The organism is Bacillus sp. UNC438CL73TsuS30 (assembly GCF_000482325.1).
Lineage (GTDB): Bacteria > Bacillota > Bacilli > Bacillales > Cytobacillaceae > Neobacillus.
In genome coordinates this window covers 1,473,342-1,531,012 of sequence record NZ_KI535295.1, presented here as the reverse complement: position 1 = coordinate 1,531,012, position 57,671 = coordinate 1,473,342, and the positions used below count along the sequence as shown (strand labels likewise).

54 protein-coding genes and 5 pseudogenes (2 of these 59 cut by a window edge) are annotated in these 57,671 nt (G+C 35.6%); 16 read left to right on the top strand and 43 right to left on the bottom strand.

Translation table 11 applies throughout. From position 1 onward, the window contains the following. The 8 genes from hsdR to M028_RS30730 form a co-directional block, all read right to left on the bottom strand. A protein-coding gene (hsdR, locus tag M028_RS0121600) for a type I restriction-modification system endonuclease (protein ID WP_026575696.1) crosses the window boundary here: on the bottom strand, positions 1 to 1,608 show its 5' portion. The gene continues 1,602 nt to the left of window position 1, outside the view; only the first 1,608 of its 3,210 coding nucleotides appear in the window; its start codon is at positions 1,606 to 1,608; the stop codon falls past the left edge of the window. Between the two features lie 332 nt (positions 1,609 to 1,940). Further along, positions 1,941 to 2,690, bottom strand: a complete 750-nt coding sequence (locus M028_RS0121595; RefSeq protein WP_035424252.1) for a hypothetical protein — start codon at positions 2,688 to 2,690, stop codon at positions 1,941 to 1,943. Positions 2,691 to 3,205: 515 nt separating this feature from the next. After that, complete coding sequence (locus tag M028_RS0121590) at positions 3,206 to 5,338, bottom strand: TerD family protein (protein WP_035424251.1); 2,133 nt, start codon at positions 5,336 to 5,338, stop codon at positions 3,206 to 3,208. Between the two features lie 356 nt (positions 5,339 to 5,694). Then, complete coding sequence (locus M028_RS0121580; RefSeq protein WP_026575693.1) at positions 5,695 to 7,494, bottom strand: DUF2201 family putative metallopeptidase; 1,800 nt, start codon at positions 7,492 to 7,494, stop codon at positions 5,695 to 5,697. Then, complete coding sequence (locus tag M028_RS0121575) at positions 7,491 to 8,558, bottom strand: AAA family ATPase (protein WP_026575692.1); 1,068 nt, start codon at positions 8,556 to 8,558, stop codon at positions 7,491 to 7,493. The genes M028_RS0121580 and M028_RS0121575 overlap by 4 nt, the downstream gene beginning before the upstream one ends. 180 nt (positions 8,559 to 8,738) lie before the next feature. Beyond that, positions 8,739 to 9,164, bottom strand: a complete 426-nt coding sequence (locus M028_RS0121570; RefSeq protein ID WP_026575691.1) for a hypothetical protein — start codon at positions 9,162 to 9,164, stop codon at positions 8,739 to 8,741. A gap of 57 nt (positions 9,165 to 9,221) precedes the next feature. Then, positions 9,222 to 10,466: a replicative DNA helicase gene (locus M028_RS0121565; protein WP_026575690.1), complete on the bottom strand. Its 1,245-nt coding sequence runs from the start codon at positions 10,464 to 10,466 to the stop codon at positions 9,222 to 9,224. Further along, complete coding sequence (locus M028_RS30730; protein WP_231510854.1) at positions 10,466 to 11,461, bottom strand: DnaD domain-containing protein; 996 nt, start codon at positions 11,459 to 11,461, stop codon at positions 10,466 to 10,468. Before M028_RS30730 ends, M028_RS0121565 begins: the two co-directional genes overlap by 1 nt. Before the next feature lie 227 nt (positions 11,462 to 11,688). Between M028_RS30730 and M028_RS0121555 the strand changes: the two genes are divergently transcribed. Beyond that, the gene (locus tag M028_RS0121555) at positions 11,689 to 11,916 is read left to right on the top strand and encodes a hypothetical protein (protein ID WP_026575689.1); all 228 of its coding nucleotides are present in this window, start codon (positions 11,689 to 11,691) and stop codon (positions 11,914 to 11,916) included. Between the two features lie 233 nt (positions 11,917 to 12,149). Here M028_RS0121555 and M028_RS34115 read toward each other — a convergent pair whose 3' ends face one another. After that, positions 12,150 to 12,278 carry a YjcZ family sporulation protein gene (locus M028_RS34115; RefSeq protein WP_442852797.1) on the bottom strand — a complete coding sequence of 43 codons (129 nt, stop codon included), beginning with the start codon at positions 12,276 to 12,278 and terminating at the stop codon, positions 12,150 to 12,152. Between the two features lie 751 nt (positions 12,279 to 13,029). Here M028_RS34115 and M028_RS33015 point away from each other — a divergent pair. Next, positions 13,030 to 13,287 carry a hypothetical protein gene (locus M028_RS33015; RefSeq protein WP_026575687.1) on the top strand — a complete coding sequence of 86 codons (258 nt, stop codon included), beginning with the start codon at positions 13,030 to 13,032 and terminating at the stop codon, positions 13,285 to 13,287. Between the two features lie 82 nt (positions 13,288 to 13,369). After that, a complete protein-coding gene (locus M028_RS30725; protein ID WP_051591149.1) occupies positions 13,370 to 13,864 on the top strand; it encodes a hypothetical protein in 495 nt (164 codons plus the stop codon). A gap of 520 nt (positions 13,865 to 14,384) precedes the next feature. Here the strand turns inward: M028_RS30725 and M028_RS0121530 are convergent. From M028_RS0121530 to M028_RS31600, 4 genes are read right to left on the bottom strand one after another with little or no spacing between them, the layout of a single operon-like run. Further along, positions 14,385 to 17,636 (bottom strand): AAA family ATPase, encoded by a 3,252-nt coding sequence (locus tag M028_RS0121530; protein WP_081810820.1) that lies wholly within the window; start codon positions 17,634 to 17,636, stop codon positions 14,385 to 14,387. Further along, positions 17,614 to 18,318, bottom strand: a complete 705-nt coding sequence (locus M028_RS0121525) for a hypothetical protein (RefSeq protein ID WP_026575685.1) — start codon at positions 18,316 to 18,318, stop codon at positions 17,614 to 17,616. The genes M028_RS0121530 and M028_RS0121525 overlap by 23 nt, the downstream gene beginning before the upstream one ends. Continuing rightward, a complete protein-coding gene (locus tag M028_RS0121520; RefSeq protein WP_026575684.1) occupies positions 18,269 to 19,687 on the bottom strand; it encodes a hypothetical protein in 1,419 nt (472 codons plus the stop codon). The genes M028_RS0121525 and M028_RS0121520 overlap by 50 nt, the downstream gene beginning before the upstream one ends. Further along, positions 19,663 to 20,979, bottom strand: a complete 1,317-nt coding sequence (locus M028_RS31600; RefSeq protein ID WP_051591148.1) for a hypothetical protein — start codon at positions 20,977 to 20,979, stop codon at positions 19,663 to 19,665. The genes M028_RS0121520 and M028_RS31600 overlap by 25 nt, the downstream gene beginning before the upstream one ends. Before the next feature lie 368 nt (positions 20,980 to 21,347). Here M028_RS31600 and M028_RS33905 point away from each other — a divergent pair, with 368 nt between their 5' ends. From M028_RS33905 to M028_RS32315, 3 genes are all read left to right on the top strand, one after another. Further along, entirely contained in the window at positions 21,348 to 21,473 is a 126-nt protein-coding gene (locus M028_RS33905; protein ID WP_269320949.1) for a hypothetical protein, read from the top strand. Positions 21,474 to 21,559: 86 nt separating this feature from the next. After that, a complete protein-coding gene (locus M028_RS32320) occupies positions 21,560 to 21,685 on the top strand; it encodes a YjcZ family sporulation protein (protein ID WP_081810819.1) in 126 nt (41 codons plus the stop codon). 61 nt (positions 21,686 to 21,746) lie between these two features. After that, positions 21,747 to 21,824 carry a YjcZ family sporulation protein gene (locus tag M028_RS32315; RefSeq protein WP_155925733.1) on the top strand — a complete coding sequence of 26 codons (78 nt, stop codon included), beginning with the start codon at positions 21,747 to 21,749 and terminating at the stop codon, positions 21,822 to 21,824. A 446-nt stretch (positions 21,825 to 22,270) separates the two neighbouring features. Here M028_RS32315 and M028_RS0121500 read toward each other — a convergent pair whose 3' ends face one another. Continuing rightward, entirely contained in the window at positions 22,271 to 22,783 is a 513-nt protein-coding gene (locus tag M028_RS0121500) for a hypothetical protein (RefSeq protein ID WP_026575683.1), read from the bottom strand. Positions 22,784 to 23,093: 310 nt separating this feature from the next. Beyond that, complete coding sequence (locus M028_RS0121495) at positions 23,094 to 23,417, bottom strand: hypothetical protein (RefSeq protein WP_026575682.1); 324 nt, start codon at positions 23,415 to 23,417, stop codon at positions 23,094 to 23,096. Positions 23,418 to 23,622: 205 nt separating this feature from the next. On the opposite strand from M028_RS0121495, the gene M028_RS0121490 reads away from it, so the two are divergent. Beyond that, positions 23,623 to 23,871, top strand: coding sequence for a hypothetical protein (locus tag M028_RS0121490; RefSeq protein ID WP_026575681.1), 249 nt, complete (start codon positions 23,623 to 23,625; stop codon positions 23,869 to 23,871). A gap of 852 nt (positions 23,872 to 24,723) precedes the next feature. Here the strand turns inward: M028_RS0121490 and M028_RS0121475 are convergent. Both M028_RS0121475 and M028_RS0121465 read right to left on the bottom strand, forming a co-directional pair. Beyond that, positions 24,724 to 25,728 (bottom strand): DUF3231 family protein, encoded by a 1,005-nt coding sequence (locus tag M028_RS0121475; protein ID WP_026575680.1) that lies wholly within the window; start codon positions 25,726 to 25,728, stop codon positions 24,724 to 24,726. A gap of 916 nt (positions 25,729 to 26,644) precedes the next feature. Then, positions 26,645 to 27,517, bottom strand: a complete 873-nt coding sequence (locus M028_RS0121465; RefSeq protein WP_026575679.1) for a LysR family transcriptional regulator — start codon at positions 27,515 to 27,517, stop codon at positions 26,645 to 26,647. A 141-nt stretch (positions 27,518 to 27,658) separates the two neighbouring features. Here M028_RS0121465 and M028_RS0121460 point away from each other — a divergent pair, with 141 nt between their 5' ends. Continuing rightward, on the top strand, positions 27,659 to 28,798 hold the full coding sequence (locus tag M028_RS0121460) for an AbrB family transcriptional regulator (RefSeq protein ID WP_026575678.1): 1,140 nt from the start codon (positions 27,659 to 27,661) through the stop codon (positions 28,796 to 28,798). 740 nt (positions 28,799 to 29,538) lie between these two features. Here the strand turns inward: M028_RS0121460 and M028_RS0121455 are convergent. Both M028_RS0121455 and M028_RS0121450 read right to left on the bottom strand, forming a co-directional pair. Beyond that, complete coding sequence (locus M028_RS0121455; protein WP_026575677.1) at positions 29,539 to 30,138, bottom strand: pyridoxamine 5'-phosphate oxidase family protein; 600 nt, start codon at positions 30,136 to 30,138, stop codon at positions 29,539 to 29,541. 485 nt (positions 30,139 to 30,623) lie between these two features. After that, positions 30,624 to 31,562 (bottom strand): metal ABC transporter substrate-binding protein, encoded by a 939-nt coding sequence (locus M028_RS0121450; protein WP_026575676.1) that lies wholly within the window; start codon positions 31,560 to 31,562, stop codon positions 30,624 to 30,626. A 246-nt stretch (positions 31,563 to 31,808) separates the two neighbouring features. Between M028_RS0121450 and M028_RS34110 the strand changes: the two genes are divergently transcribed. Both M028_RS34110 and M028_RS0121440 read left to right on the top strand, forming a co-directional pair. Further along, positions 31,809 to 31,997 (top strand): PASTA domain-containing protein, encoded by a 189-nt coding sequence (locus M028_RS34110; protein WP_026575675.1) that lies wholly within the window; start codon positions 31,809 to 31,811, stop codon positions 31,995 to 31,997. A gap of 440 nt (positions 31,998 to 32,437) precedes the next feature. Further along, a complete protein-coding gene (locus M028_RS0121440) occupies positions 32,438 to 32,920 on the top strand; it encodes a CBO0543 family protein (protein WP_026575674.1) in 483 nt (160 codons plus the stop codon). 58 nt (positions 32,921 to 32,978) lie between these two features. Here the strand turns inward: M028_RS0121440 and M028_RS0121435 are convergent, their stop codons facing one another. The 4 genes from M028_RS0121435 to M028_RS0121420 all read right to left on the bottom strand — a co-directional run bounded on the left by M028_RS0121435 (position 32,979) and on the right by M028_RS0121420 (position 35,403). After that, positions 32,979 to 33,938 carry a DUF3231 family protein gene (locus M028_RS0121435; protein WP_026575673.1) on the bottom strand — a complete coding sequence of 320 codons (960 nt, stop codon included), beginning with the start codon at positions 33,936 to 33,938 and terminating at the stop codon, positions 32,979 to 32,981. 138 nt (positions 33,939 to 34,076) lie between these two features. Next, the gene (locus M028_RS0121430; protein ID WP_026575672.1) at positions 34,077 to 34,337 is read right to left on the bottom strand and encodes a hypothetical protein; all 261 of its coding nucleotides are present in this window, start codon (positions 34,335 to 34,337) and stop codon (positions 34,077 to 34,079) included. Positions 34,338 to 34,406: 69 nt separating this feature from the next. Continuing rightward, entirely contained in the window at positions 34,407 to 34,682 is a 276-nt protein-coding gene (locus tag M028_RS0121425) for a hypothetical protein (protein ID WP_026575671.1), read from the bottom strand. A gap of 130 nt (positions 34,683 to 34,812) precedes the next feature. After that, on the bottom strand, positions 34,813 to 35,403 hold the full coding sequence (locus M028_RS0121420; protein WP_026575670.1) for a molybdopterin-dependent oxidoreductase: 591 nt from the start codon (positions 35,401 to 35,403) through the stop codon (positions 34,813 to 34,815). Between the two features lie 506 nt (positions 35,404 to 35,909). Here M028_RS0121420 and M028_RS0121415 point away from each other — a divergent pair. Both M028_RS0121415 and M028_RS0121410 read left to right on the top strand, forming a co-directional pair. Continuing rightward, positions 35,910 to 36,377, top strand: coding sequence for a hypothetical protein (locus tag M028_RS0121415; protein ID WP_026575669.1), 468 nt, complete (start codon positions 35,910 to 35,912; stop codon positions 36,375 to 36,377). Positions 36,378 to 36,562: 185 nt separating this feature from the next. Next, on the top strand, positions 36,563 to 37,324 hold the full coding sequence (locus tag M028_RS0121410; RefSeq protein WP_026575668.1) for a CPBP family intramembrane glutamic endopeptidase: 762 nt from the start codon (positions 36,563 to 36,565) through the stop codon (positions 37,322 to 37,324). 101 nt (positions 37,325 to 37,425) lie between these two features. On the opposite strand, the pseudogene M028_RS34105 reads toward M028_RS0121410, so the two are convergent. Then, positions 37,426 to 37,550: pseudogene (locus tag M028_RS34105) on the bottom strand (zinc ABC transporter substrate-binding protein); the annotation flags it as partial. A gap of 314 nt (positions 37,551 to 37,864) precedes the next feature. Between M028_RS34105 and M028_RS0121405 the strand changes: the two are divergent. Both M028_RS0121405 and M028_RS30710 read left to right on the top strand, forming a co-directional pair. Beyond that, positions 37,865 to 38,953: a GerAB/ArcD/ProY family transporter gene (locus tag M028_RS0121405; RefSeq protein WP_331280328.1), complete on the top strand. Its 1,089-nt coding sequence runs from the start codon at positions 37,865 to 37,867 to the stop codon at positions 38,951 to 38,953. A gap of 571 nt (positions 38,954 to 39,524) precedes the next feature. Then, positions 39,525 to 39,761: a heterocycloanthracin/sonorensin family bacteriocin gene (locus tag M028_RS30710; protein WP_081810817.1), complete on the top strand. Its 237-nt coding sequence runs from the start codon at positions 39,525 to 39,527 to the stop codon at positions 39,759 to 39,761. Positions 39,762 to 40,084: 323 nt separating this feature from the next. Here M028_RS30710 and M028_RS32305 read toward each other — a convergent pair. The 16 genes and pseudogenes from M028_RS32305 to M028_RS0121325 form a co-directional block, all read right to left on the bottom strand. After that, a pseudogene (locus M028_RS32305) lies at positions 40,085 to 40,339 on the bottom strand (DUF523 domain-containing protein); the annotation flags it as partial. Between the two features lie 4 nt (positions 40,340 to 40,343). Then, complete coding sequence (locus M028_RS0121395) at positions 40,344 to 40,613, bottom strand: hypothetical protein (protein WP_026575666.1); 270 nt, start codon at positions 40,611 to 40,613, stop codon at positions 40,344 to 40,346. Between the two features lie 421 nt (positions 40,614 to 41,034). Further along, positions 41,035 to 41,670, bottom strand: coding sequence for an HlyD family secretion protein (locus M028_RS0121390; RefSeq protein WP_026575665.1), 636 nt, complete (start codon positions 41,668 to 41,670; stop codon positions 41,035 to 41,037). A gap of 41 nt (positions 41,671 to 41,711) precedes the next feature. Next, entirely contained in the window at positions 41,712 to 43,346 is a 1,635-nt protein-coding gene (locus tag M028_RS0121385) for an MFS transporter (RefSeq protein WP_026575664.1), read from the bottom strand. A 207-nt stretch (positions 43,347 to 43,553) separates the two neighbouring features. Next, positions 43,554 to 43,982 carry a MarR family winged helix-turn-helix transcriptional regulator gene (locus M028_RS0121380; protein WP_026575663.1) on the bottom strand — a complete coding sequence of 143 codons (429 nt, stop codon included), beginning with the start codon at positions 43,980 to 43,982 and terminating at the stop codon, positions 43,554 to 43,556. Positions 43,983 to 44,107: 125 nt separating this feature from the next. Then, a complete protein-coding gene (locus tag M028_RS0121375; RefSeq protein ID WP_081810815.1) occupies positions 44,108 to 45,022 on the bottom strand; it encodes a DMT family transporter in 915 nt (304 codons plus the stop codon). Between the two features lie 719 nt (positions 45,023 to 45,741). After that, complete coding sequence (locus tag M028_RS0121370; RefSeq protein WP_026575661.1) at positions 45,742 to 46,431, bottom strand: polysaccharide deacetylase family protein; 690 nt, start codon at positions 46,429 to 46,431, stop codon at positions 45,742 to 45,744. A gap of 23 nt (positions 46,432 to 46,454) precedes the next feature. Next, complete coding sequence (locus M028_RS30705; RefSeq protein WP_051591147.1) at positions 46,455 to 47,639, bottom strand: MGDG synthase family glycosyltransferase; 1,185 nt, start codon at positions 47,637 to 47,639, stop codon at positions 46,455 to 46,457. Positions 47,640 to 48,203: 564 nt separating this feature from the next. Continuing rightward, positions 48,204 to 48,749, bottom strand: coding sequence for a hypothetical protein (locus tag M028_RS0121360; RefSeq protein WP_026575660.1), 546 nt, complete (start codon positions 48,747 to 48,749; stop codon positions 48,204 to 48,206). 54 nt (positions 48,750 to 48,803) lie between these two features. Further along, entirely contained in the window at positions 48,804 to 49,979 is a 1,176-nt protein-coding gene (locus M028_RS30700) for an MGDG synthase family glycosyltransferase (RefSeq protein ID WP_035424246.1), read from the bottom strand. 350 nt (positions 49,980 to 50,329) lie between these two features. Continuing rightward, a complete protein-coding gene (locus tag M028_RS0121350; RefSeq protein ID WP_026575659.1) occupies positions 50,330 to 50,926 on the bottom strand; it encodes a DedA family protein in 597 nt (198 codons plus the stop codon). Between the two features lie 72 nt (positions 50,927 to 50,998). Continuing rightward, positions 50,999 to 51,289, bottom strand: a pseudogene (locus M028_RS0121345) (sensor histidine kinase); the annotation flags it as partial. Between the two features lie 27 nt (positions 51,290 to 51,316). Then, positions 51,317 to 51,547 (bottom strand): annotated as a pseudogene (locus M028_RS0121340) (winged helix-turn-helix domain-containing protein); the annotation flags it as partial. A 41-nt stretch (positions 51,548 to 51,588) separates the two neighbouring features. Next, positions 51,589 to 52,062, bottom strand: a pseudogene (locus tag M028_RS33980) (MerR family transcriptional regulator). Positions 52,063 to 52,121: 59 nt separating this feature from the next. Next, on the bottom strand, positions 52,122 to 53,177 hold the full coding sequence (locus M028_RS0121330) for a HupE/UreJ family protein (protein WP_026575655.1): 1,056 nt from the start codon (positions 53,175 to 53,177) through the stop codon (positions 52,122 to 52,124). Between the two features lie 108 nt (positions 53,178 to 53,285). Further along, entirely contained in the window at positions 53,286 to 53,714 is a 429-nt protein-coding gene (locus M028_RS0121325; RefSeq protein ID WP_231510853.1) for a hypothetical protein, read from the bottom strand. A 409-nt stretch (positions 53,715 to 54,123) separates the two neighbouring features. On the opposite strand from M028_RS0121325, the gene M028_RS30695 reads away from it, so the two are divergent. After that, complete coding sequence (locus M028_RS30695; RefSeq protein ID WP_231510852.1) at positions 54,124 to 54,831, top strand: IS110 family transposase; 708 nt, start codon at positions 54,124 to 54,126, stop codon at positions 54,829 to 54,831. A gap of 173 nt (positions 54,832 to 55,004) precedes the next feature. Here the strand turns inward: M028_RS30695 and M028_RS0121315 are convergent, their stop codons facing one another. After that, positions 55,005 to 55,511 (bottom strand): CBO0543 family protein, encoded by a 507-nt coding sequence (locus tag M028_RS0121315; RefSeq protein WP_026575653.1) that lies wholly within the window; start codon positions 55,509 to 55,511, stop codon positions 55,005 to 55,007. A 157-nt stretch (positions 55,512 to 55,668) separates the two neighbouring features. After that, a complete protein-coding gene (locus M028_RS33005; protein ID WP_155925706.1) occupies positions 55,669 to 55,842 on the bottom strand; it encodes a hypothetical protein in 174 nt (57 codons plus the stop codon). 394 nt (positions 55,843 to 56,236) lie between these two features. Between M028_RS33005 and M028_RS0121305 the strand changes: the two genes are divergently transcribed. Further along, positions 56,237 to 57,472, top strand: a complete 1,236-nt coding sequence (locus tag M028_RS0121305; protein ID WP_026575652.1) for an IS110 family transposase — start codon at positions 56,237 to 56,239, stop codon at positions 57,470 to 57,472. A 172-nt stretch (positions 57,473 to 57,644) separates the two neighbouring features. Here M028_RS0121305 and M028_RS30690 read toward each other — a convergent pair whose 3' ends face one another. Further along, a protein-coding gene (locus tag M028_RS30690) for a pentapeptide repeat-containing protein (protein ID WP_051591145.1) crosses the window boundary here: on the bottom strand, positions 57,645 to 57,671 show its end. It continues 375 nt past the right edge of the window; the window shows 27 of its 402 coding nt (coding positions 376-402); the start codon falls outside the window, past its right edge; the stop codon is at positions 57,645 to 57,647.

The window sequence follows — 57,671 nt, the reverse complement described above, 5'->3', positions numbered from 1 at the left end:
ATCTAGAACACGACGGTATTGGCTGACATAATCATTTTGGTCCCGAAACTCTAATTCTTCCTCTGACATTTCCCTATCACTTGTGTATCCACGATGTGCTTCATCAACAATAATAAAATCATATTGCCCAACACTTGGAATCTTCTCACTATCATTGTAAAACAGTCTCCTAACCATCCCTTGAACCGTGGCAATATGAACTTTTGTTTCGACATCTGGAGTCATATCATCTAATGATTTAACATCATATATATCAGTGAACGAATAGCCTTCAATTTTTGTATCCTTCAGAGAATCCTCTGTCTGTGTTCCTAGCGAGTTACGGTCAACCAGAAATAAAATGCGACGACACTTTTTTGTTTTGATTAAACGATACATAAGAGCTATTGCAGTTCGGGTCTTTCCCGTTCCTGTTGCCATTGCTATGAGCATTTTTCTTTGTCCTTCTATTAATGCATGTTCAGCAGCAAGTACAGCTTTCTGCTGATAAGGGCGTAAGCCAAACTTAGTAATATCCTCTTCCTCTAAACGTTTATTCGCATCCATATCGTCCTGGCTGAGAAGAAGTTGCAAATCGTCAGGTGAGTGCCATCCTTCTAATGGTCGAGCATATTCTAATGGTTTGCGGGAATCCCAAAACCATATGCCTGATTCTTCTTGAAGTTGCTTCAAATATGGTCGACCATTTGTAGCATATAAAAATGGGACTCTATATTCACCAGTGGTTGGGATAATGACTTCTTCTCCCACCTGCACAACATTTTTAGCATATACCTTTGTTTGGCTTTCTAACGCACCAGGAATTGTTTTCTTCTTTGCCTTTGCTTCAATAAAGCCAACTAAATTCAGACCAATAAACAAAGCATAATCCACTCTGCCACCTTCAACCTTCCACTCAGCAATTGCCATGTTTCGATTTTTTTGTGGCAGCGTACCATTTTTATGATGATTCAGCCTAGTTGTATCAACTTCCCAACCCGCAGAACGTAGTTTTTCATCAATAATGATGCGTGTTTCAGCTTCTGTTAATTGATTCCGTCTCATGAAACTTTTTGATTTCTTTTTCCGTCCAGTTTTTAAAATCGGTTGTTCTGATTCCGCTTGTTTACGGATTGCATCCAATTGACTTTCCAGCATCTTAACTTTTTCTTCGTATTCTTGTTGAAGCTTTTCTGTGTCCAATTCCACCTGTTCTTGTGGTTCTATGTATTCTGGTGGATTAAAATTCCAATTATCTCCATACACCTCCATAAACCAAATAGATAGTCGAAAAGTCAATTGCAACAAAGCTTTTGCTTCTTCTGTTTTTCCATACCCCGCTTCGTGCATCGCTATATTTCCTGTACGACGAAGAGTTTCAAATATATCAATTAATTCAGGCTCTAATAATCCTTCTCTCCGTAACGTGTTAATACGGTCCACCTGTGTCGTACCGTATGCTTCCTTAATGTTTTCAGCAGCAAGGATAAACTTTGTAACTGTCTCTGCAAATAAACGAAGTTTCATTACGGTCGTATGAGGGTCATGATATACATTTTTCTCAGCTGTCTCTCCTAGGTTAGCAAGTACATCCCATTTCCCTTGAAAAAATGAAAAGTTGCTATTCATTGCTATCACCGTTTTCAGAAATATTTTATGTGTCCATTATACTATAAACATACATAAATTGGTTAATACTGTGGACGTACTCTAATATCAACCATAAATCTACAACAAATATAATAGACAACAACTTTTTTACAACATGAAAGAGAAAAGGTCTATTCATCCTCTTGCGAGAAAAAACAGACCTAATACAAAAAATATATAAGGAATAAAGCTTCAATAGATGCTTTTGCATTACAACCAACAATAAAAGTCTTTCCTTATAACTGATATCAATCCTTGATGAAAAATAAATAGTATTTCCGAGATGCTCTGCTTTCCAGCAGGGCATTTTATTATATATCAGAAGGTGGAAGTAAACTAGGTGGAAGAGATTGTTCTATTTCTTTTGGAAGCACTGCTTTGACTGCTGCTTGTCCAATTTGTTTAGCAGCTTCTGGATTACGTGAACTCCAATTCATCATTTTAATCATTAGTGCTGTTATCCATTTTCTTTTTGATAAAAAAGTAACTTGTTCTTTTAACAATTCGGCTTCTTCCTGTAATTTATCAATCTCAGATTTTAATTTCGTTTTATTTTCTTCTTGTTTTTCTATATTTTCTTTAAAAAGGTTTTCTAGTTCAGTAATCTTATTTTTTAATTCTTCTCCTTCTTCTCTAGAAAAATAAGATTCTTCATCATTACTAAATTTCTCTCTAATTAAATTGTGAATTTCGTGTATTTTTTCTTTATTATCGTAAACCTGTCTACCTAAGACTGTGCTTTTAAGTTCATCCCTTAGTAGGTTAATCCAATTATCAATGGCTTCTAAAAATTCATCAATAGTACAATCTCTCTCTTGTGTGTAAGAAGTAATTTCTCCTGGGCTATATCTTATATTTATTTTATTGGAGTTTGTATTTATCTCTGAATTAAAATAATACTGCTTATCATAGTTGTACCTGATTTTAAGATGTATTACATTATATGATTTTGGGTCACTATTTTGGTCTATATCAAAGTCTTCAATGGAAAATCCCTTTTCTGACAATTTACTTGTAACATCATTTAAAAATCGTTTACTTAATAAAACATCTTGCGGCATACTGTCACCATCCATATTTTTTATTTAATTATAACAAAAAATGTTAATTACTAGACTTTATTTTATGAATTCATTCATCATTAGTTTATAAAATTCATATTCACTTTTAAATAGCTTTACCCTCATAGATAGAACGGTATAACACAATTGAAAACTAGGTGCTCACAAACTAAAATAAGCCCTTCAACCATTGGTACTATTACATTCATGATTAAATGCCTATTTATTTTGTATTATTAAGGTGTATAGTATACTATCATATTTTCTTTTGAAGCTTATGTATTTGGACATTCGACTTAATACTACAAATTGCGCAAATTCAAGAATTTTAGTGTGTATAATGAATAAAAAATAGTCTGACAATGATCCATTTTTTATTTTTTCAATGATCACTTAAAGTTCATAAATATTTCTTAAAATACATAACCCATTTTTAAACATCTCTAAATTAATAAATAACTGTTATTTCTATTTTAATTTAAACAAAAAAAGACTATGCACTGAGCACAGTCATATTAAACCAGAAAATCAGCTAAAATTTTCTCGATTTCAAAAGGGGTTATTCCTTCATTCACTGAGAATATGGTATCGGCTTCCTTTTGTATTTCAACAAGCGTACCCCGAGCGTTCGCATGTAGCATAAACAAATCGTAAAGCGTTGGCTTTGTAAGAGAAGTCAAACTTTTGCCGGTTGCAGCAATCCCTATCAAATTTCCTTCAATATTAATCGCGTAATTCGGATTTCTCCGCAAAGCAATATCCGACCAGATCGCTTTGCGTTCAGCGAGGTCAAAAATAACAGGAATGCAAATTTGGGTATCTGCAGTAATGTCAAACTTGTCAACCACGGTCTTCGGCTCAAAAATCTCTCCCGAACGTGCTTCTTTTCGGATCATCCAGCCTGCAAAACATTCTGGCAGTTCGCCATAGCTTTGACCAGTAAAGCAGTTAACATTGACAATCACATATCGTCCACCGTTTTTCACTATGCTCGGTATATCCATATCGATAAATTCAGCAGCACCTTTTGGAGCGTCAGTAATATCACCGGAATGAAACATACGGAACCCATTAGAACGAAGATTGGTATACGAAACCTGGTCCATAAACTTCCATTTCTCGTCAAATATCGTAACTGAAAGATCAAGGTCTACTCTAGTTTCCCAAGGATCGTCTCCGTCCATGTTCCTCCACCAGACATACGCACGTATCGTATCACCATCCGGAATCTTTAGCTGGCTTCCACGGGAAATGGTGCGAATTGATCTTGAAGCGCTCCTTTGGGAAAATGGGACAAGATAATCCTGTAGCTCTTTATCCACAAATACTTTCCCGAACGGAGGAAGTTTGCTGAAGCGTGTCACAAGCTCTTCTTCGATAGCACTAACGACTAAGCAACAAATTTCTTCTTCAATGTGTATCAGCTCATTCGTAATGCTGATAGCTTTCCCTACATTTCCTTTTGGGAAGAATACACGAATATCACTGCCGTTGTTTCGGTTTTTGAAGTGAGCGTGAACCTGTAATAGAACTCGCGTTGAAACAGAACCTACCACTTCTGAAAAAGATTTAACCACTTGTTGAGGTTCTTCTGAAATGCGGATAATGTGATCTAGTCTTCTCGCGAAATCGCCAGGTCGCTTCTTCAAAAGAGTAACTGCTGCCATAGCATCTTTTTGCCCTAAAACATGCTCCAATTTCCCTCCAAATGTCTGGAATGCAACATTTCCACGGACTGCCTCAAAGGCTTCGTAGACTTTTGAATATTTTGATTTGAATTCGCCCGGATGCAGTCGTTCACCTAAGCGCTTCCAAGCCTCCTTATGACGTAGCATATCTTCTTCAAGATGGTTAACCGAATCCAATAAAGTCATTAGCAAACGGCGCTCCGGACGATTAAAGCTCTTGAAACGAGTGTTGGATGCTAAACTTATGTCTCCTCCGGAGAGAGCCACAGCTAATCTCAATACTTCTGTTGCTGTATCAAAATACCTGGAAATCACATTCACATCTGCTTTTTTAAATTGGAGCATTTGAGCAACTATATATCCGATATTTTCCTTTAATGGTATTGAGTCAGGTAATAATGAAGCAGGATCATCCATTTGCTCGATTGCCCATGCAATATCCTGTTTATCTATTTCGGAAATCGAGGATTTTGCACTGATTAAGTTCTGAATCATTAAAATAAAGTCTTCGTCTATTGCTAAGTCTAAAATACGAAGATCTGTTCTTTCGATAAGAGGAGAACGAATCACTTTTTCATATATGGGAAGACAATTGTTCGGGAGATTGATCCCAATGGAATCCCTTACAGCAACAGAAAAATAGTGAACAATAGCATTTAGATATAATTCAGCCTCTTCCATATCCATCACTTGTGTTGGAAAATTTGGATACATTGGACGAAAACTTCTATTTTCTCCAGTCATTTCTTGGAGGTCATGGATAAGAGTATTATAGAAATATAAAAACTCCTTTTCGTTCATCGTGCGAACAGCATTTATCAACTTTTCAGAAAACATAAAGCCAAGTTTTTCAATGTTTTTTAAAGCTGTGGCTAACACATCTAAACATAATACCTTTTCAGGTCCTTGATTCACAATCAATTTTCCTTTTCTGCGCACAAAAATACTGTTTTTGTCCATCCCCATCAGCTTCCAATCTTGAATTCATTATATATAAAAAAATAAAAAAATCAGGTAACCGAGATTTCTCACAGCCTGATTTTTTCTAATGATTTTTCTCTTAAATAATTATAAACAGGAAAGCGATACCTCTGCTTTTTATCCAATGAGTTGTAGAAGGAAGAAGTATCATAGCCTGATACATAGAGTATAATAGAAAAAAACTAATAATGAAATGATGTTATAAAAATTTTTTGATTTCTAATAAATTTGTCTTGGTAAAAAATATAACAAGCATCTTTCTTTTTCTTGTCAAAAACATCCCTTGCTTCTTGCCCTTATGCGCATGGAAGCTTATTAAAACTAAATACATGCACTTAATCGATTCGAAACACCTCTCCTTTTGGTACAAACGGCAAATGGTTGCATTTTGGCAAAAGGAATGCATGTTTCCTTTTTATCACTAAACGTTCGCAATACCCATCGGTAATGATCAGTATTGGACCATTTTTCGGGAAGTCTTTTGCATTTAGGATTAAGTCGATTCCCGGCTGCAGAACCGTTCCACCTCTTCCCTTTACTTTCACAGATTCCGCAATTTGTTCCACCGGCATATATCCAGCATCATAAGGTGCTGCGTCGCAAAACACCACTCGAACCGCTGGTACATCACGGGATGCGCAATAGCTGGCAATCGTTCCAAGTGCTTTTGCAAGGAGTTTTTTGTCCATTGAACCTGATGTATCCAGCACAACTCCGAATGTTCTGCCGTGTTCATCTCCGCCGACATCTACATAAGTTGGGCGAGGGATATCCGGCGTGGAGGATTGTCTGCGTGAAAGCCTTGCATAAGTCCTTCTTTTTTCAACAGGCTGAAAATGATGGTCAAACCATTTCGCGAGTTCTACATCCCATTTAATCGGCGGCATGGCAAGAGCCTTTATTTCCTCGATTAATCCTGAAGGGAGCGTCCCTCTCATTTGTTCCTGGTGATAAATAAGCCCTTGTGAGAGGCAGCTTTTATAAAAATCTTCTAAGCTCATGCCATTTCTTTGATCCCAGAAAGCGGCATTCCCCTCGTCAATAATGTCGCTACCGCCAATACCACGGAATGTATGTAGTTTTCGGTATGTGCGCATATCGGTGACAATTTTATCGTAAATGCTCTCAGAGGACATTCCCTTTAATGCTGGATCCAAAAGCCCACCGATTTTCGGAAAATCTCCAATTTGCATCTCCACTAGCCATTGGTTGATGACGTAATCGCAGGCAACGTTCCAGTAATAAGGATCTCGTCCCTGGCGTCTTTCATGATGGCAAAGACCTGCGTGCAATAGCTCATGTGCGATGATGAATTTACATTCCTCATAAGATAAACCTGCTGCTGGATTGATGTAAATTTCTTTATGAATAACATCGATTGCAGCAATCGAGATATCAAGTCGTGTGCACAGGAGGACATCCTCAATGATTTTAAAATCCGCTGCAAGTGAACCTAAAAGCGGATAAGAATCAATGAACCAGCTTCTTGCTTTTTGTGGATCGGTTAGTTTACCGGTTGTTTCACCTAAAAAGTTTGCATGACCGCTTGCGACATCGACTGCGCTTGATACAGCCAGTGTCAAACCTTTCCCAAAGCAGCCTTCCCAATCGATTTTGCCTCCCCAGCGGTATTCATTTTCCTGAAATACCATATCGGTTTTAAAGGTGCCGCCGGTTCCAAAATATTTGAGTTGCTCCGGAATGCCTCGCTCCAACATCTTTTGATAGAGCTGTTCTTCATTTTTTGCCTGAATGTCTATTCCGTTTTGGAGTTCATGTGGCACTTGGCCGAGTTTCATATCGGACAAGAATTTTGCCACAAACGCATCACATGCGATATTCCATAGGGAAGGTTGTTCTTTTTCTTTAAAATGACCGAAACCCAGGTGCAGTAGGCAGTGAGCAAGCACGTAAGCCCACTCTTCAGATGACGCTTTTCGCTTTGGATGAACGTGTATCGTCCCTCCTTTCGTCACCACTGCCCATCCGTCCTCCGGACATAAATTGCCACTTTCATTTCGATAAAAATAGGCGTGCGTGACAAGCGGGGAGAACATGGGATGATGTTTGATCATCTCATATCCCGCTTCATAATTTCTCTGCGCTATATTTAGCGTACCTTTGTTTTTACTCATTTCACTTTTTCCTCTCGTTTGACGAGTCGTGGCAGGTCGCGGATGATTTCGACCATGAACCAGTCTGGAAGGCTTTTTGCATCCTCTTGTTGCGACACAACCATTTGCGCCATCTCGTGGCTGATGCTTGCTAAATCTTTAATAAGCGCTTTTGCTTGATGTGCGAACTGTCGCTGTGCGCCATTTACATCATCTTTTTCCTGCGGCAGTTCTTTTAAGATCTGTGCCCGGAAAGATTGGGCAAGGAAATAAAGCACGTCACGATCTTTCGCTTCACTTGGAAACTTCATTTCGCCATTTAAAATTTTGTTTAAATCGTAGCGGGAATGAAGTTGTTTGTGAAACGCTTTAAACTGAGATGCATGTTGCGGTGAAACCGAACCTGCTGCCAAAATACCCACCATTTCATTTGAAATATCCTCTCCACAAGAGTGAAGCGTATCGCTTAGCATATGCCAGGAGCGCGGTGTGGAGAATGGTTCTTCGTGTTTCGGCGGTTCCACCCATAATTGGTCTGGTCGCACTTGCAAGTATTCAATGACCAGCGGATGAATACCGCTTCCCATTGCCCATCCCATCCATTCTTTATGAGATACGTTGAGCTGCACATGGAACATACGGTTGATGAGCGCGGAACTCATCGTTTTGACAATGGCGCTGTCTTGTGCGCGGTTTCCAGCACCGATCACGATCGACCCTTTTGGAAGCTCGTACTCTCCAACACGACGTTCGTGGATTAAGCTATAAAAAGATTTTTGTACTTCGTGTGAGCAAGCGTTTAATTCGTCAAGAAATAAACAATACGGCTCATCACGTGCGATCATATTCGGCGGGCAAAACCGTGTTTTTCCTTCGAGGATCTGCGGAACACCCATGATGTCTTCTGGTGCGAGCTGACTGCCTAAAAGTGATACGCAGGGCAAGCCGACTTGTTCGGCGAATGTTTCGACAAGTGAAGACTTCCCGATGCCTGGTGCTCCCCAGATAAAAACTGGGCGGATGACCGCTACATTTAATAGCACTTCCATTAATTGATTTTGTGTTACTTTGTTTCCTAAATTCATTCGATTCTCCTTGATTAATTTATCTTTTTATTTAATCAATTATATCATGGGGCTTTTGAACAACCTGCCGTTTTTAAAATATGACTTTTTACATTAACGCTTTAGCACACTGTGGGTCAGGCATGATGTCACCCAATATTTCTTAGCTAAATTTTGGGTTGTTCCCTCACTCATCCCTTCTCACCCCTCCCTCTTAAAATACCCCGCAATAGCAGGAAAACTCTCCATATCCTTCTTCATGTCCCGAAACGAAATCACCTCCTTGCCTCTAGCAAGCTGGAAATCTAGCGAATATTCGTGACAGTTTAATGGAGTTTGATGAAAGGTTTTGGTATAGAAATCGATTGCTTCTTGTCCGCTTTTAGCAAAGATAAAGACAAAATCCTTCTGGCTCATCTTCAATGAGTAGATGCCCATTTTATGGATCCCTAAGTAATTATGTTGAATCAATTCCGCTACCTTCTGATGATCCACTTGATTGAGGTCAATTTTTGAAATGTCATCTTTTAAGGAAATTTTCTGCCCTTCTAACAAATAGTAGATGCAATAGGCCAAAGAGGATTCATCATAATGGAAACAATCCTGATATAATTCTTCCACAATCACTGCTAACACCTCGATATTAGATTATGTTCCTGACTCCGTGACCGAAACGGAAACACCCTATTCCTTTTGCTCCTCAATCTTTCCCGTATGCTCATTGTAATTCACTGGAATGGTTCCAACTGGACCATTTCGATTCTTAGAAACAATGATTTCAAGGGAATGATCCTCAGATTCCTTGTCATAATAGGCTTCGCGATACAAGAACAGAATCACATCGGCATCCTGTTCCACACTGCCTGATTCCCGAATATCAGACATCATCGGCCGTTTATTGGCTCTTGATTCCACCGATCGATTTAACTGCGCCAAACAAATGACGGGGCAATTAAAATCCTTCGCCATCGCTTTAAGGGATTTAGATATTTTCGTCACTTGTAAATGGGAATTACTGCCAAAAAATTGACCAGAATGGATAAGCGTTAGATAATCGATAAACAGAATCGGTTTCTTGTATGGAAATTGATGCATCATTTTTCGTGTTTTTGCTCTCATTTCGGCAATGGTTTGTCCAGCCCCATCAAAAATTTGCATATGGGTTTCCGTAAGGTCCCCAATGACATCCGACCATTTATTCTTTTGATTAGGATTGAGCATTCTTTTCGGATCCCGCATTTTTGCACGGTTAAAGCCTCCGGTTGAAGCGATTAATCGGGAGGTGATCAGTCTTTCGGGCATTTCTAAGGAAAAGACGAGAGGCAAATATCCAGCCCAACCCGACATTTTTGCAAAATGAAGCATTACATCGGTTTTTCCCATCGAGGGTCTTGCCGCTAGAATCGTCACTTCCCCGTCCTGAAAGCCTCCTGTCACTTCATCCAACTTTTTGATACCCGTTGAGACAGTTTTCAACGTTGGTTGATCTTCCCAGGGTGCCTCATAAATGATGGACATCGCTTGTTGTAAGGACGTGTGATCGTCCAGCTTCATTTGGTTAATCTTATCCAATTCGGCGATTACTTTCGCAATTTCCCAATCGTTCGTGGCTGCAACCGTTAAGATGTTTCTCTTTTCCCGTTCCTTCCACTGATCAAGAATGAGTTTCTCTGTACTATCAAATTTCTCTAGATCCGCAAACGATAACAGTTCCGAAAGGTAAGACATTCCACCTACAGAATCGAGGTCAGATAAGGTGGTTAAGGAAATTAAATCAATATTCTTGCCAGCACGCTTAAACTCTACCATCCTTCGCATTAATTCTTTATGCCGTGTACTTTCTAGCTGTTCAGGCTGAATCACTGTATCCTTGAGTAAGTATTCCGCCTTCATCAAACTTCCTAAAAACGCCTTTTCTGCCATACTCATCACTCTTCACCTGCTGTCAGATCAAGTTCAAATCCTCTTGGAATATCTCTTCCAGAAGGAGATGATTCAGTTGATTTCCTATGCTTTGGTGCAGGCTTTTGCTTCTCCTGATCAGTTTCAACTTCTGCTACGGTCAGTAAAGATTCATTTTCCCAGTTCTTCAGAATCCCCACAATATAGTTCAACTTCCGTTTGTTATTCGCACAGGCAATATTCATTGCTTTTAAAATCATCTCTTTTGGCTGCATGAAGCTAGAATCATCTAACCACGACAACAACTGCTCTTTTGCATTCACGTTTGAAAATCCAAACCCATTATCATCCCAAAACTGAATAATTTCTTTCACATCTTTTGATTTTTTATTTCTCTGTAAGAGATTTTCTATTTCTGGATTATTTTCTAGATTGTGATCGAAATCTGTTTGTTGTTGTTTTTCTTTTTCTTTTTCTTTTTCTTTTTGCCCACGTATCGTATGGCGAATCGGGAACGTATCGTCAACTTCTTCACATTCCGTTTTATATGTATCGTTTTCAAATAGATCTGTATCTTCCTTGTTGAGAAACATCTCCTCATGTTCACAAAATGAATCATACAGGCTGCGAATTTCCAGCTTCTGAATGGCACTCGAAACATATCGAATAAGCGAGGGATCCTCTACATCTTTTAGTTCGGAGAAAATACAATCCATAACGGGTTTCCCGCCTTTATCCAAGTTATCTTTCCACCAGTTTTTAATGGCGAGTTCTCTTGTTTCAGGATTGTAGCAAATGAACTTGTGATGATGGATGAAGCGATCCATTAACGAGTGAACACTCTCAATCGAATAGCCTAAATCAAAAGCCATTTGTTTTTTCGTAATTTTATAGATTCCAATTTGAGTGGTTTGGGGATTTGTAAGAAGATAGAGATAAAAATATTTATCTTCTGGGGTCATCTCCTCTAGAACAATCGGATTCTTCCAAAAATCGGTACGCACCATTCTATATTTTGCCATTTTAACCACTGTCCCTTCTCGATAAAAAAATCCTTCATTGAATATATAAAGTTCCATGAAGAAAACGGACATATGGTTTTTATAAAGATGTGAATATTTAGTGACAAAAGAATCACAATTTCTTTTGTGGAGAATATGTAGGTATCTGGCAAGAAAGCAATTTATATATACTGTTAATTGATGGGAAGAAAAATAAAAGATTTTATTAATACATTGGGGGTGTTACATTGAATAAAGCTATTCTAAAAGGAATTTTAAGTGTTTTTATAGGAGTTATTGTATTCGGATTTTTATTTCTTTGGCAAAAAGATATGGACTTTATGGCAAATTTCTTTTTTTCTATAACAGCAGGAATCTTGGGTTATATGGTCATATCTCCTTTTATAATGTCAATTGAGGAAAGGAAAAACTTTGAATCTAAATTTGATAAATGGTTAGACGATCGTGAAAAATAGTAAAATTGAAATAACATAACCAAATAGCATTAAGAATCTCTGTTCTTTTTAAGCTGAGCGTAAGCGTTCTATCATGATGTAATTTGCAAAGCGACAAGAACGAAGAAGCAACTCCTTCATTCTTCTTTAACGGCAATTCTTGTTCATATCAAGAAAAACTTGTATAAGTTTAAGGAAAATAATCCTCATCCGGAGTAAGGATGAGGATTATTTAATCAATACAGTCACAGCTTTTAACCACAGAAACAAACTGCACCAACAATGATTAATAAAATAAACAAAACGACTATGAGTATAAAATTACCGCATCCTTGTGTAGGAAAACAGCTTGCATAAACAGGAGCTGCATAGGAGTAGGACAATGGAGGTTGGGGAAGAACATTTGCGGGTAAGGCATTCGATATTGGTAAAGCATTCGATATTGGTAAGGAATTATCCATTTTTTCCACTTCCTTTCAAATGTATGGAAAGCTAATTTGACATTACACTATATAGTACACGTCGATAGGAAATTGGAGCCCGTCTTTATTATATTTGGGCATACCTAGAGACAATCTGGTAACCTGCCAGATACAATGTAAAATGAGTCTTCACTTTTGTAGAAACGCATCATCCGATCGTGTAAGTCCATCTTTTCATAAATACCTCTAACATCACACTCCAAGAAAATAATGGTAAAATAAGTTGGGGGTGATTTTGTGAAAAGAATACCAAAATATAAAATTAATTTTATTGCTTCATTTATTTGTCTTGTTATAGGTATTTTCCTTATAAAAATACTTCCTAATGCCATTCCTACTCTCATTCTTTTTGGCTATTTCTTTCTTTTTTACTTAGGAACTGGTATTTATCATTTAATTAAACAAAGAAAGAATAACAATTCCCTGTGAATGAAACAGAAGACGGATAACCCGCCTCCGCCTCCTATAAATTGTATTCTCATTTTCTCTTGTATGCTTTCGTTACGCGCTCAAAGCTCTCGGGTGTGCCCTTGCACATCATAATGGCCAATGATTGTTTATAGGTAAAAACACATTTTTATTCGAACAAGTTAATAGGTGAATAACCAATGAATAGGATGATGTGAAAATAAATTGTAAGGGAGTGCATTTTATGTACCCAAATCATATACATCTGTACTATAACGTTCCAAATAGTCAAGATGCTTATCTATCTGCAACTCCTATTCAAACAGATTACTATTCGACTCTTGATCCAAGACAATTTGGCGGCTTTCAGCCACCGACTGCTCCGCCACCAGGTCATCATGCTCCAGGAGCCGGACCACCGCCTGATCAGCATGCCCCAGAAGCGGGACCACCAACATCGCCACCGCCACTCTGTTTCTGGGTATCGCTGGACTGGACGTAGATGGGTTAATTTCGGAATTAGCCTAAGACAAATTCAATCGTTTACTTGCGTTTAATAAGTTACGATAAGTCCAGCTGCAATCATGGCATTACAAAATGAGCTTATGGCGAAAAGAAACCATTTCTTAACAATGCAATCACAGCCGAAAAATCAAATTTTCCTTAAACAGTGTAAGACAAGCGAAATATTCTCTAAACCTATTGAAATATTGACTTATAAAGAGCTGGAGATGGAATATTATCGCGTTTTTCTGCCCTTTTCTAATGAAATTAGCTATTTTAATTTAGTACCCGGTTTTATTTTCACACAGTCAACGTTCTTTAATGAGCAAACAAATCCTTCTTTAATATTTTTGGTCAACCCGACAATTGTCCCCGAAGGATTTCACCCTCAGCATTTAGCAGAAGGTACTTACTTATCAATCCTTGTAGAGGACAACTATGAAAAGGCTCCATACTATTACAACATGTTAAGGCAACATATGTGGAAGCAAAAAATGGACGTGCTTGGTGATATTTATGAATTTTGTTATAGCGTATTAACGCATATCACCAACAACTTAAGTCTTTTGGTGTAACTCAGGTTCAATTTGAAAAACGCAGTTATCATTTGATGATGCAGCACCATCTGAACGTGGGATTGGCGGGATATTGCGGAGTTCAAGATTCCAAAGTACATTTAATGTACAATACGCTAGGGGAATTTTCTGATGAGAGCCAACAAGGGGAAAAGGAGATTTATATCACCACTCTATTGGATGAAGCTTACCGAATAGGGTGCAATTTTTAAATACTTAAAAGCATAAACTTCATAATAATGATTTGTACTCAGCCAGTTGAGAAACCTCAACAGGCTTCATGAAAAAATGGGGTCAGTCCCCCGGTGAGGTAACGCTTTACTCCAGCTGGGGACTGACCTCTCGAATAAGAGAAAAGGCCATTGAGAATGTCTATTCCAAGAAAAAAAGAAGTCTGCACACACTAATTTAAAGGTAAAGTTGTTGGCCCTCAACTAATTACCAGAGCGGAGAATATAAAAAGTGCAATATCACTCTCTTAAATACAAGCAATGATTGGCACCAATTAATTATTTAGTCTTTACTTTTCGGTTTGTTCCATTAAAATCGTCTCTTTCACTACATTTTCTGCCCGTGTGCGCAGCTTCATTATTCCGCTCTGCTGAATATCTGGCTGATGATAAATAACATAAGCTTTATGAAAGCGACTAAAATAATCTTTATCATGAGACTTTGGAGTTAAGATAATCATTTTCCTGCCAAGCTCTTTTACATACAAATCAAAAACCTTTACTTTTCTTCCCTCATCCAAAGCACTATCAAATTCATCTAAGACAATGAAGCTCGGATTGGTTTGAATCGTTTGTAGCAGTGCAAGAGCATAAAGCAACGAAACAAGTGATTTTTCTCCCCCGGATAAACCAACTCCCTGTCTCCCTCCTCGGGCTTTAACACTCACATCTTCCATGGCCATTCTGTGACCGAACCTTCTTGCTTTTAAATAGAGGTAATAACGTGTAGTCCCTTTTTTATCTTCATGCATGTCCCAATCTATTACACCTTCAAAACCAAACTGGTCTATATAATCAATGAAATGCTTGTTAATCAGTAAAACTTTCCCGCCAATTGTGGAATCCAAGTCATTTCGAAGCTTTTCCATCCGCTCTTGATGCTTGGCCAATAGAATTTCTGATTCATTCACTTCATTTGTCAGCAGATCATAAGCTTCTTTCATCTTTTGATAGTTTTCAGGTGCATAAGGATCGATACCTGATTCGTTCACGGCATTGGTAAACGTAGCTTTGCCACTTTCTCTGTATTCCCGTGCCTCAGCCAGGTTCCAATTCGGTAGTTCCACCATCTTCTCTTTTTCTTCTTTTGCTTTTGTTGGAGCTATATTTTCGAGGTCATTTAATTCCTGATTGTATTGGAAATAAGCTTTTTGCTGTGTTTCTTTTTCATTTATTTTATTTTCTAGTTGCTTTTTCAAATCCGTTTTTTCATTCAAGCTATCTTGAATATCATTGGTTAAGTTTTTTAAAGTTTTTTCAATAGCATAGCATTTGTTCTGGCAAAGATCGTATTCTTCCGTGCGAATTTCAAACAAATTTTTAGTGTTTTGAACTCCTTTTTCAATATCATCAATTTTATTTTTGAGTTGGTAAAGTTGATTTATTTTTTCTTTTTCCTGAGCGAATTTTTCCCATTTCTGTTTAAAAGAAAGATAGAGTTCCTGCTGAGCATTAACATTTGATCTTTCCGTTTTTAAATCTTCTAATAACTCAATTTGCTCTTTTTCTGCTTTTTGTTCCTCTTCAATTTGAATTAGTAAGAATTCTAAACGTTTTTGACGCAGAACACGATTTTTTTCATCTGCAAGAAATGCTTCCGCTTCTTTTACATCGCCAATAATATTTCTTAATTTTTGTGCCTCCAGTTCATTTGCCCCAATGGAAGCTGTTATTGTCATAATATTGTTTTCACATTCTTTTATTATTGAAGCTAATTTAGAAAGCCTTGCCTGGACAGCATGAACGGATAAAATATAACGCTGTTCTTCCTGAATGCCCCGCAATCCTTTTTCATCCCTCAAACTACCGTTTTTAATTTTTACTGCACTTTCTTCCTCGAAAAAGGATTGAACCCAATATAGCGCCTTAACAGCAAGAGGAACTATTTGTTCAGGAAGATCATTTCGAATCTTTAGATGATAATCTGACAATTCTGTCATGTAGGCTTTTGGGAGAATAACAGGAAGTGATACATAATATAAATCATTTGGCGGAGTAAAATTCCGGCTATTGACAAACATCGTATATTTAATCGAATCAAATACCTTTTCATCTGATAATTTGGCGGAATCATCCAGTTTAAGCAGTTCTCTTAATGTAAATACTTCAATGCCTGCCCTTACAAAATACTGTTTTGCTTGTTTTTGACGGGGACTATTTAATTCATTTTGTTTTAATTCCAGCTCTTCTTGTTTGTACTCTGTTAAACGATTTTTCCATTCTTTTAACTGATCTTTTTCAGAAGAGATTTTTAAATCCAGCTGTTTTATTTTTTCCTCAACAACATGGCTGCTACTATATAATAAAAGCAATTGCTGTGTTCTGATTTTTTTTGGTTCATCTTGTATAATTTCATACTTGAGCTCAGTAACCTCTTGATTTGCAATTCTAATGGTACTGTCAATCTGCTCAATCCGATGTTTTTGATTTTCAATAAGAGGGTCGAGGCGTTCCATTTCTTTTTGGCACCTGGAAAGCTCACGGTCCACTGTTTCTTCATCGGGAATCCGACTGATTTCATTCCTAATTTCAGCCAATTCGTTTTCCAATTTTTCAAAAGTTTCTTTGTGCTTCTTTTGATCATCCCGCAGTCGATTAAGCTTTTTCTGCAATTCTAAAACTTGTTGTTCCAAGTCCTTTCTTTCTGCTTGACTTACTGCTAATTGGTTTTTTTGTTCTGTTTGATTTGTTTCAAAGGTTTGCAGTTGTTCATGGACCTCTTCAATTCTCTCATTTAAAAAAGCTTCTTCTTCTGTGCAACGATTAATTTCTTCCTGAGTTTTTGTTATTAACAGTAACAGCGCGTAATAGTACTGTATAAAACCATTTTTTAGCCTTTGTTGATTATCATTATACTGGTCTAGTTTTTGTTTTTGGATATTCAACAGCAATTTTCGATTCTGCTGCTGAATTTTTGCCTCTTCTAAACTTCCTTCAGCGTCTTTTACCAGTTCCCGGCTTTCTTCCCAGTTTTTTTGAATTTTATCAATTCCATGCATCTCACTAAATATACGGAATCTTTCTTCGGGAGCCATCTCGGAGAACTGATTGACCTCATTTTGGTACCAAATTAAATAATAATAGTCCGGATCAATATGGTATTTTGTCTGGAGCAACTTTTTATAGGCTGAAAAATTTTGAATCTTATCTCCCGATTTAAAAGTGATTTTTTCTTCCCACTCATCCGGCTGATCACCTGACGAAATCGTATATTCTCGAGCGAGGGTTTGTGAAGTGGTTTGTTCAATTTGCAGTTCAAATTCGATAAATTTTGGTGCATCCACTTTAATCGCACCTTCATTTTTAAATAAAAATGAAATACTGGCCTTCCACATTTGTTCAGCTGGTAAATTCGCAGAACGTAATCCGCTTATATCAACCTTTCCCGAATGAAGAACTGCACCCATACAAAAAGAAAGGGTTGATTTCCCGCTCCCATTCGGCCCTAATAGGCCAATATGCTCCTTTTCACCAGAAAGATCGATCGTTTGGGGAGGAAAATCGCGTATCCCGGCAATATTAAGTCTCCAAGGAATCATCATCCAATCTCCCTTCAAGATTGTAACGTTTGTAAAATTTCAATACATCATCCATATTTAACTGAGTCGATTGGCTAAATTCTGTGAAACGGCGTAAAAAAGAATCCGAAAACATGTGCTTACCGATGGCCGTTATCCGATAAGCTTCTTCGGATGAATCTGATGAAAAAGGCTCCAATGCACCAATTTTCATCAAGATATCAATATTGGATTGCAGTTTTCGATTTGCCTGAAAGGATTCATGCCCAAATGCTTCCAACAGTTGCGAAAATAATGTATAGGGATGCTGCAAAACTTCTTGCTCATAAAAAATATACATTAATATGGCCATTGCTTCTTTAGGGAGAACTCCCCGTGCCCCCCTGGCATTTACTCTCATCAGAACAACTACCTGATCTCTATTTTCATCATAAATGAGTTGGAAATAACGGCTAATGGCCTGATTCACACGGGAAATAAATAAAAAAAACTCCTTGTCGTTTTTTTCAATTCCTAACTGCTTCTCTACTTCTTTTCTGGAGAGCCCAAAATTATCCCGCCGTACTCTTGCAGAAGAAGAGAAAAGAATATTCATAAAGGTTAATTCTTCTTCTTTGCTTAAAAAACTGGGCAATAGCGCAAGCGCAGCCAAAGGATTAACGTTTTGGTTTTCTTGTTCGAACTGCTTTTCTTCCATGTGGGTCATCCTCCATCCATTCCCAATCTTTATCATTTTCTATCATCGTGCAGCTTTTGATTTCCTTGCTAAATTCTGCCCGCTGATTACTAACCATGGCAGCTACTCCTAATAATGATTGAAGCACATCTCCCCATTTCCCTTCCCCAACCTCGATAAGCAGGTTATCCAGTTGAGCTTGTCCGCCTGCCTGTTCCAAATATCGTTCTATATGCTCGGTCGGAATATTCTCCTTTGTCATTTTCCACTGGGTTTCCTCCATTTTGGCGGCAATTTCTTCATCACTTAATTCAGCCGGTTCCTGGTATTCAACAAAAGGCATATCAACGATTTTATTTACAGCCGGTTCATAGTTTTCAATATAATCAATTCCATCCAATATATCTTCTGCTGTTAAGGGCGCAGCAAATTTTACCGGCATCCAAATTCCGTCCATGGCCTCATCCTCATATTGATTCTGTTCCATAAAACTTAATATCTGATGAGGATCCGGATCTTCATCATAGGGATTATTAAAGGTTTTAATAATATAGGTTCGAATAAGCTCCGGGCGAATACTGTGGCTTTGTTCTGTTTGCTGAAGATTGGTGAACTTCACAATTTTATTAATCGTCCCCAGGCTGATTTTAATTCCTTCTGATATCGTATAAATGCCCTGTTGAAACAAATTTGCAAGCGGTAAGCTGTCTTCAAATGTTTCGAAGGCCCGAATCCGCTCATTCATTTTCACCTCTAGATCTTCAATAAGTGAATTAATCAACTGAACCTGGGTGAGTGCATGCCGGTTTGCCAAATATTCGAGCTCCCTATCTTTTAACAGATGCACAGCTTCCTCCACATTCCGAATCATGCTGGCCAGCTTGTTGCCACCGGAAATGCCTTTGTCGTCATATGCTTCGCTTAACTCCGCATCCCGTTTTGCCTGAAATAACGAGCGGGTAATATCATCATGTAAATAATAGGCGAGTGAGTCATTTGCAAGTCGAATAAGGAGGTCTAAAAGACGCTTTCCCAGCGAACGCATTTTAATGCTTGACGGAGTCTTCATAATCCAATTGTACTTACCAAGGACATAGACGAGATGCTTCACATCATCAAATGTCATTTCCTCATCTTCACCATAGATATTTCGATATCGATAATAAATCGCCTTTTCATTTTCCATTTCCTGTTCGGAAAGTCCCAATGCTTCTTCTTGGAGAATATTCAAAACCCGAAGTACTTTCAATAATTTTACTGGTGACTGAAAATAATCTTCATCACTCATTTCCTTCAAAACCCCGGCCATTTTCACAATATCGCGCATGGCTTCGTGAAGTTCACTTGAAGTAGTCGATTCTTTAAAAATCGATATCAATTTTCCATCCATTTCAGCCATTCTTTTACTCCCTCCATCCGTTCCTCCTGTTCGCCACTTTTCTTCTGTAAATAATCATTCATGATTTGATGATAGCTCTGTACATCATTTACCACTCTTTTTTGATCAGGGACGATCCACTTAATGGTTCGATCTTGAATGTTCTCTTCCATCAATACCTGGTAAATGGTATCAGCAATCACTACACCAGCCTCGTCGTAATCCGTCCAGATCAGAACTTGTTCTATAGAGGCACTTTGATAAACCATTCGGATGAATCTTTTTACTGCACTCTTTAATTGCCCTTCAACTCCAATAACCAGACTGTTTGTATTTTTTAAAAAATCCTTTTCATACGAGAAACGGGTAACCACTCCGCGATTTTCTACCAGCCATAGATTTCTGGCTGTTGTTGAAAAAGAATCACTAAATACAGCATGATCTGTTACAGAATGAACAGTCCCAAACCGATATTCGCACATAGAACCGTTTAAGGGTCCGCTGAAAGGAACAAAGACGATGCTTCCTAAGCTTAATAACCCGGATATCGAAATTGGTGGAAAATCCAGCTCTTCCAGGATGGAGATAAATTCTTTCTTTGCCCCATCAAACCTTTTCGATCCGCCAATTTCTGAATAATAGTCGGCACCAATCTCTTTCCAATCAAATTGCAATTTGGTTTTCATTTGCATATAAAAAGCCAATAAGAAATGCAGGAAAAGAGTTCGTTTCCCCTGCCGCCAATGTGTTGTGAATTTTTCTTGAAAATGTCCCTGGGCATTTGAAATCAAATCATTGAATAAATCGCAGATTTTAGAAATGTACAGCAATCTATCAAGTGGAATATTAGCAGCAATTGGTATTGGTTTAAGCTTTTCAAATTTATCTCGAAGTCTACTTAACTCGTTATCCCGTTTTTGCCGCTCATCTTGTTCATTTTTTTCGATAAACTCAAATAGTACTGGTCCCATTACATAAGCAATATCTTTAACACTCTTTTCATCCGATTCATAATTGATTATTTTCATTAGTGCACCTGAATGAAAGTATGGGTCTCCTTTTTCACTTGACCAATTTCTTTTCACCCCTGGACTGGTAAAGGTCTTACTAATATCTAGTAACTCTGAACTCCCCATGCTGCATTTTAAATTAAGCAGGATCTCTCTTGTTTTTTTGCGCCGTTTTGCCGTCCGTTTTACAATAGGAATCTCTAATAAGCCATCTCCCAGATCCTTGAAACCATAAATATCGATTTCTTCATGAGAACGTAAGAAATAGGAATCTATATATAATCGAACATTTTCTGGTAACATCTTTTACACCCCAAGAAACTCTTCATATTGTTCATTATACATTAGGAACATAGGTACATTTATTCAATTCGTTCGGGAATTGATACCAATTGCCCTTTATACTATCAATTTTCGTACTGACCCTTGAAACCGGTATATTCCCATAAATCTCTTTTTCCACTATCCTTCCCCGTTAGAACAAGAAGAAAGCCGCCAAAAATGGGAGCTGGATCTTAAACTCTTGCACCCGATAGTTTAAGTGAATTTCTTCAAAAACAAGGTGAGTTTTTATTTTTACCAAAAATGGACAAGACATAGTCAATTGCCTTCTCAACATGTGGCATCTTTACATAATTTATAGCAATTCCCTTAGAAAAGAGGTTTTTGGCATGTACTTCGATTATGAAAATGCTCGTCGTTTCGAAGGTCAATTGATTAAGTTTAAAAATGAACAGGGTGACTGGGTTATCGGCAAGGTTGTTAAAGTAAAAAAGGACGGTTTTGAAATAGCTTAACTGAATTCAAAGCAACCAAATGATGGCTACGGCTTTGATACATAGTGAAAGGTTTATTTCGGACATTCAAACAGGTGGTGATCAGTATGTGCTTTGGAGGCTTTGGCTACGGAGGTTATGGCTACGGAGGTTTCGGTGGAGGCAGTACATTTGTTTTAATCGTTGTACTATTTATCCTTCTAATTATTGTTGGTGCATCTTGTTTTTATTAATATACCAATACACGTTCAATAGAGAGAATCATTAATGCTGGAGGTGAAATAATTGGACGGAATGGGAAATAGTTTTGCGTTAATCGTAGTATTGTTCATTCTTCTTATCATCGTTGGTGCATCATTTATGATGTACTAGTAGTAATAAGATGGAAAGAGCAGGAAAAAGTCCCTTTATCGGGACTTTTTTAGCGTTTAAAGTGTATTTTTTTTGTTATATCGGCAACTCACTTAATTTTACTTTACATCTTCCTAAATTTAATTTTTCTTCGGGTGTTAAAGGTAGTTTTGGGGAAGACTTTTTCATTTAATACACCCTATTTTCCATATTGACGCTTTAAATTTATTTAGAACGACAGCCTGCTCTTCAACTCTTAGTTGAGATTAATAACATACAGTAAAAAAACTGCGATTTTTATATAAAAACGCAGTTTTTTCTTTGCTCATTTATTGTGATTTCATAATTGGGGGTTAGTTCCCCGATGAGGTTACGCTTTACTCAACCTGGAGACTGTCCCCTTGAACAAAGGGATTACCTTATTTTTATGACATCAATCCATATTACGGAAATATAAAATTTTTTTTTTACCCTTCTACTTTACTATTTTCATATTTCCCTTTCCAAACAGCATAACCCAACCACAATAAACTAATGCCTCCTAACGGCTGTGCTACATATTCACCATATGGGACAAAGTTTAAAATAGGTACGAGGATGAGTAATATGGCGGCCACTCGAGGAAGCACACCTTTTAAAGCTGTTACGATTCCAAATAAGAATAAACCAATAAAAAAAGTTAACATGGATGGCATCATTCCAGGAGGAGCTTGCTTTAAAAGTTCAGGTGCTTGATCCTCCAATAAAGGTTTGATAAATGTACCGGCCCATCCAAACCCCGCCCATAAAACACTCCCTATAAATGTAATGATAAAGACAATAAATCCAAACATTCCCACTTCTTTCATTTGACGAAGATATATTCCAACAAGCCCTAATAGCATAAAAGCCATACCTGCTAAGTTGACATAATCAGCAGCTTTGTCTGAGGAAGTGAGATACAAAATGGCCGTCAAGATAAATAGAATTCCTGTGATCATTGAACATACACCTAAAAATCTCATGAATGATGAAAAGTTCAATTGAATACACCTCTTTCCGGTTTAATCTTGCTGAAGTAAATCACTAGCCTTTTGTCAACGAATTAGATTCTGACATCCCCTTTTTATTGGACTGTGGAGCATTTCGTGGATAAAATGGAGTTTTTAATATTTACGTGTTAGCAATTAAAAAATGTCATCCTTCATTTGTACAATTTTTTTCAGCACGCTAAAAATTGGGGTCAGTCCCCCGGTGAGGTAAAGCTTTACTCCACCTAGGGACTGACCCCTCAAACACGTACTCATAAACCTATTTACCAAACGGATTTAATTTACTTCCTCCCATCTCTTCACCAACCGAAGAAAGTCCACCCGTTAATGCATTTAATAATTCTTTGTCCGCCTCCACTTTCCAATCTCCATCTACCTTAACTAAATTGATTTTCACTTTATTTGTTACTTTTTTAGCTGAAGGATCACTAACCCCCTTAACTAATTTGTTTGCCATTTCTTTTTCTTGAGCTTTTTCATCTGGAGCTTGACCTGAGAAAGCTTGTGATAGAGCTTCCTTCATCGCTTCTTGAATTACTTTACCCAGTACAATTTTCGTATCTACCGTTTTTGCTATTCTCATTTTTAATAACGATGACTACCCGACTTTGAATACAGGTGTTGCATGGTGGTAACTTGTACCAATCTGTTAAAAAGAAATTAATTAAAGATTTTAACTTAATATGTTGGTAGTGTCCCATTTGCTTTATAAAAATTTTTTCGTTCCTAAAACGCTTTCGTGTGGCAAGAAAACCTTTTCTTTAATAAATAACAGTAGGTGAAAGTTAATGGAATTAATGAAGTGGGAATTTACGAAAAGACATGGAATAAAGGCGCAATTTGACAAACTTCCAAATTCCATCGTTATCTTTCGATCCATAAATTATTACTATTTTGTTTATTCAATTGATTGGTCGGAAAATGACCAAGTTGTAACAAGGGGGGATTTAGAGGAAATGGGGTTGTTAATGAACAGAGAATTAGGTAAGGAAGGTGAATATTTAAATCGGAAATCTAATACAAAAAGGACAATCTAATGGGTAATTATGCTTGAGTCCGCCTACCCCATATAGGTCATCAATATTGGGGGCCCCAATAAACCCAACGTGATAACCCAATATACGTTAAAAGGTGGATAATTGGAATATTATTCCCATCTAAAATAGGCATATTCTATTTGAGCAGTACCCCGTATATTAATTGTCTAAAATGCAAATGCATCTGTGAAATAGAGAACGGCATTCCTTTTATGTCCTGTTAAAGGTAATTTGTTGAATCAATAGTCCAATTATTACACCTGGTATCACAAATATCATCGGCAAAAAACATGTCCCAATAATATACTTAAAATAGTTAGGCTTGAGGAATACATTACTCCAACTGTGGCACAATATGCCGAAAAGACAAATGGAAAAAACGAGCAAGAAGACCTTGTTCCTCTAGCATGTTTATATGCATCCCAAATTGCAAACATATAAAGGCAGGGATAGAACATAAGCCATTGATAGTTTGTCACTTCAATGGCTTTATTAATTTCTCCTAAGAAACTGTACATGATGGCATGGTTAAAGTTGCTTTGAACATTTATAAAAAATTCTAGTGTAATAAAAAAGGTTCCTTTAAATATTTGCTTGTTTAAGATTTGCCCAATCCCAGGTAAAGCGATACTCCAAAGTATCACCTCAAGTTCTTTTCTTTTCATAAAAAGTCTATATTGGGCTACCTAATGTTGTTAGAAACCTATAAAAAATATTTCTTAACCAATATTGAATTTGTTTTTTCAATGAAAAACTTCTCAATAGAAAAAATACACCAACAAATACTGTAAATAATAAGCTGGATAAGACTAAAAATAATCGCTCCATTAAGTTTGGCTCCTTTCAATGGATTTATGATTTATAAAATTCGTTTCTATCAATAGGTTGAGGAGGTTGCTCCATCCATCCTCGTTCAATCAAAAGTTTAAGCCCTTCGCCACCGTACTTCATTACCTCTGCTATAAAAAGGGAATAATGGGCTACTAGATCCTTTCTCATGGAGACAGACAAAGAATCACCAAGTGCAGAAACAGAAATTTGGCTTGTGGTACTTATAATAAATAGTATTAATCTTTCAGAAAATGGAGAAATGGTTGAATTCGTTACTTCCATCGTCATTGGGAATCCGATAAAATGATCATTTTCTTTTAATAACCTACCATATGTATCCACTTTCTTTTCAGCGAGTTTTTTTCCTTTTAATAAATGGTCCTTTATTTCCTTATCTTTTGTTACCTGTATGAATCCCATCAAAAGGATTAAACCAATTGCATTTCTTTCGATACCGGCAAAAAGTTCTGTTATTTCTAGGGTATTTAAAGGTCTTTTCTCACCGAACCAAGTGTTTAGTAATGATGGTTGATGTTGAATAAACTCAACACTTTTTGGATATTCCATTGTTGGAGGACGATCATTTAATCCTTTTGAAAGCATAAGGGTTAATGCTTTTTTATGTAATTCCGTCTCACCGTATAGACACTCTGAAAGTAAATTATATATATCCATTCGAGTCACTTTTTGCAAGACATTCGCATAACTAGGAACAATTACTTGTCCCCCACGATAAACAAAACTTAATGCAAATGAGTCTGTGTAGAGCGCAGGAGCTGATAAATCAATATCTTTATCGGAAAACCCTTTTGGTATTGGAAAGTTTTCTTTTTCAAAAATCGCTTCAATTTTACCAATAACGGTTTCAACCAAAACCAGGACTTCTTCAATAATTGATTTTATTTCAGCATCTTGAAGATGTTGAAGGAAATGTTTGTAAAAACATCTTACTGCTGTGTTTTGAATATATGTTTTCCAAAGAGCTGCGATTTCGGCAGTGGTTAGTTTAATATTACTTTTTTCCATTATCAAATCCCTTTCATTTTTCTAATAGGTTGTGTGTAAATATAAAATTTATTCTACAAAGGAAATTTGTAAATAGCTGTTTATATTTCTTTATTTTTTAATGATAGGTACAAATCCTTTTAAAATACGAAAAACATTCAATTTTACTGTTTTGTGCAAAGAAAAATCCTTTATAATGGATAAGTCAGGTTGTAACCCGTCCAAATCTATAAAAAGATAAAGAAAAAGTCATAGCATATTTCTCATGCTACGACCTTTTCTTTACCTTAAGTAATTGATGAATTCGTGATGTCTGAATATTATTATCTCTCCGTTTTGCTACTTAATTCCTAATTTGAATTTGAATTATATATTGTCCATCTATTAGCTTATTTAGCTGTAAGGAAAATATATTACAACCTATTCAGATTTACTATTCAAACTACAAAATCCATCCCCTGTACAAATAACCGAACGACAATTAATACAAAACTTGATCCGCCGCCGTAACCGTACATTATGAATCACCACCCTTATTTAAGTGATAATTCATTATATGAAAAGTCGATTTGTGTCAAAATGGACAAGCGTGGAATTAATAGAAATGGATTGTTAAAATGATTCATTTTGAGTAGATGATAGGTCCTTTTTAATTTCTAATTTTCCTGTTTAAAACTGTCTATTATAGAAACTAATTTCGAAACATATATAAATTATTTGCCAAAAGAAAAGTGCCTGGAACCATCCTTTTTTGGATGGTTCCAGCTTTATAGAAAAAACCGCTCTGACGGGCAAATAAACTCCTTTGATTTTCCCTTTTTATAGAAAAATCCGCTCTGACAGGTAATCAAACTCCCTTCCTTTCACTTTTTACCGTTTAAATACAGTATTGTTATGCAGCTCCCCTAGCAGCTCCATTTTTGACGCAAATTCCACCCTAGCTAATCGATTGCAGGTCAATCCCATCTACAAATTCGACGAAGGCCTTTACTACGTTGAATTCTAAAGATTCTTCATGGTAGAACATCCACGTCTTTCGGATGATTTTTTCTCCCTCCTTGTTTTTAATTTCAATTTTGTTGATATGTTCAAGATCATCAATATTCATACTTGGCATAATGGCGTAGCCCAAGCCATAACCGACCATCTTTTTGCAAGTATCTGCTTTATCCACATTAATACTGACGAGTGGGGGCTGTGAATAATTTTCAGCCCACCAGTTATCGATTACAGCTTTTAATAATGGATCCGTTTCATAGTCAATTCTAGGTAAACTAGGCAGTCGGTTCATGTCTATTTCTTCTATTGAAGCGATACAAATGCTTTCTTCGAAGAGAAGCTTTTTTTGATCCTTCCAGCCATATTCCCCTTTTAAAAAGCCGACATGAACATCATGATTGGACATTAAATGGGCAATATCATTGCTGGATCCCGTGGTTACTTTAAACTCGACATCAGGGTATTGATCTTTAAAAAGTTTTAATAATCCGGGAAGTTTATAATCCGTAAAAAAGGTTGAAGCCCCCAGCCTTAATGTACCCGATATTTTTTTCTCCATATTCAGGACTGTTTCTTTCATCCTTTGGATTCCCAATAACATTTCATGTGCATTTTTTGCAAGATATTCCCCTTGTGGAGTAAATTCGACTCCGCGCCAGTTTCGATTCACGATTTTAACTCCAAAGTAGTTTTCCATTGTTTTTAACCGATTGGTTAAAGCCGGCTGCGAAATATGCAATATTTTAGCTGTATTGGTTATATTTTTTTCTTGATAAAGGGTTTGCAAAACCATCCAGTCTCTTTCATCCATCGAAATCACCTTGTATCCCTTAAGAAATAACTTTTAATTATGGTTTCTAATATAAATTCCATATTTTATTTATTGCTTTGATTATACTATATTTAGAGTACGAAATCTTCATTGGATGTTTTGAAGCAAGGAGGCTAGATTATGGATGGAAAAAACACCTTTTTTCGCAGTGTTTGTTTTATATTGATAAGTAGTTTAGGAGGATTCTTGATCTCATTGACGGACCTATCCATTGGATGGATGATCGGCACATTTTTAGCAGCTGCTTTCCTTTCCTTTTGGAGGCCAGCATTTTTAAGGGGGAATGAGAATCAAAAAGGGATGCCGAAATACTGGTTATTTATGGGGCAGTTTATTTTAGGCATTCATTTGGGACAGAAAATAAACCTGACTTTTTTGCATGTTTTTAAAGAAAATTGGCTTGCAATCATTTTTATGCTTCTTCTTTCGATCATTTTTTCCTTACTTTCCGGCCTCGTACTCTGGAAATATAGTAATACGGATATGATGACTAGCTTTTTCGGAACGGCTCCTGGTGGATTGTCCGCCATGCCTGGGATTGCTGAAGAGGCAGGGGCCAATACGGCAGTCGTCAGCATAATTCAAACCATGCGCGTTTTTTTAGTGATCCTCATGATTCCGTTAATTGCTTCTTTTTCGGCTTCACACAGTGGTAATTCGGCGAATCCTGTTCCCCTTCCAGTTCCGGCAGACCCGGAATTTAACATCGGGATGTTGCTTTGGACTTTTGCATTTATCGCATTTGCATACGTAGGCTACCGATTGATCAAATATTTACGATTTCCTGCTCCATGGCTGATTGGAAGCATGGTGGGTGCTGCGATTGCCCAATCCCTTGGTTCGTTCATAATTGGCAGGGACATCATTTCTTGGTGGCCCCATGAAGTCATCATTTTATCGCAGATTATCATTGCTGCCAGTATTGGATCGCGTTTTCAAAAAAGTATGTTTATCGGTTTAAAACGGACGATCATCGTGTCATTCTTTAGTACAGTTGGTCTCATTTTTTCGATGATGATGTGTGCTGTTTTAGTGGCTAAAATAACAGGGATTTCACTCATAACTTCTATTCTTGCATTTGCACCAGGCGGGATTGCTGAAATGACGACAACTTCTGTCGTCCTCCATGGTGACTCGACCTTTGTTGTAGCCGTTCAGGTTCTTCGAATCTTAATTATTTGTGTGATCTTGCCTCAATTTTTTCGATTGTTAAATTATCTTGAGCAGAAAAATCACTTTGTATCTAAAACATCTGTTTAATTTTTTCACGTTAAATGATTGTAGTTCATATCATAATAGTTTGGAATTTTAATATAAGATCTATTATCACAAAAGGAGCAGCAATGCTCTGTGGATTCGAACGAAAAATAGGTAGAAAGCTTTGTATCTGCTCCACCGTCACCTATGCGTGTCAACGTATGAGGAATTAACGCTCTGGTGTGCCACAAGAGGGTAACTCGATATTCCATCTTCAGTTGTTACCAATCGCACCTATCTTTCCATCGACACACGATTAAAGAAATAGAAACGGTAGCGTAAATTTGCTGCCGTTTTTATTATTTTATTAACGACCTTCACACCGACTACACTATCGAATGCCACCCTCTCAAACTCACCAGCTTTTACTTCTATCCGCAACTCATGCGTTAAATCACTTCTGGTTACGGCTAGGCAGGCTTTAGGAACGGAAGGGTTATATCGAAGAACTTCCTCAATTTACACTAGGGAACATTTCAAGCAACAAATCTCCTCTTTACTTGAATAACCATAATAAAAAAGAACTGCCGAAACAGGCAGTCCAATTGTTGTTTTGCTAAAACACCCAGTGAAAAAGAATGATAATAAAAAAATGGCTTCTCATAAAGAATCTCTTTTATTTAAAAATAAATGATGAATCAAGCGTGCTGGGGGATATTATGGAACAGTTTACTTATCAAATTATCGCCACAGCAATCCCCGTTCTTTAACTCTTGCAACCTTTGTACATTTCTTCATAATCTTTACTGTTTCATACTTTTTTTTGTCTTAAAGAAATCCCCAGTCTTTTGTTCTTCATCATCAGTTTCCCAATATATTTTTTGGTTCATTTGTTGTAGTTTTGGGATATGTTTTGAACAGTGAATATATGCTTCATCAACTTTTACCATAACCCAAGCTTCAGGTTTGTTCCCTTCTTTAATTTTAATATCATTTATTATCTCTTCAGGAATATTACCTGAAGTTAATTGGCTATTTTCTATAATAGCAGCCTTACCATTCACATGTAATCCTATGCTATTCTCAAAAAAATCTATAAACATTAGTCCTATATGAGGATTTTCAATGATGTTACCTAAACTTGCCATAACACCATTCCCTTTATATTCGGGATATATTATTGTTTTATCATCAATAACACGTACAAAGCCTTTTGAGCCAGCCCTAAATGAGGAGTCACAATTTCCATTCGAATCAGCCGTTGCAATAAACATCATACCTTGTTTTGATATAAACTCTGTCATCTTATTATTTAGGAAGTTAAGCATTTGATTTTCATAAAAAGAGGAAGCTCTCTTGGTTGTTCCATATTGTTCTTGAAGTAAATGTTCTCCTCTTGACATCGTCTACATCCTTTCAATTTTTGTGTATTATTTTAGCACAAAGTTTGGACGAAATTTAGATATAGTTAAATTTCAAAGTTTTGTGCTTATTGAAGTAACCTGCCACATTTCCACAATAAAAATTATGCATCGACGGCAGCAGGATCTTCAATATAAACATCCGATAGTTTAAGAAGAAATCTTTACCGTTGGAGATCTAAATCATTTAACGTCCCATTCAATATTTATCTGATTTTCTCTGCCAACTCTAAAATAATTCCCTGTGGACCACCGGTGTATAAAATTTGACTACCTCTATCCATGTCTGACCATCTGGTATCCCCAATCCTACACATGCCGTTTTAACATCAATTAGCCCAACTATTCTATCCAACTGTTCACCATCCAATTTCCATTCCGCTTCACAAATTTACATTCTTAATAAAAAGAGGCTGATTCAAAAGAGTCTTCATTAAAAGATTTTTGAATAGCCTCCCATTTAAAAATTAATCTAAAATAGATAGTTTTAATGCCTTAAGATTATTTTTCATGACACCAATATAATCAAGACCTTTTTCTTGCTCGTCTTTCGTTAATCCTTCCAGAGGATTTAATACTTTAGTTTTAGCCCCTATTTCATTAGCTAAGGTTTGAGCTACTTTAGAAGATGTTAGTCCCTCAAAGTATATAATTTTTACATTGTTCTTTTTGGTTAAATCTGCTAATTCCGCTAATTTCCCAAGGCTTGGTTCTACATCTGGAGATAATCCTGCGATTGGAATTTGAGTTAAACCGTATTGTTTTGCTAAATATCCAAATGCAGCATGTTGTGTCACAAATTCTTTTTTCTTCGCTTTACTAATTGTATCTTTGTATAAATGATCTAAATCAACAAGTTGAGATTTAAAAACTGAAGCATTTTTTTCATACTGCACTTTATTTTTTGGGTCCTTCTGCTCCAATGCCTGCGTAATATTGTCAACCTCTTGTTCTGCTAAAACAGGAGAAAGCCAAACATGTGGGTCTTTGGACGAAGAACTCGCTTTTTGGTTCCCCTCTTCCTTAGAAATTCCATTGATCAGTTGAATTCCTTTAGAAGCCTCGACAATTTTCAAGTTAGATTGGTCAATACTGCTTAAGACTTTATCGACCCAGGTCTCAAAGTAACGGCTATTGTAGATAAAAATATCTGCATTTTGAATTTTTTCCATATCCTTTGTAGATGGCTCCCAATCATGGGGTTCCACTCCATTTGGTATTAGAAGGTCAACATTTGCAGAGTTACCTGCCACTTTTTGGGCAAAATAATACATTGGATAAAACGTGGTGACAATTTGGAGTTTTTTTGTTCCATCACTAGCCTTTTCACCACTTGTCTTAACTGCATTTGAGCAGCCGCTTAACAACAAGACAAAAATCATAAATGAGTAAACAAATTTTTTCATTCTTGCTTTTCTCCCTCCAAAACGCGTTAATTAGGAATCATTACGATTTAAAACACATAGGTATTTTCGTAATATTAAAGTTTTTTAGAATCAAATAAATCGTAAGTATTACGAATCGTATCTTATAACGGTAATTTAAATAAGTCAAATTAAATTTATTTTAATGAAATTCAAATCAAAGGCGATAGTCTTAGGACAATGTGTGTGTCCTCAAGGAAGGAGCAAATTGAAAAGAAATAAACGTATATGGACACTTCTATAATCACGCTACCTGATTTAAGAGGACTTTCTAAAGCAGAGATTATGGAACAACTTCTGATATTAAAAATCGATTCAAGTGGAAATGGTGATACTGTGGTTCAACAATCACCTGAGCCAGGGACAAAAATTAAAGTGCGCTCACCTATTAGGCCTTATTTTGGTCAAGATGAATAGTTAAAGAATTAGCGGTAGTAATAAAATTACTACTGCTAATTTATTTAGATTGAAGTGGCTGAGTTAAATTAATAAAGACAGCCCTTTAGCTTAATGAAAAAGGCTAACACAAAACAGCAAGATATTTATAAAAACACTCATTAGCTAAATAAAGCCCTTCTCACTGGCCCGTTACTTCAATAACAAAAGCCGCCAAAAAAGGCAGCTGGGATCTTAAACTCTTAATTTGGGGTCAGTCCCCTAGTGAGGTAACGCTTTACTCCGCCGGGGGACTGACCCTTTGAACACAAGTAAGATCGTTAATCCTTCATGAATCAACGCTTAGCTTAATATCCCTTACTGTTTTATTTCATATTATCTTCGTAGTAATTTTACTTTTATCAAAAATTGAATGAATCAATTCTAAAAGTAAAAACTAATAACTAAAGGGAGGATTATTAATGAAATACAAACCAGAGAAAACGATCGTAATTTCATCCTGGATAGTTGTGTCATTATTATTAATAAAATTTACACCAAAAAATAAAATTCGTGAATCACTAGTTGTATTTTTATTTAAACAAGCACTAACATGGATTTTTGGATTACTAGTGGTAGAAAAAAACTTAATTTCCTATCCATATCGCTTATTTTTCAAAAAAGCAAATAAAGCTAATTTTTCATTTGAATACTTTATATATCCTGGACTGTGCGCTTTATTTAGTTTGTACTATCCAAAAAATAAATCTACCCTTTTAAAAACCCTGCATTGCTTTATTAGTACTTCTGTAATCGTCATCTTTGAAATAATTGCAGTGAAATATACAAAATTAATAAAATATAAAAAATGGACTTGGTATTGGAGTTTTATAACCATTTGGATAACGGATTACTTAACACAAGCCTTTCACAACTGGTTTTTTAAAACTAAATTTCATGAATAAAAAGGGGCAGTTAGACTGCCCCTTCTTTATTATTAACACTAATTGATTCAGTATATAATTATTTAATTGACCTACTAGTTACTGGTGGTTCAATAAACCAACCTTTATTAACCAATAGTTTAAACCCTTTTTCTGAAAAACTTTGGACCTGTTCAATTAATTCATGTAGTATTTTGACATGATTCTTCTTATAACTAGATACAGCAGCGTTTTGTAAAGTTATTATTCCAATTGGATTTAAAAACATTAATAGATTTGTCATTAACTTATCTGAAAATGGAGATTCATCGACGCTATGAACGAAGCTTTCTAGTCCAGTTGTAGTACTAACTCCGTTTTCTCTGAGAATATCCGATAAAGCAGCTGCTTGATGAAATGCTAATTTCTTGCCATCATTAATTAATTGCTTTGACTCTTCATCTTTTACTAAATCAGCAAAAGCAGCGCATAGAGCAACACCAACATTATTGCATTGAAGTGCACTGTACATATGTCCCAATTCTACCGCATTAAGTGGCCTCAATTGTGTAGATATAACCTTAAACAGTTTACTCTCTCTTTCATGTGCTTTCGTGTATAAAAATGGACTGTTTTGTAACAAGTTCTTTTCTTTTAATAAACCTAAAAGAGATTCATCAATTTGAATCATCTTAGTGAGGAGTTCACTAAAGAATTTCTTTACATTCATATCCCCTAGTTCTGCATATTGAGAAGCGAGGATCCGCATCCCATTTCCGGTAATATGCTTAAGAATTTCAATAATTAATTGATCGGTAAAAAGCTTTACTGAGGAGTTATATAAATCAACTTCACTGAAAAATGGCGTTTCATTATAACCGCTGTCATTTAATAATTTTGTAGCCTCTTTTTCTTGAAATGTAGATAATGAATTGATTTCATCTAGGACACCTCTCAAATCTTTATCCTCAGCAGTGTCAATAAGATTTTTTAAAAAAATATTAACCATATTCGAACTTGATTGTAGATACCAAAGAAAGCCGAACTCATTTACGTTCATACAAAAGGCCCCTTCATTATTTATTTTCTCTTATTAGAATGACAAAAGATTGGGGTTTAAAATTTTCGATAATTTTTGCTATGAATTTTGCAGCATTGACAAAATGGTCAACACTTCAGTCTGAAATGTTGATATGTATCATCCATCATAAACTTCTCTTTTTCTCTCATCTTCCTCGAAGATTTCATCAGTAACTTTTTCTATTTGAATATTGTTAGGGTGGAGAAAATTTATGTTTTCGTACTCCTCATCAAATTGCTGAACAATCCCTACCATGGTTGGATATTTTTGAATATGCTCTTCATAGCATGATTGAAAATCTTTGCCCAAAACGAGGATTTCCTTTTTATGGCCACCAACTTCATTATCTTCTAAATATGAAATAATAAATTCTTTCATAATTTTCTCCTTAGAAACAAATTTTTTATTAGGGAAATTTAAAAATACAAAAGCACTTTGGGAAGCCTATTATTCATTTATATCTAATCCAGATAAATTTAAAGAAAGTTCATCTAATACTAAAAATACACAACCAAAAACGGTTCTGTAATCGATATAGTCCCCTTTTACTTCAACATTTATCTCAATAATATTCCTTTTATTATGTATGTATTGTTCTTCAAATTGATTAAAATTAATACTTGTAACAGATACACTAATTTCCTCTAAGGATTTTTTTAGCTCTCTTTCAAATATTGAATGATTATAGTTTTCGCTAAAGAAAACACGAATAGTAAATTTCATTTTCAAATCCTCCGTCTGCTTATGATTTGCCAAATCTTCCTTACTCAACCTTTTTTCGAAAACTTGTGTATCTTTGCGAATGAAAAAAAGCGATCCTCTAAGTATCGCTCATTTTACATTATTGGGCTTGTTACCGGTACCGCTCTTCTTTAAATGGATTTGCTGTCATCGAATAGCCACGATCTTCCCAAAAACCAGCCTCGTCTACTTTCATAAACTCAAGCCCTGAAACCCACTTTGAGCCTTTCCATAGATAAAATACTTCTGGTGGAATAAACCTTAGTGGATAACCATGCTTTTGATCAATATCATCCCAATCATGATTTTTATCCTTCCAACGGTATACAAATAAAGAATCGTCCCCTAATAAAGGCTCTAGCGGTAGGTTTGCAGAATAACCAAATCTGTCCCCATTGTAATATCCGTAAATTTTAATGTATTTTACATCTTCATAAATTTCAACAAATTTCACTAACTCTCTAAGTGCAATTCCTTCAAAAGTTGTATCAAATTTAGACCAGGTGGTAACACAATGCATGTTAACGGTTGATATGGTCTTTGGAAGCTCCATGATTTCCTTATAGGATAAGGACTTTTCTTCCTTCACCTCACCAAAAAGTCTAAAATTCCATTTGATTTCATTAAACTCGGGAACATCCCCTGTGTGCAGTATTGGCCATTTTTCTGTTTCGAATTGGCCAGGTGGAAGCTGCTTTTTCATCTTACATCATCCCCTTTTTCATCTTAAACGTTAATTAAATCACACTGCTTTATATAGGTTGCTTTAAAATAATGCAAGCATACTGTAGACAAATTCGTTATTTTAGATTTACCTAAAATTTGGAACCAGTGTTTTTGAGGTGCGTGTGAGAATTCCGTTTGTTCCACCGTCCCCATGCCTCGTCAACGTCTTTGGGATTAACGCTTATGGTGTGCAGCAAGAGGGTAACTCGATATTCCATAATCTGTTGCTTCCGTCAGTACCTATCTTTCCGCCAGCACCTATTTAATAAGAAAACAAGAGGGTAGCTTACCTATGCCGTTTTGTTATTTAATTCACGAAAACCACTCCGACCACATCATCGAAACTAATTCGCTGAAATAAACCATCCTCCGCTTCAATCCACGATTTTTCTGAAAGGTTTTAATCAATTGAAAAAACTGATTCAAAATTTCTGTGTAATATGTTAAATTATCGATACAATGGAAAAAAAAGGTGGAGAAGAAATGCAGTATATTATTTTTGCTTGCAGTTTAGTGTTTATTTTTTTTAATAATGCTGTTACAAAGAAATTACTCATTGAAAATCAAAATACGAATCATTTAAAAAAACGTTTTTTTAGGCTTCTTCAGTTTGTGAAGTTTGCTCCAGTTATAGCTTTTTTCGTTTTATTAGTTTTAGTTTTAACCTATTTCCATAGTAATACAGGGATTAGACTTTCACATGCTTGGTATGATTCGCAATTTTGGGCTTATACTGCACTTTTATATTGCTTCTATAAAATAACTAAAAACAAACTGAATTTTTATCTTGCAATCATCTCATTTTTAATTGCCATCTATAATACCCCATTATTTCGTTATGAGCATTTGTTTATCGGTAGAAATATTATTGTTTCTGATATTTTTGGTCTATTAATGTTTCTTTCTATGTGGATTACAGTTTCTAAAATTACTACGAGATTCCATCACTAATAGTGCTTTGAGTTATCCAACTTATTAAATTTTAGGAAGTAAATAGGTTGCTGAAACAGCTTTAAGCAGCCAGATGAAGGACATTAGATAGGGAATTATTCGATAGAATGTTTAAATTCGAAGTAAAAACTAGGCATCGCCTAGTTTTTTTCTTATCATAAGATTAAAAGAATAAGGGGATAAATATGAGTTATTACGGTAAAGTAATACTAGGTTTCATTGTGCTAGATTTATATTTGAACATCGGAATTGCGAAATCAAGCCAATTTTTTCTACAGGTTTTATTAGTCCTTTTGTTTTTCCCATTATTAAAGGGAATTTTAATGCTAACGAAGGTAAAAGAATATAAAAATATCGGAATCAGCTTTCATTCAAAATGGGGGAAAAATATATTAAATGGGTTTATTATCGGTTTTTCATTTTGGCTTATGAAGTACATCCTCGTATATCTTTTTGGTGGATTTGAGGTTACGGGTGTTAAGTCGTTCCCAGAAATGATCATGTCGCTTTTAATGGTGATGCTTATATTTTTAGTCGGATCCTTTTTAAATGACATCATCGTCCGAGGATTTGTATTTGGGCATTTAAAAGAGCGAATTCCTGTGAAATGGGTATTTATCATTTCCTTAATCCTTTATGCCCTAGACGACTTCTGGAATGAAGGATTCAGTATTTCCAACACGCTGTTTTCTCTTATCCTCGGACTATCCTTAACCTATGCAATTTTTAAAACTGGTTCGCTTTGGGCGGACACCGGCATCCATTGGGGGCTGAATGTCTGCTATGGCATCTTTAACGGACCCCTCGGTAGCTCAGATGGAGGAATCATAATCATGAAGAACCATCAGAATTCCATGCTTCTAGAAATGATCAGCTACATTGTCCCTTTGTTTATGTTTTTGTTTGTATATTTGCTGCGAAACAAATTTGTAAGATATAACGGCTAGGGATATCTCTTACCAATGTACTTCACTTTCTTGATAAAAAGAGGCTAATCCAAAAGAGTCTTCATCCAAAGATACTTTTGAATAGCCTCCCATTATAGAAATTAATTTAAAAAGGATAGTTTTAATGCCCTAAGATTATTTTTCATGACAAATCAAGACCTTTTTGTTGCTCGTCTTTTGTTAATCCTTCCAAAGAATTTAATACTTCAGTTTTAGCCTCTATTTCATATCTCCTCCCAAGCCTTTATCATAAAATTTCACCCACCTATATAGGTGATCCATTATATAGCAGCATGATTCATAATTATTCCATATTAGGAAAAGATAAATATAGACATACTTATTAAGATTTATCTTCCTTAACTCCTTTTTTAATCTATACCGTGAATGTTGGACCTTAAGATTACTCTTATTAAAGCAATTAACCTCAATGATTATAAGCTTCAAGGGCATAAAATCCTAAATATGATATTTTCACATGAATAAAAAGCAAAAAAGTGATGGACATAAGAACCGGAGGAAGGGTTAATGGAACAAATAGTGCCTGAAAAAGCAAAAATATCGTCTTTTTTAGTTTTTTTTCTGATCCATAAGATGCAAGTTGGAATAGGGGTTCTTGGCTTCCAGCCTATTATCGCATTAACTGCAGGATACGATGCATGGATTGCTGTTATAATTTCCGGTTTAAGTATCCATATCCTTCTATGGATGATGTACAAAATCGCCGAAACAGCAGATGGCGATATAATGATAGCCCATACCGTCACATTTGGCAATAAAATGGGCAAATTCATATCCCTGCTATTTGTTATCTATTTTCTTGTTAGTGCTGTCACAGTTCTTAGGAATTTTATAGAGGTCATTCAAGTGTGGATGTTTCCGGATCTTAGTACTTTTTGGTATTCTCTAGCTTTTTGTTTCTTAGCTACTTATGTCGTTTTTGGAGGGATTAGAACCATAACAGGTGTTGCGTTTTTTGGATTTGTTCTTCCTGCTTATTTAGTTTTCACTTTTCTATTTACGCTACCTTATGCGGATTTCAAGAACCTTCTTCCAATTTTTGACCACTCTATAAAGGATCTGGTTAAAGCATCTTATCAAATGTCCTTTACCTATTCTGGCTCTTTGATACTTTTGTTTTTTTATCCATTTATCAAAGAACCGAAAAAATCAAAAAAATGGGCCCATGTGGCTGTTCTTCTTGCTACGATTGCCTATACATTTCTTACGATTTTAACCTTTGCTTATTTTTCTGAAGGACAGTTGCAAAAAAACATATGGCCAACCTTAACGATGTGGAAAATAGTAGAGATGCCTTTTGTTGAGAGATTTGAATACATTGGCATTGCCACTTGGACTATTGTTCTTCTTCCTAATTTTTGTATTTCCTTTTGGTGTGCCAGCCGTATTATAAAAAAGGTGACCAACCTGAAGCAAAAATATGGGGTACTTTTGATATCTATGATTGTATTAATTATCATTAATTTTTTAAAGACGGGGCAACAAATTTATACATTAACTAACTATATGGGGAAAATTGGATTTATTATAGATTATGGATACATTCCTTTACTCTTTTTTCTATTATTGATTGTGAAGAGAGTAAAGAAAAAATATAGAACATCATGATACCTATTTTCACATGGGAAAAACAAAAAAACTTCACCATTGAAAAAGGTGTACTCAGCAGTGATTATGATAACTGAGACATGTTCCAGTCTGAAAACTCATCTGTTCTTGTTTTACCAGAGCATCATTGAACAGCTTGTTTCAATCGTTATTTAACAAACCTGCATCCTTAGTTCAACAAAATTAAAGCTGTATTGTCAAAAGTATCTGCAATAAAATGACAAATTTATGAATCTGGCGAAAAACTCTTTTCAATTTCAGTTTTACTTGATATTATTCCCATTAATACAATAGGAATAGTAGGTGTTTCCTTAAAGAGATCTTTCGTTGAGAATTAAAACAAGTTGAATAAAACTATTCCCCATCGTTACTTCCAGAAACAACTTTTTATGAAGTTTTTAACATTTAAATAGGCTTTTAAACCAGTAACAGTCACCTAAAAGTAAGCATATTTTGTTGAAGAGAACACACGTAGTATCTCTTAATTACATTACTGACAATATTTCTTCGTTCAGATCTCTTGTTAAATGTCAGTTTAACCTAAATTATTAAATAAACATGGGAGGTAAAAATGCTCAATTTTCGAAATGAACTTCAAACTCTAGGAATGGATAATTTCCAAGTTGGTCAGTTAATTCCTATGGGTCCTCAGATTCAGGATCCGAGAATATTTGTCGGTATGCGTTGCGGCGGCATGATGTGCGGTGGCATGATGTGCGGTGGCATGATGTGCGGCGGCATGATGTGCGGCGGCATGATGTGCGGCGGCATGATGTGTGGCGGCATGATGGTAGGCGGCTTTATTTAGTTGTTTTAGCTGTTTTGCAGTTTGGTAAATCTTCAACAAAAAATTGCCTTTTTATGAAAAGAAGTGTCACCGCATGAACTGCCTCGTGGGCACTTCTTTGTTGCTATAACATATTTGAAATATTTTAGTATATTAATTATAGTACACAATTATAAAGACTAGAAATTCCTTCTTTTGCTAAACTGCCACGTTAGCACTAAAAGCTTCACCACAAAGAATGGAATTTAAACTTTTCTTCCATGGTAGTTTAATAACCACATAGGCATTTGTGGACATAAATAGTCTCTGCTAATTTTTGTAGTAGAAATGCTCTAAGCCAGCAACTAAAAAAATGTTTCAGCAAATTGTTCTTCTGACAATACTTTTAATCCATTTCTTTTTAATAAAGCAGCAGTAACGCCCATCCCCTCAATTTTTTTACCAATGAATTCGCCGTTATAAATCTTTAAACTACCACAGGATGGGCTATTTTCCTTTAGGACAACTATAGTCGCATTTATTTCTAAAGCTTTTTCGAGTGTAGCATAAGCACCTTTTATGTAAAGTTCTGTAACATCTTTTCCTGATTTTTCAAATAGAAAATTACGATTTTATTTGTTTATCAAGAAGGACTAATAGCTTTCTTTGCGCTTGTTTACTACGAATAATTTTTCTAACACGAATTGTGCTTTGTAAATATCGTCTGACGTGTTTATTTACAAAAAACAAACGGTGATATCTTTCCTCCTCGTAAATGTTTTTAAACCAATCGTGTTGATTTAACAGTTCAATATTTTGGTCAATTTTTTTCGTATTTAAAGTGTCACTATATCCGAATAATCCTGCAATTAATTCAATTAAAAAACTAAGCATACTTTACTCCAATCCCCTCCTACTTCTGAAAATTCTGCACTAATTGGGGTTATTCTTTGTTTAACTAAACTCCCCTTTAGTGCAATAAAAAGGGATCGCCGCAGCCATCCCAATCTTTAACATATGAACCCGATAGTTTAAGTGGAAACATTCACAACCTTGGGTAGTTTTATTAGAGTTCAACAATATTGTACTCGTAACCAATTGCAGTTATAAATTTATACTTATCCTCAGTAAAAATAAAGATAGTTTTAGTGTTGTTATTTGCGTGAAAACTCATCAATCTTTCTGAGAGCATCCCTTTAGTTTAAGTACTCATCACAAACTAATTCTTTACCCAATTCTTTATTACAGGAATGCTGCCACTTAGTACAATAAAAAACTTCCCATCACTTGGGTCCTTCTTTCTAAGGTTGCTGTATTAGATCGAAATTTTGACCTCTGCATTCATACCAGGCAGGACCTTACTTGAAGGATTTTCAATAGAAATTTTTACAGGAACTTTTTGTGTTACTTTTGTATAAGTTCCGCTTGTGTTTTGAGACGGAAGTACAGAAAAAACGGAATTTGTCGCATAACCAATTTCTTCGATTTTCCCATTAAATAATGATTCTGAATCACCGTCAACAGTAATATCAACGCTGTCGCCAACTTCAATATTGTTTAAATCTTTTTCTTCAATATTGGCCGTTATATATAAACTATTCATATCTGCTGTTTGAGCTAAAACCTGACCCGCTTGTACCATTTGGTTCGTTTTAGCTTCATTTTTGATGATGGTTCCTGTTGCCAAGCTCTCTACTGGAAGTGCTTGTTGACCATTTGAAATTTTGCCCAATTTTTCTTGATCAGATACAATCTTACCCTCTTTACCATTCCAATTTTTCAACAAGCCAGAATTGGTTGCTACAACTTGTGAAATATCTGCTGATACAACAGCATCCTCTGTTTTTACATAATTCTGTTTTTCATAATAGAAGTATACACCTGATGCAATTAATGCCAAAACGACAACCATACCTATAATATTTATCAGTAATAAACGACCTTTACTCATGTTTCAAATCTCTCCTTACAATTTATATAGTTAAAATCTATTTAAACCGATGTCTCCATTCCATCTTTTTCTTTTGGAGCTGGTATACGCATTCTCTTTTGTTTATTAACCAATGACCGTCCTTTTCCAGTCCAAGTTTTTCCGATTGAGCCAACAAGCATGACGATACTTAGTACAAGTAATATCGTAAACAAATCATGATAGGCCCCTAATACAGCAGACCTTTTAGAATTTGCGACCAGTTCAAACGCTGCTGTACTTTTTGCCTCTGATAAAGATAAGTGTTCTCCCATGGAGGATCGAATTAATTTTGTCATTTCCCATCTATACTCAGAACCATTTGGGTCTATCTGCCCTCTAATATCTTCATAATTTTGCGCATTTTGTCTGGTTAAAAACCATCCGATTATTGGTGATATAATAGCACCGATAAAATTTCGGATTGAGTGCAAGGTTGTCGACCTCATCGATGCCTTATGAATATCACCTGCTAATGCTGTTCCAAGAGCACCAGAAACGAGAGTCATGCTGATTCCGCCTCCAAGACAAGCAACTTGAAAATACAAAGATGGTAAAGTCGTTTCTGAATTAATCACCATCCACTTGAGACTCACATATAAAACGGCAATGGACCCGATAATTCCGAGTATACCGGCACCCAATTTATCATAAAATAGGGTTTTAAATATGGCGGTAAACAAGATTCCTACAAAGAACCAAAAATAAAAATGGCTTAGATATAAAAAGGGAAGGTTCATATTATTGCGCAAAAATCCGTTAACCCCTGCAATCGCAACGATTAGAGAGATATGAGATGCTACAGCCATGATGGTACCAGAAATAGGTTTGGAGGCCTTTAATGTGCCAAATGGAACCAATGGTGTCTCTGCTTTTATGTCCACATAGATAAATAAAATTAACAATATTAGCCCTACAAGAAAGAATGGCCAAACATATAAAGAGGTAAATCCTTTTTCTATAAGGTTACATAGCGGAAATGCTAATACAATCATTAAAAGACTAAACAAAAACACTCCTGTTTTATCGACAGGACTATAATCATGTCCATGCTCTTCCTGTTTAGGTAAACCGAAAAAACCAATAATTAAACAGCATAGTGATGCGATTATATTTAGAAAAAACAACCAACGCCATGCATCCGCTCGTAATGAAATGGAGCCGAATAGAGCTCCAATTGCACTTGATCCAAATAATCCTGTAATAACCATAAACAAAAAGGTATTTCGGATCGCATTAGGGAAAGACCTTAGGCTAGCAGGCAGAATGGTTAAGAAAAGAATACCTGCACTTAGGCCTTGAATAATTCTCCCTATAAGTAGAATGACTAAACCAGGAGAGATCGTAGAAATGATAGAGCCACATAAAAAAATAAAAATAAACATTAAGTAATTTCGTCGTAATCGAAATTTCCTTGAAAATACTGGACCAAATGGCACACCTAACGCAAATGCCAAATTCGATAAAGTAGATGGATATAGTAAGTGATTGGAACTTAGTTTCAGCCCATTTTGGATAATACCTTGGTTTAGAATGTAAGACAAATTAGAAAAATACTGTGAACCAATCGCCAGTATCGTTAAGATGGATATGATCAAATATTGCGGGACAGCAACCTTTGCACTATCGGAAGCTGCCGGATTCATCTGCTGACTCATCCAATTTCCTCCCTTCATTTTAAAAAAATTGTTTATTAACATTTTCCCTATTGTTATATTGTATAATACAAGTTGTATTATACAATATAGTTTTTAAAAAAATCAATGTAAAAATTTTATATAATAATAGCTTTTACAACAAAAAAGACCGTGACGCCTTGTCACAATCCCTTGTTATTCCATATTTTTTATTTTTTAAATGAACTATTATCCTTTTCTATTTTTAAAATCTTTATTTAATCGAATTAAATTATCTTCAAGTTGTTTTAATTCCACTCTTGACCAGTTTTGGAGTACTTCTGAATAAAAGTTATATCGGGATTTTTGAACAATATTGAGGATTTCTCGTCCTTTATTCGTAAGTTCAATAAGACTTATCCTTCCATTGTCGGGATCTGGGAAACGCTTAATATATTGTTTGGATTCTAAAGTACCAACCTGTCTACTCGCTGTAGATATGTTTAACATTAGTTTTTCAGCAATGACATTAATTGCCAAGGCTCCATTTTCATTAACTTCACTTAAGATAAGATACTCTGATCGATCCAAATCACCTAGTTTAGGACTATATGCTGTTGTAAGCCGAACTAACAAGGCTATTTCATATTCAATCGATTGCAGTGAGTCCTGATTCAAAAAGTCCTACCCCCTTATAAAGTAAAACTGTTGTACTTATTTTAGTCAAATTGATTTTATACTAACAAATATATTGTTGTAAATTGCTTCTCTCATCTCAAACGCTCGTTATGTTCATCATCCTATTAAGTAGAATCACTCACCAATGGCGATTCTCTAATTGGTCTTACAATATTAAGAAATTCCGTCATAAAAACACCAAGTAAAATAAATGAAACCCCAATTAGAATATTTCTTGTCAGCACTTCTCCCCATAACAACCAAGAAAATAAAAAAGCAAAAAACGACTCGAGTGAAAGAAGCAAGCTTACATGTGTTGGCGGTGAATACTGCTGAGCTTTCATTTGAACAATGTAGGCAAGCAGCGTCCCGATCAGGGTATCAAATCCAAAAGCAAACCAACCATGCGAGCTAAGAGAACTTGGTAGCGGTTCAAACCAAAATGCAAACGGAATACTCATGACTCCAGCAACCAAAAGCTGAATCATTATGAAAACCAAATCATCAAAAGAATTGCTTTGTTTATAGACCCAATCAACCGCAAGAAAGTGAACTGCAAAAAATACCGCACATAATAGCACCAAAAGGTCACCGGTATTGACCCTCATCGAACCTCCATCCCATGAGAGTATTGCTAGTCCAAAAAAAGTAAAGATGCTTCCAATGATTACTCCTTTTTGTACAGAAGCCTTTAAAAACACGAAATAAAGGAAAGGGACAATGATTACGACAGTCCCTGTAAGGACTCCTGCTTTCCCTGGTGTTGTGCTTTCAATCCCTATTGTCTGCGATGTAAACCCCAACCATAATGGTATCCCACAGAGCAATCCTTTTTTCCACACATGCCAACCTGCTTTTTTCACACTTTTCCCTTTAAAAAACCATAGGATAATTACTGAAAAAAGAAATCTACCTGCATTTAGAAATAACGGGGACGTTTCATCCAGTAGGTCTTTCGTAAGTACAAAGACATATCCCCAAGCAATCGCAATTCCTAATAATGATAAATCGGCCAAGATGACGTTCTTCCTTGAAGACACTTTATCTCCCCTCGTACTATATAAATTTAGAAAAATACTTGTTAGGTTTAATAGTATACTAAATGTTTTCTTATAACTAATTTAAATATTTTATGGTTATAATTGATTTCTTTTATGCGTTCTTACATAAGCTTGTGCCTTTGTGATTTTATCAATAAATCCTATGGATGTTCTATTTTGTTTTTTTAAAAATCAATTAAGTTCTCTTCAGCTTTTTTGATATCTACATATTTATTTCTAATGTTAAGCTTATTTACTTTCTTACCTATGGTACCTATACCTACATAATTTATTCTACTATTTGGAATAATGTTCCTTCTTGGACTCCCTCCCCATTAGGGGAACAAGAAAAATAACCACCTCCGCAGCCCCTTGTTGAACTCTTGCCCCCGTTTTTGTTATAACGACACATTCGCCATTTATGTTGGGAACACTAGATGCTAAAATCTTTAATCTTGACGCTCCCCTTTTGAGAACCTATAGATGGATGGAACTTGAAAATGTAAGGTATTTCTACGACTTTTTCAGAGACCGTAGGAATGAATTTGAATAAATGACAGAAACATTTTTGGGCACTTCAGAAGGCAGATAATAAATTGGTTAGGTTCACAGGTACATATTTAATGGGAAGTTTTTTACCGGTTCAGGGAACGATGGTCACACCAATTTTCTGCAACAATACCTTTTTTAGGATTAAAGCCAAGTGGTCGGTTCTGGTACTATAATTCGTCAATTCTTGCATAAGTCATACCCTGTCTTGATAGTTCTTTAAAGACTTCTTTTAATGCATGGATGGTATTCAGTGGAGCATCTTCATCCGCACCCATGGTTTCTCCACTATCATGCAGAAGGATGACATCCCCCTTTTTTATTTTCTGTAGTAACCTTGACTTAACTTTTTCACTGCCCCCTTGTATTCGCCAATCTTCCGCCATGACCGACCAATGGATGATTTTATATTGTTTCATTAGAAGAAAATCAAATAGCGTTACTAATCCCCATGGCGGGCGATAATAAAAAGGACGGTCCCCGGTAATTTTTTCTATAATGGAAGCCGTCATTCTTAAATGCCTTCGAAGTGTCCACGGAGCCATAACCCAATTGGATTTGTGAACGTAATTATGCATTCCAATTAAATGTCCCTCCGAATGAATTCTTGCGATCACCTCCGGGTACTTTTCTGATTTAGAACCAACTACAAAAAACGTTGCTTTTATATTGTTTATCTTTAACAAATCCAAAAGCTGCGGCGTATAAACCGGATTGGGTCCATCATCAAAAGTAAAAGCAATCTTCTCAGATGATTCTTTCCGCTTTAATACTCCGATCCCCATACCGGCAGTCAGGATAAACGGAATCAACCAGTACAATGTCAGTAAGAGAACGACCAGAAGAAGAATCTTACTCATTTAATGCACGCTCCTTTATTGACTTAATAACTAAGCGAATACATAAAATCCTTTATAGGATACTGTTTTTCCTTTGTACGATTAATTGCCTCAATGACTTTAACCAATGCAAACGCAGCTTCTTTAGGATGAAATCGTTTTGAATTCTCCCTCATCTCTTGAAGTAGTTTTACATTGCACAGTAATTTGGTTAACAGATCGGTTAATTCACGCTCATTTTTGGCCTCTATTGCTACACCGGAACAAACTAAAAATTTAGCGTTATCCTGCTCTTGACCAGGAATTGGTTTATAAAGCAACATAGGCAATTTCATGGCAATTGCCTCAAACGTAGTGACTCCTCCCGGTTTTGTAATCATAACATCTGAAATGGCCATGATCTCGTGAACATAATGTATATAACCAGTCACATGAACCAGATGTTTGGAACCCTTTAGCATTTCTTTCAATTGCATTTGAAGTTTTTCATTATAACCACAAACAATAAATAATTGTACTTGCTTGGGTATTTCTTCAAACCTTTGAAACGTGGAACCACCATCCCCAATCAGGCCATAACCTCCTCCCATTACCAAAACCGTAGGCATATTACAATCTAAACCATACTTCTCGCAAATTTTCTCGCGATGAAAGGTTTGAGAAAATTGCTGCCGAATCGGAATCCCTGAAACTGTAATCCGATCGATTTCCACACCTAATTTTATCAGTGCTTCACGGACTGCATTAGAGCCTACCAAATATTGATCTGTATTAGGATAAATCCAGCTGCTATGATCGGTGTGATCGGTAATCGTTGTCATGGTTATCACATTGCTTAAACCATAGGATTTTAACTTTGACATCACTGCGGCCGCTAATGGAAAGGTACTGACTACAACGGTTGGCTGAACTTCATCGATTAATGTTTTCATTCGTCCAATTCCAGTTGATAAAAACTTCTTCATCATGTTGGAAAAAGTGTTCATCTTGCGTGTCTTTTGATAAATATAGCCATAGATTTCCGGAAAATTTTTCACTCCCTGCAGAAATAAGAAACGGCTTACCTGATTAGAATAGGGGTGGACCCATTCCATAAAATCAACAATTATAGATTCTAAGGTAGGAAATCGAATTTGTATAGCTTCATTTAGAGCATTGGCAACTTGAACATGACCTTCTCCATAATTTCCAGTTAGAATTAAAATCTTTTCCTTTTTTGCTACCTTCATCGATTTCCACTCCTTAAAAAGGTATCTTTATACTTATCCACCATATCGAGTACATACCTTACTATTGCCAATTGTTCTGCATTTTTATTTATACGGATACTGCCATATATAGACAACCTTTAATTATCACCAAAGAAGCCATCCGACCCGTACACGTGGTCTCTAAAAAGGCAAAAGTAGTGAATCTAATGATTTTCAGAAAGGGTAGGTTTTTGGGTAGATCATAATCCCGATCAGGAAGAATTTTTTCACTTTGAAGATATCGAGACTGTCTTTGGGGGTTTAAAATGCCATTACTCGGCGGTTGGACAAAAAGTAAATAAACAACTCAATTTAACACACCAAAAAGACGATTTCCAGTACATTAAAGAATCGCCTTTTTTATTCAGTGTTTGAAAAACAGTTTGTTAATTTTCGAGAATGGTTGATTTCCATTAAAAAAGAATTGAAATAATCGGGAATCGGCAACGTTTAGCGACGCTAGGGATTGGTTAAAATTAATCGAATTAAAGGACAATAACCTAGAACTATATTTACTTGGAAATAGAAGTATATAAAAACTATTTATAATTTTTGAGCCATAGCCTCTTCCAAATTATAATAAATTTCATCCTTAATATACCGATCAAATGAATTTAGACTTTCTCCCTTTATTATTTTTTCTCGTAATGTGTTGATAAATATACGGTTTTCCTTATCTATTTCAATTTCAAGTAACGATGTTAAAAAGGAAATTAGCATTGATTTTTGTTTTGTCTTAAATTCCTTCTCTAAAGAAATTCCCTCAACAGAATGAAGGAGTATAGACTTTTTTTTATTTGGTAGAATAGATAGATCGTCAACTCCTTCTACCTCTTTTATATTACTTGTAAACAAAATACTTGATATTCTTGAGTGTATATCAAAATTCCCAATAATTTCTGTATGACCTCTAAAATAAATCGTGACTTTTTCTTTTTCAAAACCAAATGTTTCAATAAAGCTCACTATGGTTGGATGTACTTCGAGCTCCACTTCAATTGTAGCCACATCTCCATATTTAACTAAACCTAACGTTCCATTTTTTATAGGAATTTCTATATTCCCAATAAATACTTTTGAAATATGCATATTAAATCCCTCCAAATCTTTTTTACCAAATTCAGAAGTACTACATTTTCTTTCTTATGCCTTAGCAACACGAAAAGCTTTCGATTGAACAAATTTGCTTGATTGTATACTTTTAATCTTGGATTCAAGAATGCATTTTATTTTTTCAGCTATTTCCCATGTTCCTTCAATTTCAATCCCCTTTTGATAAAAATTAATTGAGTTCTCCCATTGATTAACTTTTTTGGAATCATTCAGAATACCTAACAATTCTTGTTCGAAGGGCTTTTGCTTTTTAAGCTCAAAAACCAAGCCTTTATTTATTAAGTACTCTTGATTTATTTCTTCTTGCCCCGGAAGTGCAGAGTGAATAAAAATCGGAATCCTCTTTTGCAGCACTTCACTAATGGTAACTCCACCGGGTTTGGTAACAATTGCATCCATTTCATCATAAATATGATTCATTTCTGACCTTGATGAAATATATGACAGTGGTTTAATATGAGCTAATTTCCACGAAAGAATTTCTTCATACAATTTATTATTTTTACCACAAAGTACAAAATACTCAGCTTGGGTAGATTGTTTTACTCCTTCTAGTAGTTCTAAAATGTCTCCCAAACCATTACTCCCCCCCGCCACTAATATTTTGGGAAGAGTTCTATTGATTTGTAACTTTGTTTTTTTGGTAATTTCTTTATGAACCGGGATCCCAGTAACAATCATATTTTTATCAGGTATTTGAAAATTTTTTCTAAGTTCTTCTTTTACATCCTGGCTAGGAAGAAAGTGAAAATCGATTTCTTCTCTTCCCCAAACATTATTAATAAAGAAATCAGTATACACATTTATGTTTGGTATGTTATTTTTCCCCTTCCTTTTTAATTGACTAAGAAGGTATGATGGAAAACCATGTGTACAAACGATTAAGTCGGGGTTTTCCTCCATTAGCAATTGTTCCATTTTTTTCAAAAAGAAATAATGATACCATTTAAATGAATGTTCTTTGGTAGTTGATCCATAAAAGAACTTTTTATATGCAAGATCGTAGATCTCTGGTGCGTATCGAATCCATTTTAGATAGCCATTTGTAATCAATTTCTCTAAAGATTGATTTGTATAACTTAGCAAGTCTATTTTTTTAACAGTAATTTCGTCTGTTTCCCTTTTCAATATATCCATCAATGCATCAGCAACTTGATGATGTCCTGATTGCATCAGTAAGAATGGTAAAAACAAAACCTTTTTCATTTTGATCATCTCCTGTTAATTGCTTATTAGGATTTGTTCTCTTTCACTGTATCACTAATTTCTTTAAAAACTCCCTTTTTAATAAATTCCTAATGATAAAATAAGGGTATTTTTAAGGTTTCAAGTGGGGTTAGGACATCCCGTTTTCCAGGTTATACCAAATTATATTAAGAAACATGTTAAGACAATTTCCTCAAAATGAAATTTGTTATTTTCTATTCCCTTCCAAAACCATTATCAATCATTTTTAACCATAAAAAACCTCGAAAGGCAGTAAAGCCAATCAAGGTTTTTTTGAAATTTTATCAATTTATCAAACTCTATGTTGTTACATTTTTAATATTTACTTCTTAAAATTCATTTTGAACTCTTCTTCTCCAAAAATAATAAAAAATTATTACTACGACTAAAAAGAACAAAATTACATAAAGGCTGTATTTTGATACATAAAAATCAACTTGATTCCAATTTTCTCCTAATTTTCTACCTAAAGTGATAAAAGTAAAACTCCATAAAAATGCACCGGAATAAGCAAAGCCAATAAATTTTCTAAAAGGGTAGTTATTTATAGCAGCAATATAAGCTACAAGATGGCGAACACCAGGAATGAAATATCCAATTAATAATAGTGGAGGACCGATTTTACTGAATAAATCCCTTGTCAAATGGATTTTCCGATCAGTGATGTGAAATTTCGGTCCAATCTTCTTTAACAAGGGCATTCCAAATTTATTGCCAATATAGTAACTTAGAGAAATTCCGCCTGCCGCTCCTATAAAAGCACTTAATAAAGAAAGTATGTATGTTAATTTACCTTGAAAGACATTATAGCCGATATAGGTTAAGAGAACCTCATCAGGTATTGGAAGGCCTACAATTCCCCCGATTAGTACGATAATGATACCAAAATAACCAAAATGTTCAATTAGGAAATCAATATGCTGCACAAATTATTCCCACCTTATTTTAATAATTTCTTTAAAATAGAGGCTGCTTAAATAATCAGCAGCCAATTGGCATTAAGAATGTAAAATTGGTAGAAATAATACTACCTCTGTTCCTGTCCCTTCTTTACTTTTAATGTTAATTTCTCCTTTATGCAGTTTTATGATACCTTTGGCAATATGCAATCCTAAACCCGAACCACCTGTTTCCCTGCTCCTTGCCTTATCTACACGGTAAAACCGCTCAAAAATATTATTAATCTCGCCTTCTGAGATGCCGATTCCATAATCTTTTATTCTCATGATGGCATGTTGGTCATTTTTTTCTAAAAACACATCGATTTTGTCAATACGATATTTCATGGCATTGTCTGCACAGCATCCAAGTAGTCGTTAAAAGATTAATTTTTGTTGTAATCTTCTTATGGTAAAACCTACTCCCCTGACCGTAGTAATTAATTGATTCGAGAAACCCTCTTCAATTTTTTGTCTTAGGTGGCTAATAAAAACATCCATAACGTTGGTTTCGCCCTCGAACTCGTATCCCCAAATATTATTGATAATGTTCTCTCGTGTAACAACTTTATTTTTATTGATTACTAAATAAACCAAGAAATCATACTCCTTGGGCGTTAACTAATCACTAGAGGGTCAAGTGGTTTTTATCATTCATTTCGGGTGTACGGCAATAATATTTCCGTCACATATTTGTCAATATCATTCGTAATGCCATAATCAATTAGCGTTATTTCAAAAGAGTCGTCTATCAGGACATAATGATGCTTTTTGTTGTGGCAGCATCTTCAATTTGCAATATGGGCGTGAGATCCTAGCTTCAATTAACTCCAATTCCCTCTTTTTTTGGCAACTTCCTCCTTTTGCTTTTTTAACAATTCAACAAGAGTATCAATTTCCCGATAGTTGAAAAAATCTATAATCTCGCTTATTGGTAAATCTAGAGCTCTCAAATATTTTATTGAATTTAACCTATCAAACTGATGTGTTGAATAGTATCTATAGTTGTTTTTTTCATCGATAAATTCTGGACGTAAAAGACCAATCTCATCATAATACCTTAGAGTTGCAATTTTGACTTGGAATAGCTTTGATATTTCACCAATTGTAAAATACTCTTTCATTTTATAAAAACTCCCCTATTTGCCCTCAAGTGGATATTCCTTATATTTTACAATAGATTTTAAAAAGCTCGTTGAATAAACCATACCATTCCAAATGCTAATATGGCCAATGAGGTACCAGGGATAACCCATTTAATTGGTTTTAGGGCTAATTTCTTCATCCACAAAATGAGCGGAAATGTTACAGAAACGATTAATAATTGACCGATTTCAATCCCGATATTAAAAGATACAAGTGAAGTAACCATATGGTTCGTATTTAATCTCATTTCTGAAAGAATTCCTGCAAATCCGAATCCATGAATTAACCCAAAAGCAAAGGCAAGCCATGGCTGGTGTTTTGAGTCCTGATTAAAAATATTCATAAGTGCTACATAAATAATACTTAAAGCAATAGCAGATTCTACAAATCTGGTTGGTAGGTGAACAATATCTAAAGTTGCCAAAGCCAGAGTAATACTGTGTGCAATTGTAAAGGCTGTAACTAAGGAAAGAATATGTCGAATCGTTTTTGCTCCAAAAAGCAAACTGATGACAAACAGAATATGGTCATACCCTGTAAAAATATGTTTTAAGCCAAGCACCAAAAACTGTTTGGCATTCTGCAAGAAACTTATTTTACCAATCTCAAAATCCCTTGATTCGAATGTCAAAATCTTTTCTTGTTGTTTCCCGTCCATTTTTACTGTTGCAAAATTTGCATGACTTGGGTCAGAATCATCCATAAACATATTATATTCGACTACTAGTTTTTCTGGTTCATGGTTGGTTTTATATGCTATGTTTATAACGGCAAACGGACGCTCCTTGATCATCTCTATATCCGTTTTTAATACGCTACCCTCAACCAATCCGCTGTCTGCATAAAGCTTGATATGGGAATTGATATAATGCTGCAATACCTTATGGTCAATTAACTCCTTTTGATCCGTAGCCTTATTAAGAGAATGTCCCAACTTCTCCAAATCAAGCTTTAATTCATAATCCAATGAATTGTTTTTAACTTCAATGGTAATAAAACCTTCACTGTTGTTGGTATGAGCAAATGCTGGGGAAGGAAGGAAAGAACTAAATGAAAGTAATAGGAGAAAAATAAAGCACCATAACTTTTTCATTATGTACACGTCCATTTCTTTTGTTTTCTTCCAAATATGTCTTGGCATAAGATAATTTAAAGACGAGGAGTTTTTAAAACCCCCTCGTCATTTTTTCATTTTACCCTTTTACTTATCTGATTTGATGAAAATTGGGTTTGAATAGAACCAAAGATCATTCCATGGATTTTCACCTTTAGGATCTTTTGCTGGTTCTAATTGATCAGTGTTAGTACCACGTAAACGAATATAGCTATCTTTGTCCACATCTTTTAAAGTATAAGTAATGGTGATGTAATCACCGTCTTTTTTCCAGTCACTTTCTGTGAAACGTTTTACGACTTTTGTTGTAGGATTAGAAGCAGTTGTGCGGTCTTCCCCTTTCCCTTTAACTTCTCCCATGATTAAATCAACACGTTGAACATTTGGCTTATCCCCGTGAGAGTTCGCAGTGTTTGGATCTTTGATACGAACGGTTACTGTTACATCAGATTTCTTACTTGGAAGTGTAAGTGTTTCACCGATTGATGCTGTATTTCCTTTTGCCACTGCATGCAATGGTGATTTACCTCCTGCTTGTACTTTAACATCAAGTTCTGAATTCAGGTCACCCGTGGTAACAAATACATTACCTTTACGAAGGTTTTCCATTACATCTTGATAATTTTTCTCTGCTTTTACTTATGTTTTAGAATATTCACCTGGCCAGAAGTCACTTCCTCCATCACGCCAGCCATCCATGAATCGCTAAAAACCAGCTCTTCACCACAAAGAATGAAAATGTATTGAATCCGTCCATACTTGTTCTAAGGCTGGGAGAGGAAGGTCGATGAACTATGGTGCCTTAGAGCCCATCCGTTAGTCTGACTCCAACGACCACGGTGCACCACAAACTGTCGCTCCCTTACGGGGAGCACTCATGGTAGATTAATCCGTATCTGATATTATGGGTGTTTCATCGAAAGATATGCTTCGAGCAATCGCAGATGGTGAAGATGACCCTGAAAAACTAGCAAACTTCGCTCGTCGTACAATGAAAAGGAAAAAAGAAGAACTTGAATTGGCACTTCAGGGTTATGTTAACCCACACCAACGCTTAATGTTAAAAACGATTTTAACTCACATTGATTTTCTAACAGAGCAAATTGAAATGTTAGACCAAGAGATAGCTAAAAGAGTAAGCACTTATCAAGAAGATTTAGAACGACTCGATTCCATCCCTGGTATCGCCACAAGAATGGCTGAACAAATCTTAGCTGAAATTGGTACGGACGTTGGAAACCAATTCCCGACTGCCGCACATTTGTGTTCATGGGCAGCCTTGGTCCCTGGACACAATGAAAGCGCAGGTAAAAGGAAATCTAGCAGATCAAAAAAGGGAAATAAGTATTTAAGATCCGCATTAACAGAAGCAGCTCAATCTGTAAGAGGGTCAAAAAACTATCTCGGAGCGCTTTATAGACGCACAGCTGGACGAAAAGGAAAGAAAAAAGCAGCAATTGTAGTCGCCCATGCGATGTTGCGAATCGCATATTACCTTCTAACCAGAAAAGAAATGTACGTTGACTTAGGCGAAGATTATTTTGATAAACAAAAACAAGCATCTATTGTACGCCATTCGGTTCGAAGACTAGAAAACTTAGGTTATACAGTGACAATTACCGAAGCATCTTAATCTATTATTCGTTGTCCATTAACACCTTGATCAGGCTCCCTGCTCTTTTTTTTTTAATGAATGAGCTGCGTCTATTTAAGTATTGCCATTTTTCGGATCTGACAGAAGTTAATTTTCATGGTAGTTAAAGTACAATTTTTCACAAACTCAATTCAAAAAGACTGTTGTAGTTTTTATTTCATTTCACTAATTTTTACATTAAAGATGCTTAACAGTGATACTATTATTAGTATTGATAAAAGCCAAGCTAACGGAGGTCTTTTTTGGTGTATGGGTAAGATAACGAAAATAATAACTGTAAATAGAACAGACCACCACATATTCCATCCATTATGGTATGTAATAAATCCAAACTTACTGTTTATATACTCAACAGATAAGTATATTCCTACCCAGAATAAAAACCATACTAAACGTTTATTCCATTCCTCTGGGAACCTCCCTAGGTATATTAATACGGTTGCAGAATAAGAAACGACCATAGCTAAAATTGTAATAATTGTATGGTTAGGTAAGATTAAATCGTGAAACAACCACATTGATTTTTTATAGAGGAGAAAGTTATATAGAAAATCACCAATAATTAAGAAGAGTATTGTCGGATAATAAAGTTTCCAATTCCTCCAATCTCCCCATTTAAATGCTGCTAACAAGTATAAAATATTAGTTAAAATATACATAAAATCCATCCTAAAAAATGATATTCCTATTCTCTCCAATTAACAGGAATTTACTAGAGCCTTTTTCCACTAACCTACACCTTTAGCTTAACTAGAAAAAAGACCGCCGCAGCGATCACCGTTTTCAACTCAAGCCCCCTTGAATAACAACACAAAGTTATTTCACATTTTCATCTAAATCTTTAAGTAGGTTTTTTATTTCTTTAAGTTCGGACCTTAAAGCCTTAACTTGTTTAGAATTATCAATACCAATACTAACTGCATATGCAATTATAAGAAATAGAACGACTAAACCAACAAATCCGTAAAATAATGTTAAAATAATCCCCACAACCTTGTCGCCCCTTATAAATAAACTACTTTAACATTACCATAAAACGGGTGACGTTTATTTTGTTCTTCTTAAAATGGCCTCTCGTAAGTGCAATAAAAAAAGGGACGCCGCAGCCATCCCAGTCTTAAACCCAAGCACCCTTCGTATTATATGGTTAGCCAGATATTTCTGGTTGACCATATTTTATATGGTCTTATTATATCTATGTAGCCGGGGTAGAACGTAAGCACCCGTGGGGCAAAGACCCCGTCAGCTAAACCGTTCGCCCTCTACTTGTAGAAACATGTTTGAGGCTGGTTGGGACTATGATCTCGCATAACAAGCGAAGCTATGATACTACAAGAAGAATTAGAGGTAACCGGCAATAATTATTTGGAGGAGGAGATTTAGAATGAATCCAGTCGTTGGTCTGGATGTTTCAAAAGGGGAAAGTGAAGTTCAAGGATTTTTAGAAAAGGGAAAACCTTATCGTAAAAGCTTTAGTATCCGGCATGATCTCGAAGGATTAGAATTATTACTTAAGTTTCTTAAGGAAATAAAAGATTTAACTGGTCAACAACCTCCGGTTGTATTAGAAGCTACAGGGCATTATCATGCTCCAGTTGTTCAGTATTTGGAGGAGCGTAATTATTTATTAATAATCGTTAATCCATTGATTTCCCATAGAGCCAAAAGTTCAAGTTTACGAAAAGTGAAAACAGATGCAGTTGATGCTTACCGCCTCTGCGAGCTTTACTATAAAGAGGAGTTAGAGCCTTATAAAAAGCGTGGGATACGACTCTTAAATCTTCGTAATCTTACAAGGCAACATGCGAATATAACCGAGATATATGTACAAACCAAATTACAATTTCAAGCAGTATTAGATCAAGTATTTCCTGAATATAAGGGCGTTTTTGGTGAGTTATACTCTGTAGTATCTTTACTTACCCTACAAAAATACCCTACCTCAGAAGATATCTTAGCAGTTAGTGAAGATGAGTTGGCTAATGGGATAAAAGGGTTATATAAACATGGATCAAAAAAATGGGTAAATGAAAAGGTACAAAAACTTAAGAATGCGGCTGCTCGCAATCCATTTCAAGAAACTTTGTACAAAAGTCATTTATTAAGCATGAATATGTATATTGATATGCTTCTTCAATATAAAGAGCATCTATCAAAGTTAGAGACAGAGATAGACACTCTCGCTAAAGAAATTGAAGAATATAAGATTATCCAATCTATCCCCGGTATTGGTGAAAAAATCGCGGCACCGATTATTTCTGAGATCGGCGAGATAGATCGGTTTAATCATCCTAAAAAGCTAGTTGCATTCGCTGGAGTTGATCCAGAAGTATTTGAATCTGGTAAATTTAAAGCCACTCTGGTACGAATTACAAAGCGTGGTTCAAGCAGACTACGGCATGCCTTGTATTTGGCTGTTCGTGCTGGAATACGTGACGCTCGTAAAAAGAAAACAAGTGATGAGATTATCCCTAGAAATAAGAGATTAAGAGAATTTTACGATAAGAAACGCAGTGAAGGTAAATTGTATAAAGTAGCAGTTATTGCTTGTGTTAATAAGCTCTTACATTGGATATTTGCCATATTAAAAAACAAAACCACTTTCCAAGATATAGCTTAGAAGCTATTTCTAACTAAATACAGAAAAACCTTCCAGAAACCGTATAACAGAAGGTTATTTGGCATGCACATTTTTAGTATAACATGGGTAATTTAAGTTTTTTAGTGAAAAATGTTGACAAACTATTAGCTGGTTTAGCTTAAGTACAATTCTACACAAACTTTTTTAACATTTATTTGGAATTATATCGCTTAAGTAA

Coding starts and splice junctions, on each gene's coding strand:
- M028_RS0121595 (WP_035424252.1), bottom strand. CDS start 2,690: ATGCCGCAAGATGTTTTATTAAGTAAACGATTTTTAAATGATGTTACA.
- M028_RS0121590 (WP_035424251.1), bottom strand. CDS start 5,338: ATGGACAAAAACAGTATTTTTGTGCGCAGAAAAGGAAAATTGATTGTG.
- M028_RS0121580 (WP_026575693.1), bottom strand. CDS start 7,494: ATGAGTAAAAACAAAGGTACGCTAAATATAGCGCAGAGAAATTATGAA.
- M028_RS0121575 (WP_026575692.1), bottom strand. CDS start 8,558: ATGAATTTAGGAAACAAAGTAACACAAAATCAATTAATGGAAGTGCTA.
- M028_RS0121565 (WP_026575690.1), bottom strand. CDS start 10,466: ATGAGTATGGCAGAAAAGGCGTTTTTAGGAAGTTTGATGAAGGCGGAA.
- M028_RS30730 (WP_231510854.1), bottom strand. CDS start 11,461: ATGGCAAAATATAGAATGGTGCGTACCGATTTTTGGAAGAATCCGATT.
- M028_RS33015 (WP_026575687.1), top strand. CDS start 13,030: ATGTACCCAAATCATATACATCTGTACTATAACGTTCCAAATAGTCAA.
- M028_RS30725 (WP_051591149.1), top strand. CDS start 13,370: ATGGCATTACAAAATGAGCTTATGGCGAAAAGAAACCATTTCTTAACA.
- M028_RS0121530 (WP_081810820.1), bottom strand. CDS start 17,636: ATGATGATTCCTTGGAGACTTAATATTGCCGGGATACGCGATTTTCCT.
- M028_RS0121525 (WP_026575685.1), bottom strand. CDS start 18,318: ATGACCCACATGGAAGAAAAGCAGTTCGAACAAGAAAACCAAAACGTT.
- M028_RS0121520 (WP_026575684.1), bottom strand. CDS start 19,687: ATGGCTGAAATGGATGGAAAATTGATATCGATTTTTAAAGAATCGACT.
- M028_RS31600 (WP_051591148.1), bottom strand. CDS start 20,979: ATGTTACCAGAAAATGTTCGATTATATATAGATTCCTATTTCTTACGT.
- M028_RS33905 (WP_269320949.1), top strand. CDS start 21,348: ATGTACTTCGATTATGAAAATGCTCGTCGTTTCGAAGGTCAATTGATT.
- M028_RS32320 (WP_081810819.1), top strand. CDS start 21,560: ATGTGCTTTGGAGGCTTTGGCTACGGAGGTTATGGCTACGGAGGTTTC.
- M028_RS32315 (WP_155925733.1), top strand. CDS start 21,747: ATGGGAAATAGTTTTGCGTTAATCGTAGTATTGTTCATTCTTCTTATC.
- M028_RS0121500 (WP_026575683.1), bottom strand. CDS start 22,783: ATGATCACAGGAATTCTATTTATCTTGACGGCCATTTTGTATCTCACT.
- M028_RS0121495 (WP_026575682.1), bottom strand. CDS start 23,417: ATGAGAATAGCAAAAACGGTAGATACGAAAATTGTACTGGGTAAAGTA.
- M028_RS0121490 (WP_026575681.1), top strand. CDS start 23,623: ATGGAATTAATGAAGTGGGAATTTACGAAAAGACATGGAATAAAGGCG.
- M028_RS0121475 (WP_026575680.1), bottom strand. CDS start 25,728: ATGGAAAAAAGTAATATTAAACTAACCACTGCCGAAATCGCAGCTCTT.
- M028_RS0121465 (WP_026575679.1), bottom strand. CDS start 27,517: ATGGATGAAAGAGACTGGATGGTTTTGCAAACCCTTTATCAAGAAAAA.
- M028_RS0121460 (WP_026575678.1), top strand. CDS start 27,659: ATGGATGGAAAAAACACCTTTTTTCGCAGTGTTTGTTTTATATTGATA.
- M028_RS0121455 (WP_026575677.1), bottom strand. CDS start 30,138: ATGTCAAGAGGAGAACATTTACTTCAAGAACAATATGGAACAACCAAG.
- M028_RS0121450 (WP_026575676.1), bottom strand. CDS start 31,562: ATGAAAAAATTTGTTTACTCATTTATGATTTTTGTCTTGTTGTTAAGC.
- M028_RS34110 (WP_026575675.1), top strand. CDS start 31,809: ATGGACACTTCTATAATCACGCTACCTGATTTAAGAGGACTTTCTAAA.
- M028_RS0121440 (WP_026575674.1), top strand. CDS start 32,438: ATGAAATACAAACCAGAGAAAACGATCGTAATTTCATCCTGGATAGTT.
- M028_RS0121435 (WP_026575673.1), bottom strand. CDS start 33,938: ATGAACGTAAATGAGTTCGGCTTTCTTTGGTATCTACAATCAAGTTCG.
- M028_RS0121430 (WP_026575672.1), bottom strand. CDS start 34,337: ATGAAAGAATTTATTATTTCATATTTAGAAGATAATGAAGTTGGTGGC.
- M028_RS0121425 (WP_026575671.1), bottom strand. CDS start 34,682: ATGAAATTTACTATTCGTGTTTTCTTTAGCGAAAACTATAATCATTCA.
- M028_RS0121420 (WP_026575670.1), bottom strand. CDS start 35,403: ATGAAAAAGCAGCTTCCACCTGGCCAATTCGAAACAGAAAAATGGCCA.
- M028_RS0121415 (WP_026575669.1), top strand. CDS start 35,910: ATGCAGTATATTATTTTTGCTTGCAGTTTAGTGTTTATTTTTTTTAAT.
- M028_RS0121410 (WP_026575668.1), top strand. CDS start 36,563: ATGAGTTATTACGGTAAAGTAATACTAGGTTTCATTGTGCTAGATTTA.
- M028_RS30710 (WP_081810817.1), top strand. CDS start 39,525: ATGCTCAATTTTCGAAATGAACTTCAAACTCTAGGAATGGATAATTTC.
- M028_RS0121395 (WP_026575666.1), bottom strand. CDS start 40,613: ATGCTTAGTTTTTTAATTGAATTAATTGCAGGATTATTCGGATATAGT.
- M028_RS0121390 (WP_026575665.1), bottom strand. CDS start 41,670: ATGAGTAAAGGTCGTTTATTACTGATAAATATTATAGGTATGGTTGTC.
- M028_RS0121385 (WP_026575664.1), bottom strand. CDS start 43,346: ATGAGTCAGCAGATGAATCCGGCAGCTTCCGATAGTGCAAAGGTTGCT.
- M028_RS0121370 (WP_026575661.1), bottom strand. CDS start 46,431: ATGAGTAAGATTCTTCTTCTGGTCGTTCTCTTACTGACATTGTACTGG.
- M028_RS30705 (WP_051591147.1), bottom strand. CDS start 47,639: ATGAAGGTAGCAAAAAAGGAAAAGATTTTAATTCTAACTGGAAATTAT.
- M028_RS0121360 (WP_026575660.1), bottom strand. CDS start 48,749: ATGCATATTTCAAAAGTATTTATTGGGAATATAGAAATTCCTATAAAA.
- M028_RS30700 (WP_035424246.1), bottom strand. CDS start 49,979: ATGAAAAAGGTTTTGTTTTTACCATTCTTACTGATGCAATCAGGACAT.
- M028_RS0121330 (WP_026575655.1), bottom strand. CDS start 53,177: ATGAAAAAGTTATGGTGCTTTATTTTTCTCCTATTACTTTCATTTAGT.
- M028_RS30695 (WP_231510852.1), top strand. CDS start 54,124: ATGCTTCGAGCAATCGCAGATGGTGAAGATGACCCTGAAAAACTAGCA.
- M028_RS0121315 (WP_026575653.1), bottom strand. CDS start 55,511: ATGTATATTTTAACTAATATTTTATACTTGTTAGCAGCATTTAAATGG.
- M028_RS0121305 (WP_026575652.1), top strand. CDS start 56,237: ATGAATCCAGTCGTTGGTCTGGATGTTTCAAAAGGGGAAAGTGAAGTT.